Annotated in this window: 50 protein-coding genes, 1 tRNA gene and 2 pseudogenes (2 of these 53 running past the window's edge); 23 read left to right on the top strand and 30 right to left on the bottom strand. The window is 58.6% G+C overall.

Features of this window, described 5'->3' with window-relative positions; translation table 11 throughout:
• The 3 genes and pseudogenes from I6G83_RS22600 to I6G83_RS22590 all read left to right on the top strand — a co-directional run.
• Positions 1-63 carry the final stretch of a DUF1493 family protein gene (locus I6G83_RS22600; protein WP_061325474.1) on the top strand. The gene continues 252 nt to the left of window position 1, outside the view, so only the last 63 of its 315 coding nucleotides appear in the window; its start codon lies off the left edge, out of view; it ends in the stop codon at positions 61-63.
• 282 nt (positions 64-345) lie between these two features.
• Positions 346-803, top strand: a pseudogene (locus tag I6G83_RS22595) (STM2901 family protein).
• Positions 797-1090 carry a DUF1493 family protein gene (locus tag I6G83_RS22590; RefSeq protein WP_015673081.1) on the top strand — a complete coding sequence of 98 codons (294 nt, stop codon included), beginning with the start codon at positions 797-799 and terminating at the stop codon, positions 1088-1090. Before I6G83_RS22595 ends, I6G83_RS22590 begins: the two are co-directional and overlap by 7 nt.
• A gap of 307 nt (positions 1091-1397) precedes the next feature.
• Here I6G83_RS22590 and I6G83_RS22585 read toward each other — a convergent pair.
• The 3 genes from I6G83_RS22585 to I6G83_RS22575 form a co-directional block, all read right to left on the bottom strand.
• A tRNA-Pro gene (locus I6G83_RS22585) sits at positions 1398-1474 on the bottom strand.
• A 77-nt stretch (positions 1475-1551) separates the two neighbouring features.
• Positions 1552-3321 carry an LPS biosynthesis-modulating metalloenzyme YejM gene (yejM, locus tag I6G83_RS22580; protein WP_054304736.1) on the bottom strand — a complete coding sequence of 590 codons (1770 nt, stop codon included), beginning with the start codon at positions 3319-3321 and terminating at the stop codon, positions 1552-1554.
• A gap of 10 nt (positions 3322-3331) precedes the next feature.
• Entirely contained in the window at positions 3332-3559 is a 228-nt protein-coding gene (locus tag I6G83_RS22575) for a YejL family protein (protein WP_015673076.1), read from the bottom strand.
• A gap of 190 nt (positions 3560-3749) precedes the next feature.
• Between I6G83_RS22575 and yejK the strand changes: the two genes are divergently transcribed.
• Entirely contained in the window at positions 3750-4757 is a 1008-nt protein-coding gene (gene yejK / locus I6G83_RS22570) for a nucleoid-associated protein YejK (protein WP_015673075.1), read from the top strand.
• 90 nt (positions 4758-4847) lie between these two features.
• On the opposite strand, the gene rplY is transcribed toward yejK, so the two are convergent.
• Positions 4848-5132 (bottom strand): 50S ribosomal protein L25, encoded by a 285-nt coding sequence (gene rplY, locus I6G83_RS22565; RefSeq protein WP_015673074.1) that lies wholly within the window; start codon positions 5130-5132, stop codon positions 4848-4850.
• Positions 5133-5295: 163 nt separating this feature from the next.
• Positions 5296-7053, bottom strand: coding sequence for a DEAD/DEAH box helicase (locus I6G83_RS22560; RefSeq protein WP_054304735.1), 1758 nt, complete (start codon positions 7051-7053; stop codon positions 5296-5298).
• A 256-nt stretch (positions 7054-7309) separates the two neighbouring features.
• Here I6G83_RS22560 and rsuA point away from each other — a divergent pair, with 256 nt between their 5' ends.
• The 3 genes from rsuA to I6G83_RS22545 all read left to right on the top strand — a co-directional run bounded on the left by rsuA (position 7310) and on the right by I6G83_RS22545 (position 10223).
• Positions 7310-8026, top strand: a complete 717-nt coding sequence (gene rsuA / locus I6G83_RS22555; protein ID WP_054304734.1) for a 16S rRNA pseudouridine(516) synthase RsuA — start codon at positions 7310-7312, stop codon at positions 8024-8026.
• Positions 8027-8060: 34 nt separating this feature from the next.
• Positions 8061-9269, top strand: a complete 1209-nt coding sequence (locus I6G83_RS22550) for a Bcr/CflA family multidrug efflux MFS transporter (RefSeq protein ID WP_054304738.1) — start codon at positions 8061-8063, stop codon at positions 9267-9269.
• A gap of 609 nt (positions 9270-9878) precedes the next feature.
• Positions 9879-10223, top strand: coding sequence for a YejG family protein (locus I6G83_RS22545; RefSeq protein WP_054304733.1), 345 nt, complete (start codon positions 9879-9881; stop codon positions 10221-10223).
• 113 nt (positions 10224-10336) lie between these two features.
• Here I6G83_RS22545 and I6G83_RS22540 read toward each other — a convergent pair whose 3' ends face one another.
• From I6G83_RS22540 to I6G83_RS22515, 6 genes are all read right to left on the bottom strand, one after another.
• Positions 10337-12142 (bottom strand): extracellular solute-binding protein, encoded by a 1806-nt coding sequence (locus tag I6G83_RS22540; protein WP_054304737.1) that lies wholly within the window; start codon positions 12140-12142, stop codon positions 10337-10339.
• Between the two features lie 73 nt (positions 12143-12215).
• The gene (locus I6G83_RS22535; RefSeq protein ID WP_054304732.1) at positions 12216-13808 is read right to left on the bottom strand and encodes a cyclic di-GMP phosphodiesterase; all 1593 of its coding nucleotides are present in this window, start codon (positions 13806-13808) and stop codon (positions 12216-12218) included.
• A gap of 101 nt (positions 13809-13909) precedes the next feature.
• Positions 13910-14563 carry a TetR family transcriptional regulator gene (locus tag I6G83_RS22530; protein ID WP_054304731.1) on the bottom strand — a complete coding sequence of 218 codons (654 nt, stop codon included), beginning with the start codon at positions 14561-14563 and terminating at the stop codon, positions 13910-13912.
• Between the two features lie 181 nt (positions 14564-14744).
• The gene (mepS, locus tag I6G83_RS22525) at positions 14745-15323 is read right to left on the bottom strand and encodes a bifunctional murein DD-endopeptidase/murein LD-carboxypeptidase (protein WP_054304730.1); all 579 of its coding nucleotides are present in this window, start codon (positions 15321-15323) and stop codon (positions 14745-14747) included.
• A gap of 411 nt (positions 15324-15734) precedes the next feature.
• Positions 15735-16445, bottom strand: coding sequence for a phosphatase PAP2 family protein (locus tag I6G83_RS22520; RefSeq protein WP_054304729.1), 711 nt, complete (start codon positions 16443-16445; stop codon positions 15735-15737).
• Positions 16446-16493: 48 nt separating this feature from the next.
• On the bottom strand, positions 16494-17468 hold the full coding sequence (locus I6G83_RS22515) for a CobW family GTP-binding protein (RefSeq protein WP_054304728.1): 975 nt from the start codon (positions 17466-17468) through the stop codon (positions 16494-16496).
• A 320-nt stretch (positions 17469-17788) separates the two neighbouring features.
• On the opposite strand from I6G83_RS22515, the gene I6G83_RS22510 reads away from it, so the two are divergent.
• Complete coding sequence (locus I6G83_RS22510; protein WP_054304727.1) at positions 17789-18100, top strand: fimbrial protein; 312 nt, start codon at positions 17789-17791, stop codon at positions 18098-18100.
• A 51-nt stretch (positions 18101-18151) separates the two neighbouring features.
• Here the strand turns inward: I6G83_RS22510 and I6G83_RS22505 are convergent, their stop codons facing one another.
• Entirely contained in the window at positions 18152-19624 is a 1473-nt protein-coding gene (locus tag I6G83_RS22505; RefSeq protein WP_054304726.1) for a mannitol dehydrogenase family protein, read from the bottom strand.
• 334 nt (positions 19625-19958) lie between these two features.
• On the opposite strand from I6G83_RS22505, the gene uxuA reads away from it, so the two are divergent.
• Positions 19959-21152, top strand: a complete 1194-nt coding sequence (uxuA, locus tag I6G83_RS22500) for a mannonate dehydratase (RefSeq protein WP_054304725.1) — start codon at positions 19959-19961, stop codon at positions 21150-21152.
• A gap of 139 nt (positions 21153-21291) precedes the next feature.
• On the opposite strand, the gene yeiP is transcribed toward uxuA, so the two are convergent.
• Positions 21292-21864, bottom strand: a complete 573-nt coding sequence (gene yeiP / locus I6G83_RS22495) for an elongation factor P-like protein YeiP (protein WP_054304724.1) — start codon at positions 21862-21864, stop codon at positions 21292-21294.
• 130 nt (positions 21865-21994) lie between these two features.
• A complete protein-coding gene (gene mtr / locus I6G83_RS22490) occupies positions 21995-23236 on the bottom strand; it encodes a tryptophan permease (protein WP_054304723.1) in 1242 nt (413 codons plus the stop codon).
• A gap of 266 nt (positions 23237-23502) precedes the next feature.
• Here mtr and I6G83_RS22485 point away from each other — a divergent pair, with 266 nt between their 5' ends.
• Positions 23503-23757: a YkgJ family cysteine cluster protein gene (locus tag I6G83_RS22485; RefSeq protein WP_054304722.1), complete on the top strand. Its 255-nt coding sequence runs from the start codon at positions 23503-23505 to the stop codon at positions 23755-23757.
• Between the two features lie 64 nt (positions 23758-23821).
• Here the strand turns inward: I6G83_RS22485 and torA are convergent, their stop codons facing one another.
• The 3 genes from torA to I6G83_RS22470 all read right to left on the bottom strand — a co-directional run bounded on the left by torA (position 23822) and on the right by I6G83_RS22470 (position 28143).
• Positions 23822-26302: a trimethylamine-N-oxide reductase TorA gene (gene torA / locus I6G83_RS22480; protein ID WP_054304721.1), complete on the bottom strand. Its 2481-nt coding sequence runs from the start codon at positions 26300-26302 to the stop codon at positions 23822-23824.
• A 13-nt stretch (positions 26303-26315) separates the two neighbouring features.
• Positions 26316-27470 (bottom strand): NapC/NirT family cytochrome c, encoded by a 1155-nt coding sequence (locus I6G83_RS22475; protein ID WP_054304720.1) that lies wholly within the window; start codon positions 27468-27470, stop codon positions 26316-26318.
• A gap of 250 nt (positions 27471-27720) precedes the next feature.
• A complete protein-coding gene (locus I6G83_RS22470) occupies positions 27721-28143 on the bottom strand; it encodes a nucleotide triphosphate diphosphatase NUDT15 (protein WP_054304719.1) in 423 nt (140 codons plus the stop codon).
• A 246-nt stretch (positions 28144-28389) separates the two neighbouring features.
• On the opposite strand from I6G83_RS22470, the gene fruB reads away from it, so the two are divergent.
• The 3 genes from fruB to fruA are packed head-to-tail and all read left to right on the top strand — an operon-like array spanning position 28390 to position 32173.
• Positions 28390-29523, top strand: coding sequence for a fused PTS fructose transporter subunit IIA/HPr protein (fruB, locus tag I6G83_RS22465; RefSeq protein ID WP_054304718.1), 1134 nt, complete (start codon positions 28390-28392; stop codon positions 29521-29523).
• The gene (gene fruK, locus I6G83_RS22460; protein WP_015673053.1) at positions 29520-30461 is read left to right on the top strand and encodes a 1-phosphofructokinase; all 942 of its coding nucleotides are present in this window, start codon (positions 29520-29522) and stop codon (positions 30459-30461) included. Before fruB ends, fruK begins: the two co-directional genes overlap by 4 nt.
• 11 nt (positions 30462-30472) lie before the next feature.
• Entirely contained in the window at positions 30473-32173 is a 1701-nt protein-coding gene (fruA, locus tag I6G83_RS22455; protein WP_061322739.1) for a PTS fructose transporter subunit IIBC, read from the top strand.
• A gap of 65 nt (positions 32174-32238) precedes the next feature.
• On the opposite strand, the gene nfo is transcribed toward fruA, so the two are convergent.
• From nfo to I6G83_RS22440, 3 genes are all read right to left on the bottom strand, one after another.
• On the bottom strand, positions 32239-33078 hold the full coding sequence (nfo, locus tag I6G83_RS22450) for a deoxyribonuclease IV (protein ID WP_054307589.1): 840 nt from the start codon (positions 33076-33078) through the stop codon (positions 32239-32241).
• Between the two features lie 159 nt (positions 33079-33237).
• Positions 33238-34317 carry a YeiH family putative sulfate export transporter gene (locus tag I6G83_RS22445; RefSeq protein ID WP_054307588.1) on the bottom strand — a complete coding sequence of 360 codons (1080 nt, stop codon included), beginning with the start codon at positions 34315-34317 and terminating at the stop codon, positions 33238-33240.
• 145 nt (positions 34318-34462) lie between these two features.
• Positions 34463-36409 carry an acyltransferase family protein gene (locus I6G83_RS22440; protein ID WP_232238937.1) on the bottom strand — a complete coding sequence of 649 codons (1947 nt, stop codon included), beginning with the start codon at positions 36407-36409 and terminating at the stop codon, positions 34463-34465.
• A gap of 170 nt (positions 36410-36579) precedes the next feature.
• Here I6G83_RS22440 and yieE point away from each other — a divergent pair, with 170 nt between their 5' ends.
• The 5 genes from yieE (at position 36580) to I6G83_RS22415 (ending at position 41655) form a co-directional block, all read left to right on the top strand.
• Positions 36580-37458 carry a DNA-binding transcriptional regulator YeiE gene (yieE, locus tag I6G83_RS22435; RefSeq protein WP_054307586.1) on the top strand — a complete coding sequence of 293 codons (879 nt, stop codon included), beginning with the start codon at positions 36580-36582 and terminating at the stop codon, positions 37456-37458.
• Positions 37459-37626: 168 nt separating this feature from the next.
• A complete protein-coding gene (locus I6G83_RS22430) occupies positions 37627-39099 on the top strand; it encodes an amino acid permease (RefSeq protein ID WP_054307585.1) in 1473 nt (490 codons plus the stop codon).
• A 244-nt stretch (positions 39100-39343) separates the two neighbouring features.
• Positions 39344-40426 (top strand): FecCD family ABC transporter permease, encoded by a 1083-nt coding sequence (locus I6G83_RS22425; protein WP_054307584.1) that lies wholly within the window; start codon positions 39344-39346, stop codon positions 40424-40426.
• Entirely contained in the window at positions 40426-41214 is a 789-nt protein-coding gene (locus I6G83_RS22420) for an ABC transporter ATP-binding protein (RefSeq protein ID WP_054307583.1), read from the top strand. Before I6G83_RS22425 ends, I6G83_RS22420 begins: the two co-directional genes overlap by 1 nt.
• A gap of 36 nt (positions 41215-41250) precedes the next feature.
• Positions 41251-41655 carry a hypothetical protein gene (locus I6G83_RS22415; RefSeq protein WP_054307582.1) on the top strand — a complete coding sequence of 135 codons (405 nt, stop codon included), beginning with the start codon at positions 41251-41253 and terminating at the stop codon, positions 41653-41655.
• A gap of 67 nt (positions 41656-41722) precedes the next feature.
• Here the strand turns inward: I6G83_RS22415 and I6G83_RS22410 are convergent, their stop codons facing one another.
• On the bottom strand, positions 41723-43702 hold the full coding sequence (locus tag I6G83_RS22410; RefSeq protein WP_054307581.1) for a ligand-gated channel protein: 1980 nt from the start codon (positions 43700-43702) through the stop codon (positions 41723-41725).
• Between the two features lie 282 nt (positions 43703-43984).
• Positions 43985-44542, bottom strand: a complete 558-nt coding sequence (gene puuR, locus I6G83_RS22405; RefSeq protein ID WP_015673041.1) for an HTH-type transcriptional regulator PuuR — start codon at positions 44540-44542, stop codon at positions 43985-43987.
• A gap of 897 nt (positions 44543-45439) precedes the next feature.
• Here puuR and I6G83_RS22400 point away from each other — a divergent pair.
• A complete protein-coding gene (locus tag I6G83_RS22400) occupies positions 45440-46807 on the top strand; it encodes an APC family permease (RefSeq protein ID WP_015673040.1) in 1368 nt (455 codons plus the stop codon).
• Between the two features lie 80 nt (positions 46808-46887).
• Here I6G83_RS22400 and I6G83_RS22395 read toward each other — a convergent pair whose 3' ends face one another.
• Both I6G83_RS22395 and I6G83_RS22390 read right to left on the bottom strand, forming a co-directional pair.
• The gene (locus tag I6G83_RS22395; RefSeq protein ID WP_054307580.1) at positions 46888-47916 is read right to left on the bottom strand and encodes an HlyD family secretion protein; all 1029 of its coding nucleotides are present in this window, start codon (positions 47914-47916) and stop codon (positions 46888-46890) included.
• A gap of 2 nt (positions 47917-47918) precedes the next feature.
• Positions 47919-49523: an MFS transporter gene (locus tag I6G83_RS22390; RefSeq protein ID WP_054307579.1), complete on the bottom strand. Its 1605-nt coding sequence runs from the start codon at positions 49521-49523 to the stop codon at positions 47919-47921.
• 164 nt (positions 49524-49687) lie between these two features.
• Between I6G83_RS22390 and I6G83_RS22385 the strand changes: the two genes are divergently transcribed.
• Together I6G83_RS22385 and I6G83_RS22380 are read left to right on the top strand one after the other, a co-directional pair.
• Complete coding sequence (locus tag I6G83_RS22385) at positions 49688-50476, top strand: IclR family transcriptional regulator (RefSeq protein ID WP_041411829.1); 789 nt, start codon at positions 49688-49690, stop codon at positions 50474-50476.
• A gap of 9 nt (positions 50477-50485) precedes the next feature.
• Positions 50486-50938, top strand: a complete 453-nt coding sequence (locus I6G83_RS22380; RefSeq protein WP_054307578.1) for a universal stress protein — start codon at positions 50486-50488, stop codon at positions 50936-50938.
• 34 nt (positions 50939-50972) lie between these two features.
• Here the strand turns inward: I6G83_RS22380 and sbcB are convergent, their stop codons facing one another.
• From sbcB to I6G83_RS22355, 5 genes and pseudogenes are all read right to left on the bottom strand, one after another.
• Entirely contained in the window at positions 50973-52403 is a 1431-nt protein-coding gene (gene sbcB / locus I6G83_RS22375) for an exodeoxyribonuclease I (protein WP_015673035.1), read from the bottom strand.
• A 391-nt stretch (positions 52404-52794) separates the two neighbouring features.
• A complete protein-coding gene (locus I6G83_RS22370) occupies positions 52795-53205 on the bottom strand; it encodes a hypothetical protein (protein WP_054307577.1) in 411 nt (136 codons plus the stop codon).
• A 12-nt stretch (positions 53206-53217) separates the two neighbouring features.
• Positions 53218-54254 (bottom strand): annotated as a pseudogene (locus tag I6G83_RS22365) (hypothetical protein).
• 78 nt (positions 54255-54332) lie between these two features.
• Positions 54333-54575 (bottom strand): DinI family protein, encoded by a 243-nt coding sequence (locus I6G83_RS22360; RefSeq protein ID WP_054307576.1) that lies wholly within the window; start codon positions 54573-54575, stop codon positions 54333-54335.
• Positions 54576-54675: 100 nt separating this feature from the next.
• On the bottom strand, positions 54676-54834 hold the full coding sequence (locus I6G83_RS22355) for a hypothetical protein (RefSeq protein ID WP_156484019.1): 159 nt from the start codon (positions 54832-54834) through the stop codon (positions 54676-54678).
• Positions 54835-55088: 254 nt separating this feature from the next.
• Here I6G83_RS22355 and I6G83_RS22350 point away from each other — a divergent pair, with 254 nt between their 5' ends.
• Positions 55089-56198 carry an SDR family oxidoreductase gene (locus I6G83_RS22350; protein WP_054307575.1) on the top strand — a complete coding sequence of 370 codons (1110 nt, stop codon included), beginning with the start codon at positions 55089-55091 and terminating at the stop codon, positions 56196-56198.
• A gap of 6 nt (positions 56199-56204) precedes the next feature.
• Here the strand turns inward: I6G83_RS22350 and I6G83_RS22345 are convergent, their stop codons facing one another.
• Positions 56205-56951 (bottom strand): S24 family peptidase, encoded by a 747-nt coding sequence (locus tag I6G83_RS22345; RefSeq protein WP_054307574.1) that lies wholly within the window; start codon positions 56949-56951, stop codon positions 56205-56207.
• Positions 56952-57129: 178 nt separating this feature from the next.
• Here I6G83_RS22345 and I6G83_RS22340 point away from each other — a divergent pair, with 178 nt between their 5' ends.
• Positions 57130-57671, top strand: partial view of an N-acetylmuramoyl-L-alanine amidase gene (locus tag I6G83_RS22340; protein ID WP_054307573.1) — the 5' portion only. It continues 223 nt past the right edge of the window; only the first 542 of its 765 coding nucleotides appear in the window; its start codon is at positions 57130-57132; its stop codon lies off the right edge, out of view.

The raw sequence follows: 57671 nt of genomic DNA, 5'->3' as shown, positions 1-57671 counted from the left end.
GCGGCGTTAACTGTCGATATGCTGATTGAATCTGCCAAGGCTGGCCGGTGGCTCTATGATTAGCCACTCTCTGAAAGCCTCATTACCGGGTTGTAATTAAAGTTAGTGCCATCCCATGGCGTAATCCCTTCATTTCATTCGATAACTGTTCTATTTCTTAGGTGCGCTTAGCTTGTTACTTGGCGTATCCTCTCTCCTTTCTCTCATTGAGACCCGGAATAGCTCTGTAGGGCTTATCGCTGTGATTTTTATCGCTTTTGGGATTTTGGGTGCATCTCTTTGATTGCCTTGAAAAAGAGATTGCCATTACTATAACGGTGAATTTATAAACAAGGATGTAGAAAGATGGATACGGTTGAAGAGTTAGCTGGAACGTACTTCTATGCGGGAAGGTATAATCTCAGTGCTAGTGAGTTGTTTTTTATGATCTTCTGTGAAGAGACGGCAACTCAGTTAGGTATTGAGGATATTGCCGCCGTAGCTTTTATCCATGCGGGGAGAAATATTTCACCAACACGGGGGAATTTTGGAGGGCTATACCTGATACCTCTTTTGCATCCCGACAGGCAAGAAAAGTATTTGGCAATAGAATGTTTCCTCTCGGATTGAAAATGCCATCGGTAATCGGAGGTTATCCTCCCTCAACGCTAAGACTGCGTATGGTAAGGAAAATGGGGACATTTGTCGGTCGTGCCGTCCCTGTTCTTGGCTGGGTCATCCTTGCAAAAGACATAACAGAGATTTCATTCAAATCTACGGTTAAGTACAACAGCATCGCACGAGGTGACGACAAGTTATGGTAGATAAAATTGAAGCGCGCATTTTTGAACTGGTGGAACCCTATAATGGGCGCTCTTGGCTAACGTTTAACAAGCCGGTTCTTACTGGCGATAGCGCGTTGAATCACACCATGAGAATGGATGAGCAGGAAGCGATGGAGCTTTTGGATGAAATTTTCACAGAATTTCACCTTGAACATGACGCCTTGGACTTCAGTACCTATTTTCCTGCTACTAAGGCGCAATCAAAACCCCTCACTATCAATATGCTGATTGAATCTGCCAAGGCTGGCCGGTGGCTCTATGATTAGCCACTCTCTGAAAGCCGCATTGCCGGGTTGTAATTAAAGTTAGTGCCATCCCATGGTGTAATCGATCAAACCTCTCTATGCCCTGGTATGTCGCGTAGCCATTTAGCGAATAGGGCGAAGCTGAAGCAGAGCGACAGGTGAGAGAGGGAACGTAGCTTGCGACGTTTCCCGTTAACCGACATGAGTGGGTTCGAAGAGCAGGGAGACTTGGAAAAGTGTGTGAATTTGACTGTTGCACATGTGCAGTGTTGTACATAAGGTAAAGGGGCTAACCTTTCGATTAACCCCTTGATCTATCTGGAATGTTTGGTCGGCATGAGAGGATTCGAACCTCCGACCCCCGACACCCCATGACGGTGCGCTACCAGGCTGCGCTACATGCCGACGCGATGCCAACAGTCTACCTTTTCCCGATGGCAATGCAAGATATCTGAATCCCGATTGCTATAGTTTTAAGCAACTTAGTTAGCGATAAAGCGTTTTACATCGGTCAGAACCTGCAGCAGCAGGGCCAGCTGCGGTTTTTCATCTTTTATCTCGCGGTCGTTCTTGTCGTATGAACGATAGCTGCCGTTATTTTCCAGCACGATGGTCTGTTCCGGCGTAGTGATCACCAGCTGCTTGCTGTCGCCGGTCGCCACCCAGTTATGGCGGCGCTGAGCGGTGAACAGGTCTTCGCCCTGAGAATAGTCATTGGCGGCGGTTTTTACGTGCAGCAGGCGCTGCATCAGGGTGCGCATCACGTCGTTGTGGCTGGTCATCTTATTGATGGTCTGCGCCGGCGTACCCGGCCAGTGGACCACCAACGGCACCTGCAGCTGCAGCGGGCCGAAGCTGGTGCCGGCGCCCCAACGCTCCTTGCCGCTGTCGTTGAATTCCACGCCGTGCTCGGCGGTGATCACCACCACGGTTTTCTCCAGCATGCCGCGTGCTTTCAGCGTCTCCAGAACCTGGGCGATTTGCGTATCGACGTCCTGCGCGCCGCGGCGGTAGCGTTGTATAAAGTCGTCAGGCGTCGCGTCCTGCGCATCGCCGCCGCGGAAGTTGAGGTATGAGAACCACGGCATACTACCGCCCTGGGCGTTCAGCCAATGCTGCCACTGTTGCGTGGTGGCGGCGTCGCTTTGCGCCTGCGGGGCCGGCAGCGAAAAGTCGGTCAGCAGCGCCTGGCGATACAGCGGCGCCTGGAAGCCGTCGGAGGAGAACAGGCCGAACTGATAGCCCTGCGCGCCGAGCGCGTTAATCAGCGCCGAAGGTTTGCGCGAGGCCAGAATACCGTCCAGATAGGTTGGCGAGATGCCGTAGAACAGCCCCATCAGCCCGGTGTCGGCGTGGTTGCCCGAACTGTAATGATCGGTGAAGCGTACGTTTTCCTGCGCAAAGCGGGTGAGGGCGGGCATATCCTGCGCCACATCCTGGTTGCGAATGCCGTTCACCACAATCATCAGCAGGTTGTAGCCGCTGCCGTTATCGCGGTAGCTCAGATCGTTGAGTGGATACTCGACGGCCGCCGCTTCCGGGTTACCCTGCTGCACCAGGCGCCGCTCATACTCCTGCGGGTCGAGCAGGCCGTGTTTTTCCAGGAACTTGCGCGCGGTCATCGGGTACGACAGCGGCAGGTTGGCGCGCTGCATGGTGATCGGGCGATAGAAATTGGCGTCCGCCCAGATATAAATCAGGTGTGAGGCAAAGAAGGAGACGATAAACAGCGCCGCCAGCGGCTTGCCGAAGCTGCGTCGGTTCAGGCTGCGCAGCTTCTGCCAGCTCCAGGTGCCGAACAGCATCTCGATCAGGAAAATGACCGGCACGCAGATAAACATCAGCTGCCAGTCGCGCGCCAGCTCGCTCTGATCCGGGTTGACCACCAGCTCCCACACCACCGGGTTGAGGTGCAGGTGGAAGCGGGTGAATACCTCGCTGTCCACCAGCAGCAGCGTCAGCCCGGCGGTCGCCAGCGCGGCGGAGATAAAGCGTAGCAGCCGCTGCGACATCACCACGAAGGTGAGCGGGAAAACGATCAGCAAATAGATGGCGAACACGATAAAGCTGAAGTGTCCCAGTACGCTGACTATGGCATAGACGCGCCCGAGCAGCGACGCCGGCCAGTCGGTGACAAACAGGTAGCGGCTGCCCAACCCCAGGCTGAGCAGAATATTGAACAAGGCGAACCAGTGCCCCCAGCTGATCATCTGGGAGACTTTTTCACGATAACGCTGACGGTTTGTCACCATAAATTAAGTATTAATGCGCTTTATCTTCATGAATTGAAGCCTGCAGGGCTTCAGCAAACGATTTTGCCAGCGTTTGCCGCTGTGCGGGAGAGACGCTGGTGTTAATCAAATTGGTTACCATGTTCCCCAACACCATCAGGGACAGATCGGTGGGAGTATGGTGTTTTTCCAGAACGTTGACCAGCTCGGAGAGCAGTTGTTCAACGTGTTCGTCACTATAACGCGATGATTGTGGCATAAAAATTGAGCTCAAAACCTGACAAAGTCACATATCTTACCGTATAGAGCCGTGATTTTCCGCTCTTTTATCAATTCAGTTTATCTTTCTGCCTGACGCGGCGGCAATGCGTTGCCGGACGCCATCTTTCGAGTTGCAGCTCCGGGCCTTCAGTGTTTGAATACGCGCTCAAAGAACAGGAGGATTTATCATGAGTCTGGATATTGACCAGATCGCTCTGCACCAGTTGGTAAAGCGCGACGAACAAACGCTGGATGTGGTGCTGCGCGATTCCCTGCTGCCGGCCAACGCGGCGGTGGAAGAGATGATGGCGGAGCTGCACCGCGTGTACAGCGCCAAGAGCAAAGCGTACGGCCTGTTCAATGAAGAGAGCGAACTGGCGCAGGCGCTGCGCACCTGCCGCAAGGGCGACGAAGATTTTCTCGCCTTCAGCCGTGCGGCGACCGGTCGGCTGCGTGATGAGCTGGCAAAATACCCGTTTGCGGAAAGCAGCGTGGTGCTGTTTGGCCAGTACCGCTATCTGGCGGTGGAGTATCTGCTGATTGCGGTGCTGAACAGCTGCAACAGCATGCGGGTGAATGAAGAGCTGGATATCAGCACCACGCACTATCTGGACATTAACCATGCCGATATCGTGGCGCGCGTCGATCTGACCGAATGGGAAACCAATCCGGAATCCACGCGCTACCTGACCTTCCTGAAAGGGCGGGTGGGCCGTAAGGTCTCCGATTTCTTTATGGATTTCCTGGCGGCGTCCGAAGGGCTGGACACCAAGGCGCAAAACCGCGGCCTGCTGCAGGCGGTGGACGACTACTGCGCTGAAGGGCAGCTGGATAAAAACGAACGTCAGAACGTGCGTCAGCAGGTTTACAGTTACTGTAACGAGCAGCTGCAGGCGGGCGAAGAGATTGAGCTGCAGGCGCTGTCGGCGGAAATCGCGCCGGTGGGGGAAAAAGATTTCCTGCAGTTCTCCAGCGAGCAGGGCTACGAGCTGGAAGAGAGCTTCCCGGCCGATCGCGGCACGCTGCGTCAGCTGACCAAGTTCGCCGGCAGCGGCGGCGGCATCAGCATCAACTTTGACGCCATGCTGATGGGCGAGCGCATCTTCTGGGATGCGGCGACCGATACGCTGACCATTCGCGGCACGCCGCCGAACCTGCGCGACCAGCTGCAGCGTCGTCTGAACGGCGGTAAATAAGCGCCGGACGACAGGCAATAAAAAACGCCGCGATTGCGGCGTTTTTTACTTCGGCGTCCCGAAATACTAAAGCTCGATAACGTTGTGCGATTAAGCGCGAACGAAGTCGATGTGAGCCAGTTTAGGCTTGAACGGGTGACGTTGCACTGCCTGAACTTTCACTTTAGTTTCTTTGCCGTCGATAACCAGCACGATAGCTTCATCGTAGAATTCTGGCTTAGCTTCCATGTTCTTTACAGAATCATGGTCCAGTTCGATAGCGATTGCAGCTTCTTCGCCACCGTAAACGATAGCTGGGAATTTGCTGGCTGCGCGCAGGCGGCGGCTCGCACCCTTACCCTGCTCTTTACGTACTTCTGCATTGATAGTGAACATTGTTCTTTCTCTTAAAAGAAAATTTACCCTGCTACAGGCGACCCAGTAACAGGTTCGATAATTCGACCCCACCCGGGCGGACCCAGGTAAAGCGGGCGGCATTTTAACGGAAAGCCGCCGCCAGGGCAACGAAAACCTGCCGCAGCGGCGGACGGGATGCGTATCAGTACAGGGCGTCGGCGCGGCGGAAGCGGCCCTGATAATCAAACACTTTTTCGCGGATCTGCCAGAACTGGCCGCGCTTGCGCGCCACCACAAAGTCGGGGTGGCGCAGCAATGCCTGTTGCTTAAGCACGTCGGCCGCCTGCTGCCAGCGGAAGGGCACGCCGGGCGCCCGCTGGTGCGGCCGCAGAAACAGCATCTCAAAGGCTTTGCGCTGCGCCGGCGTCTGCAGCCGGAAACGCTCGCTGACGCTGGCGCCGTCTTCATCGTAGTAGGTGGCCTTCAGCCATTCGCCCTTGTCGTCGCGGCCGCTGCTCAGTTCCATACCGCCGCAGCGCAGCACCAGCGCGTCTTTCAGCTTGAGCGCCGCCTTGAGCATATCGTCGGGATCCACCAGCACCGCCTGGCACTGATGGCAGCGGCGGGCGGCGATATCATTTTCCGCGCCGCAGTGCGGGCAGCTTTTAAAGCGGAAGCGGTAGTCGCACTGTTCGCGCTGACCGTCGTCATCCTCCAGCCAGCCCTGACAGCGGCGGCCATAGTGCTCGATAATCTCGCCGTCGGCGGTGCATTTACCCCAGAACAGGTTGGCGAAGCCGCAGCCGGGACAAAAGACCTGCACCGGCTGGCTGTCGCCGTGCGGCTTACGTACGCCGACCTCCGGGGTAAACAGATCGTGCGGGTTGCCGGCGTAATCGAGGATCAGGCAATCTTCCTTGCCCGGCGCCAGCCGCAGGCCGCGGCCGACGATTTGCTGATACAGGCTGACGGACTCGGTCGGGCGCAAAATGGCGATCAAATCCACGTGCGGCGCGTCAAAGCCGGTGGTCAGCACCGCCACGTTGACCAGATAGCGCAACTGCTGCTGTTTGAACGCCTCGATCAGCGCGTCGCGCTCCGCCGGCGGCGTTTCCGCGCTGACCAGCGCCGCTTCGCCCGGCGGCAGCAGGCCGTGGATTTCACGCGCGTGCTCGACGGTGGAGGCGAAAATCATCACCCCCTTGCGCGTTTCGGCATATTCCACGATCTGGCTGATAATATGCGGCGTAATGCGAGCCTGACGCTTCAGCTCGCGGTTCAGGTCCGCCTCGCTGAACAGTCCGCTGCTGCCCGCCTGCAGCCGGCTGAAGTCATACTGCACAATCGGCATATCGAGCCGCTCCGGCGGCACCAGATAGCCGTTCTTGATCATGTAACGCAGCGGCAGCTCGTAAATACAGTCGCGGAACAGGCTGCTGCCGTCGCCGCGGGTAAAGCCGTGGTAGTGGTACTGGTAAATCCAGCCCTTGCCCAGCCGGTAGGGCGTCGCGGTCAGCCCCAGCAGGCGCAGCTGCGGATTATGCTGCTGCAGATGCGAGATGATCTGTTGGTACTGGCTGTCGTCGTTGTCGCTGATGCGGTGGCATTCGTCGATAATCAGCAGTGAAAACGCGCTGTCAAACAGCGGCAGGTTGCGCGCGACGGACTGCACGCTGCCGAATACCACCTTGCCGTCGCTCTGCTTTTGCTGCAGCCCGGCGGCGAAAATATCCGCCTCCAGCCCGTAGGCGCAGTATTTGGCGTGGTTCTGCGCCACCAGCTCTTTCACGTGCGCCAGCACCAGCACCCGGCCGCGCGCCCGTTTCGCCAGTTCGGCGATCACCAGGCTTTTGCCGGCTCCGGTCGGCAGAACAATCAGCGCCGGTTCCGGGCGCCGGCGGAAGTGGCTGATGGTGGCGTCGACCGCTTCCAGCTGATAGGGGCGTAGGGTAAATGCCATGTTGTCACGTCTCTGGCCGCAAAAAATTGCGCTTATAGTACCGTTTGCCGACATGGGTTGCGACCTGCAACAAAATTGCCCTGTTACGGCAACCTTTCCATGGCTATAATCAGCGGACAGCAATCGCTGTTTCCCCACGCGATGTTACTGATTCACCCTCTTCGAACCGGCTATTGCACCTGGTGCAAGGGCGGGACGTCATATTTTTTAGCAATACGATCGAAGCGATCTGACAACGACAGGCAAAGCAGACTCAATGCGACTGGACAAGTTTTTATCTCAGCAGTTAGGTATCAGCCGTGCGCTGGTGGCGCGTGAACTCCGCGCGAAGCGCGTCATGGTTGACGGCGAAACGGTAAAAAGCGGGGCGCTGAAGCTGACCCCGGAGATGGAAGTCACGTTTGACGGCAACGTGCTGGAACAAATCAACGGGCCGCGCTACTTCATGCTGAACAAGCCGCAGGGCTATGTGTGCTCCACCGACGATCCGGACCATCCGACGGTGCTGTATTTCCTCGACGAGCCGGTCGCCTATAAGCTGCATGCCGCCGGACGCCTGGATATTGATACCACCGGGCTGGTGCTGATGACCGATGACGGCCAGTGGTCGCACCGCATCACCTCGCCGCGCCACCACTGCGAGAAAACCTATCTGGTGACGCTGGAACAGCCGCTGGCGGCGGACACCGCGCAGCGCTTCGCGGAAGGGGTGCAGCTGCACAATGAAAAAGATCTGACGCGTCCGGCGCGGCTGGAACAGCTGGAAGAGCATCTGGTGCGGCTGACCATCAGCGAGGGGCGCTATCACCAGGTCAAGCGCATGTTTGCCGCGGTGGGCAACCGGGTGGTGGAGCTGCACCGCGAGCGGATCGGCGCGATTACGCTGGACGAGGATCTGGCGCCGGGCGAATACCGTCCGCTGACGGAAGAAGAGATTGCCAGCGTGGGCGCGCCACACTTGCAGCAAGACTAATCGATAAGCGCGGCTGATTAAGGAGTCGTTGAAGGTGCAACATAACCGGACATCTCATCTCGGTTTGATTTTTATTCTGGGCCTGCTTTCCATGCTGATGCCGCTGGCCATCGATATGTATCTGCCCAGCATGCCGGTGATCGCTCAGGAGTTCGGCGTTGCATCCGGCAGCGTGCAGATGACGCTCAGCGCCTATATGCTCGGCTTTGCCGTCGGCCAGCTGTTCTATGGACCGATGTCGGACAGCATCGGGCGTAAGCCGGTGATCCTGTGGGGAACGCTGATTTTTGCCCTGGCCGGCTGCGCCTGCGCTATGGCGCAGTCGGTAGAGCAGCTGATTAACCTGCGCTTTTTGCACGGGCTGTCGGCGGCGGCGGCCAGCGTGGTGATCAATGCCCTGATGCGCGATATGTTCACCAAGGACGAATTCTCGCGCATGATGTCCTTCGTGATCCTGGTGATGACCATCGCGCCGCTGCTGGCGCCGATGATCGGCGGGGCGCTGCTGCTGTGGTTCAACTGGCACGCGATTTTCTGGACCATGGGCGCTGCGGCGCTGATCGGCTCGCTGCTGGTGGCGCTGTTTATCAAGGAAACCCTGCCGAAGGAGCGACGGCAGAAGTTCCATCTGCGCACCACGCTGGGGAATTTCGGCTCGCTGTTTCGTCACCGGCGGGTGCTGAGCTATATGCTGGCCAGCGCCTTCTCCTTTGCCGGCATGTTTTCATTCCTCAGCGCCGGCCCGTTTGTCTATATCGAGCTGAACCACGTGTCGCCGCAGCATTTCGGCTACTATTTCGCGCTGAATATCGTGTTCCTGTTCCTGACCACGTTGGTGAACAGCCGTAATGTGCGGCGCGTCGGCGCGGTGAAGATGTTCCGGCTGGGGCTGAGCGTACAGCTGACCATGGGGCTTTGGCTGCTGGTAGTCAGCGCCGCCGGTCTCGGCTTCTGGGCGCTGGTGATCGGCGTGGCGGTCTATCTGGGCTGTATCGCGATGATCTCTTCCAATGCGATGGCGGTGATTCTTGACGACTTCCCGCATATGGCGGGCACCGCCTCTTCGCTGGCCGGTACGCTGCGTTTCAGCATCGGCGCCCTGGTGGGCGCGCTGTTATCGCTGCTGCCGGGGCAGAGCGCCTGGCCGATGGTGTCGTCAATGGCGCTGTGCAGCATTATCGCCATGCTGCTTTATCTCTACGCCAGCCGGCCGCGCGCCGCTGCGGCGGCCTCCTCCCGTTGATGTTATCCGCGGGAGCCGGCATGTCGGTTCCCGCGGAGTAGCGTGTTCCTCCCGTCTTTTCGCATCATCATGATCTCCCTCGCCAATCAACGTTTAATTTGTTGCTAAATATAAGCATGCTAACCGACGCTGCCGATCGGTACGGCGCCGCATTTTGTTAAAAAAAGCCTTTCGCCTGGCGCTACGTCGGCGTGATAAATCAGCCGTAGCAGGCTGGCGGGGGGCTGGCGACTTATCAGGTTGTTGCTTTATTAATCATAATGTTAACAACGGCAGGGCGCGGCGTAGCGACGGCGGAATGTTTAATTGATGTAAAATTATGGCGAATCAAAGGTGATCGCAATGCAATAAAAAAGAGTTGAGATTGTGAGCGGAAAGGGTTACATATAACGCAAAAATGCGAGCTGAGTCGCAAAATATGCCCAGAGGCACGCCCAGCAAGGGTAAAAACAGCGACAAATCAGCAAACGCCGGGTTCTGTTAATAGTTTGTGACAAAATATGCCGATGAAAGCGGGCAATTCGCAGCAGAGTCAGTATTGAACGGCTATAACTTAGTTACCCGGTGATGTAAAAAAAATGTTTCAACTTTTCAAACTAGGGATTTCATGTGGATAGTATCCAACTTTCGGTAGTGCATCGCTTGCCGCAAAGTTACCGTTGGCTATCGGGGTTCACCGGCGTTAAGGTTGAGCCGCTGCCGTTGAACGGTATCGACGAAGATAACAACCTGATTGGCCTGAAGCTGCTCAGCCACGATGGCAATGAAGCCTGGCGCGTGATGCAACAGCTTAAACTTACCCTGCAGGAGATTCAGGTCGACTGTGCGGTGGTCGAATGGGAAGGGGAGCCTTGCCTGTTCGTACATAGCCGGGACGAGAGCGCCACCATATGCCGTTTGAAAAACGTCGGCGCGGCGATCGCCGAACCGATGAGCGCGCAATACCCTTTCTGATTTCCCACCGATCTTTCTGCGCCGTTGCCGCATCTTGGCGGCGGCAGGCTGACGCCACGCCGCCTCCGCCCGTCCTGCTGACTCCTCCCTGAATCTTCTCCGTACGCCGCAGATCAGCGCTGCGCCGGCAGTCGCGCGGCTTTATTCACGTCGAACCACCAGTCGTCCAGACCGACGGCGTTGGTCGGACGGACTGACGGGGAGGAGAATTTGTCCCAGAAGGCATAGCGAACGTGGCTGGAGTACCACATCGGCAGCATATAGCGGTTCCAGGTCAGCACCCGATCCAGCGCCCGGCCGAGCGGCAGCAGCGCCTGCGGGTTATGCTGGTTTTTGACGATCTGCGCGAGCAGGGCATCGACCGCCGGATCGCTGACGCCGGCGGCGTTATAGCCGGCGTCACGTTTGCCGGATCCCCAGTAGAATGACAAATCGGCGTTGGGGTAGGCCATCGCCGGATAGACGATGGCGGCCATCGCGTAATCGCGCTGCCGCAGGCGCTGGGCGTATCGAACGGCATCGACTTCACGCGGTTGCAGCGTGATGCCCAGCTGTTGCAGGCTGTGCTGGAACGGCTGTACGTACTGGAAGGCGCTGTTGTCCGGCAGCAGCAGCTCGAAGGTCAGCGGCTGGCCGGTGCTGGCGTTAACCAGGCGCTGGTTTCTGACCTCCCAGCCGGCCTCTTTCAGCAGCCGGGCGGCGTTGAGCAGGTTTTGCCGGTTGTTGCCGCTGCCGTCCGAGCGCGGCGGCTGATAAACGCGGGTGAATACCTCCGGCGGCACCTGGCCTTTCAGCGGCGCCAGCAGCGCCAGCTCTTCGGCGTTCGGGTAGCCCTTGGCGGCGTAAGGCGTGTTCTGGAAATAGCTGTCGGTACGCTGGTAGGCGTCGGCGTAGAGCGTTTTATTCATCGCATCGAAATCGAAGGCCAGCGTAACGGCTTCCCGCACCCGGGGATCGTTGAAGGGCGGCCGCGTGATATTAAACGCCAGCCAGCGGGCGTTTTGCGCCGTCTGGCTGCTATCGTCACGTTTGACGATATAACCGCGGCTGAAATTATCGCCCTGATACTGGCTCGCCCAGCTTTTGGCTGAGCTTTCGCTGCGGAAATCATAGGCGCCGGCCTTGAAGGCCGCCAGCGCCGCCTGTTCATTCGGGTAGTAATCGTAGCGGATAGTATCGAAATTGAAGCGGCCGCGGTTGACCGGCAGACCGGCGGCCCAGTAGTCACGCACGCGCTGATAGGTAATCGAGTGGCCGATGCGATAATCGCTGATTTTATATGGCCCGCTGCCGAGCGGCGGCGTGCTGAGCGGTTCGCTGAGCTTATGCTTCTGCCAGAAGCTTTGCGGCAGCACTTTCAGCCCCAGCAGGCTGAGCATCTGTACGCGATCCGCTCTGCGCTGTTCGATGCGCACCGTCAGGCGTGAGATGGCCTTGACGGTAACGCCCTGATAATACGCCCGGAACTGCGGTACGCCTTCCGCCATAAATTTATCGAAGCTGAACGCCACGTCGGCGGCGGTGATCGGGCTGCCGTCCTGGAAGCGGGCGAGGGCGTTGATATTCAGCTCCATCCAGCGCATATCCTGCGGATAACGCGCCGACTCGGCAATCAGCGGGTAGTAGCTGGCCGGCTCGTCATCCGAGGTGGCGAACAGCGGGTCGTACAGCTCGCCGGTGCGCTGGCCCGGCACGCCGCGGCCGGCATAGGGGTTGAAATTGTCATAGCTGCCGATGGCCGCCAGCCGGATATCGCCGCCCTTGGGGGCCGCCGGATTGACGTAATCGTAGTGGCTGAAATCGTTGGAGTATTTGGGATCGCCGAGCAGTGCGAACGCATAGCTTTCATTAAGCTGTTCGGCGTGCAACCCTAAACTCAGTGCGGCAAGCACCAGAGCGGCAAAAACGCGCATGGACAGGCTCCTGCTGTATCCATCGGATGCCCGGCATCCCCGCCCGCTCACGGCGGCTGCGACGCTGGGCGTAAACAACCTAAGGACCGGTGGTTTCACCGGTCAGGCAATTATAGACCGAATTTGCCTGGCAAAAAGCGACAAAATCATCGATTTTCAACGGTTTGCTAAAATAGTAACCCTGCATGAAACTGACGCCGCGCTGCTGCAGGAAGCCGACCTGCTCAGCGGTTTCCACCCCTTCGGCCACCGTGCGCATCTGCAGCTTGTCCGCCAGCGTCAACACCGCGTCCAGCACCGGCGCGGTGACGGTATCCCGGCCGATGGTATTGACGAACCCGCGGTCGATTTTCAGGTAGTCCATGGTGAAGCGCTGCAGATAGATCAGCGCGCTGTGGCCGGTGCCGAAATCATCAATAGCAATCTCGATCCCTTGCCGGTGCAGCCAGTCAAACTCCTGCTGCGCGCAGTCTTCCTCCACGATATCGCGTTCGGTGATTTCAAACACCAGCGTAAAGTCGTGCTGCGGCAGCTGCGTTAACAGCTCCAGCACGTCCTGATGGAAGCCGGGGTCACGCAGGTGGGACGGCGCGATATTCACCCCCAGCTTGGCGCCCGGCGGCAGTGCTTCGGTCAGCTTGACGGCATCGCCGGCGATCAGTTTGAACAGGTGGCGGGTCAGCGGCACGATCAGGTTTTCGCTCTCCGCATAGGGGATAAACAGGTCCGGCGGGATGCGCCCCTCGGTCGGGTGCTGCCAGCGCAGCAACACTTCCAGACCGGAAATGGCGTTGCTGGCGGTATGGAACACCGGCTGATATTCGACAAAGAACTCATTGCGCTTCATGCCGCGCAGCAGCGCGCGTTCGGGGCTTTGGCGCAGCAGCATGGCGTAATAGCACAGCACGCCGATCAGCAGAGACAGCACCAGAGCGGCCAGCAGCGTCAGGCGGATGTCATTGCTGGTCAGTTTCTGATTATAGAACAGCAGCGCCAGCGGATAGCCGGGAATGGACAGCCGGTCGGACTGATAGGCCGGCAGACGGTCCAGCGGGACCAGATCGGCAGAGAAGGTGGTGAGGGCCTGGGTGCCCATAATCACGGCCACGCCGGAGTTTTTCGCGCCGGGCGTACTGAGCAGATAGGGCAGCAGATGAATATCCAGCGTGGCCAGGACGCCGTCGGCGCTGTCGCCGGGCTTGCGCAACCAGACCATCACGGCCGGCCGGTCGGGGATCATCGGCGTGCCCGCCTGCAGTTTCATATCCAGCGGCTGGTGCCCGTTAATTTCCGGAGCAATGGCTTTCAGTTCGCTCTGCATATCACCGGTGGCGGACGAACAGTAGGCGACGCCGTTTTTAATCAGCAAAAACGTGCGTACGTCCGGCGTGAACGCAGCGCGGTAGCCAATCTCCGGCAGGGCCGCCTGGCAGCCTTCCCGCGTCAGCGGCAGTATATTGCGCATTACGCCGGTCAGCGTGTTTAAATAATTCACGGCGAAGCGCTGGGTGCGCTGCGCAAGATCCTGGTGGAATTGCGCGCGTTGATGATAGATCAAAAACAACGTTGCCGAGCTGAACAGGATAAAAAAGACCAGGGCCACAATACAACTTTTAACCAGGCTGCGCCGACGATGTGATATATGGCGGGTAAATGCCTTTTTTAACCCCATGAGCCAGCCCCCTGAGCACGGCGTAATAGTTTGTTCTGCTTTTACTATATCTTATTCGCGCAGATTTGAGCATCAAGGAAGCGGGACGACGTGCGGTTTATTTATTTGCACTGTAAATAACGCATCACCACATCCACCGTCATCTGCCGGTAGTAGGCCAATTTCTCTTCCGCCGTGCGGCTGCCTTCAAATAAGGTATCGAAGGTATATTGGTTGGCGGCGTGGTGGAAACACAGCGCGCTGATAATACGGTGCACATCGCGCGCATTCATGTCGGGGGAGAATAATTCCTGCTGTTTACCCCGCTGTAAAATATCTTCCAGCGTTTGCAGCGCGCTGGCGTTGAGTAATTTCAGCTTTTCCGACTGGCGGGCATACTGGCCGCGCTGCATGTTCTCCAGGCTGACCAGGCGGATAAACGCCGGGTGGGCGACGTGATAGTCGAAGTTGGCCTCAATCAGACGCTGCATGGCGGCCTGCGGCGGCAGCGTCGCCAGGTTGAGCGCCATTTCGTCCTGGCGGATATGCGCGTAGGCGTATTCCAGCACGGCGATATACAGCGACTCTTTATTCTTGAAGTGGTAAACCACCATGCGTTTGGTGGTGTCCGCCTGTTCGGCAATGCGCTCCAGGCGCGCGCCCTTCAGGCCCGCTTCGGAGAACTCCGCCAGCGCGCTGGCGAAAATACGCTGTTTCAGCCCTTCGGGGTCGTTTTTGCGGGGATGTTTTGCGGATGTTTCGCGAGCTGTACTCAAAATAGGCTCCGTAAAGTAGGCCGTCGCGGCGGGCTGGTGCTGACGTCGCGAACGGGAAGTCAGCCGCCACTGTAAAATCCGGCGGGCAAAAGTGCAAATCTCACCGCGGCGGCCGAAATAAAAACGCCGCCCGGAGGGGCGGCGTTGCGGCGTTCGTTTGGTATTCAGGACTTCTTTCAGGTCAGCTGTTGTTGGTCAACACCCGTCGCGCTTCGTGATAGCGCTTGTTCCAGTACACATTGGTCAGCTTGGAAATCATCACGCCATTGCTGGTGGACGCATGAACAAACTGATCGTTCCCCAGATAGATGCCGACGTGACGGCCGGTGGAACCGGAGCGGAACAGCACCAGATCGCCCGGGCGCAGTTTGCTGCGCTGCACTTTTTTGCCCATATCTTCCTGCTGATAGGTCGAGCGGGGCAGATCCATACCGAACTGTTCGCGGAAGGTGCGTTGCACAAAGGCGGAACAGTCGATGCCGCGTTTGCTTTCACCGCCCAGACGGTAGCGGACGCCTTTCCAGTCGGCGTACTGGTCCAGAATTTTTGACTTGATGTCAACATTACGCACCATGGCCTCGAATTCATCCTGAGAGGCTTGCAGTAAAAGACCGCCTTTGTCATTAACTGCATGCATCTCAGTTTGTGCGTTGTTCGAATTGGCCGTGTGAGTCGAACTACAGGCGGAAAGCAGGACTGCTGCCGCCATTGCGGGTACCAACCGCAACATGTATCTCAGAAAAGGTTGAGATTTGACCATTGTTCTCGAATTCCCTTGAAGTCCTTAACGACGAATGTCGTCACCTGAAAAATGCCAAACTGAACGAGGCCGGATTGCATCCTGCGTTATCCCCCATCGTCAAACGGCAAAAAAATGTGCTCTAACGCACACTTTTCCCGGTTTTAATAGCGAAAAGAGATAAAACAGGCACAAACGTTAAAGAGATTACCGGAAGATATGGGGGATTGCGAGCCTTTTTCTCTGACTTTTTTATCAGAATTAGCGATGTAACATAATGTAAAACTTCAGATAAAAAAAACGAAACCTGTTCGGACGATCCGGGCGAGCAACGGCGGGGCAAAATTGGGTGGGCGGCGGGAAAAATGAGCGCAGGATTTGGCGGTGGTTTTCCCCCGCCGCGGAGGCGCTGCGGGGGAAGATAACCTCGGTTTATGGCCGGCCCGGGCGGTGTTTACCGGGCAACAGGCGATTTAACCCGTCAATCAGGGCATCGCTGGCCGGGGTCATCAGCCACCAGCTGGCGCCGACCAGCACCACGGACAATGAACCGACCGCGATATCGGTGAACCAGTGGGCGCCGATCATCACCCGCGGCAGTGAAAACACCACGACGATCGCCAGCGCGATAAGAAAGGCGCGGACGTTAAAGTAACGCAGCATAAAGCAGGCGAAAATAATCAGCATCATGCCGTGGTCGCCGGGGAAGCTGTCGCTGGAGGCGTCTTTGGTCGGAATGCCGGTCAGCTCGCTGACGCGGTTGATATTATCAAAGGTCAGCGTCGGGCTGGGGTGTTTCACCGGCAGCAGGTGCCCCAGCTGGTTCAGCACCACCGCGGTCAGCAGCATCACCACGCCGGTCACCAGCAGGCGACGGCGGCCATAGGCATCCTGTTTCAGATAAAAATAGAGGTACAGCAGCCCCATGGCGATCAGCGAAATGGCGTCAAAGGCGCGGTTATTGGTAATCGCCACCAGGTGTAAAAAGGCGGGATCGCTGGCCAGATGCTGATTAAAGAAGAAGAAAATGGCCGAATCCACTTTAAACCACAGCCCGTGGTTGGCGGGTAAATACCAGGACAAGAATAAGGCGATGCCCAGGATATTAAGGAGCAGAATACGGGGAAGATTACGGCGCGTCATGAAATAACCTGTGTCGATAGTCAAAAAACGATGATAACGGTAAAGCCGTCAGCCTAAACGAATCTTAAACAAAGCCGATTGCAACGCATTCCAGTCGGCGTCCGCGCTGTGGATCAATTCAATGCGGCTGTCCAGCGGCGGCGCAGGACGGGTTTCAATACTGAGATCCTGCCCCTGGCGGTTGATCACCAGCGTTCCTTCGGCAATGCGCACCACGCCTTTGGCGCGGTCGACCGGCGCCAGGCGGATCCACTCCATCATGCCGATGGTGTCAAACTCGGTATCGCCGTCAAAAATCCAGCCGCAGGCGGTGTAGCCTTGCCCCTGGTTCAGCGCCCGACGCCAGCGCGAGTTGGACGGCAGGCGCAGTGCGGCCAGCCCCTGGGGCGCGGCGTGCGCATGATGATGCTGTCCGTCGGGCAGTTCCGCGTGGTTGGTGCGCGGCAGGTCGAGCAGCGCGACGTCCATCTGTCCGCGTTCAATCTGGTAGACCGGCCGACCGGCGGCGGCGTTTTCCTGCCAGCTTTGCAGCGCGTCGCGGTCGGCCGCCTGCCAGACGTCGCTTTTGTTCGCCATAATCAGGTCGGCGGCCGCCAGCTGATCGCGGAAGTTTTCATTGTCGCGATAGCGTGCTTCCCGCAGCTGGCGGGCATCCAGCAGGCAGACGGTGGCGCGCAGATCGATCCAACCGCCGTAGGTGTCCTGCGTCAGCAGCGACAGGATCTGCTTCGGATGGCCAAGGCCGGTGGGTTCAATCAGCAGCCGGTCGGGTTTGGCCTGCTGCAGCAGCATATTCAGCCCGACCTGCATCGGCAGCCCGTTGACGCAGCACATGCAGCCGCCGGGGATCTCTTTCAGTACGGCGCCGGAGTCGGCCAGCAACGCGCCATCAATGCCTATTTCACCAAACTCGTTGACCAACACCGCCCAGCGCTCATTTTCCGGCTTGTTCGCCAACAGGTGACGGATGGTGGTGGTTTTGCCGCTGCCGAGGAAGCCGGTGATCAGGTTGGTTTTCGTCATAAATATATTCCTGATGTTAATTTATTTAACAGTTCAATTATTGAGCATTATTGATGGGATTATCACTGACTCTCCCGGACACGTGTGCTGAATCACAAATCTTGCAGATAAAAATGCGCCTTTCTGGTTTCAAAATCCATCTTGCGATACAAGAAATTTCCTAAGGAAAATCACTATGTTCAGTGCGGTCTTTGTTGTTATTAGCTTGTTTTTCTTCTGTTAATTGAGCAAGCACTCAACAAATGTGGCATCTGTTCTTGAGATTACTCCTAGGTATATCCCCTATGTTTAAATTGGCTTAATAAAAATATGAGGTGGCCATGAATACCCATAGGTTTATCACTGTCGTAGGCGCATTGTGTTTATGGATGATGGCCGGCCATGCCGGCGCGCTCGGCGGCACCGTCCGCTTTATTGGCGCAGTGGTGGAGAGCCCTTGCGAGCTGAATATTACGGCAACGACGGCGCAGACGGAATGTTATCGCAATGGGCGTCACTATCAAAGCCAGCAATACACCTTGCCGAACTTCGAGACGACGCGCAAAGAACTGCCGCAGCATTTGGGTACGACGGAGATTCGCTGGGTGGACCAGCAACAGCAACTTGCCATAATGACGATAGATTATCGTTAACCGCCGGCCATACCGGGCGCGGTTGCCCGGCATGGCCGATCGTTCTGCTTATTAGTTACTGACCCACTCCTGCACCGTCTGACGCGCGCCGCGATCGCGCAGCGACAGATAGGCCTGCGTCACCGCCGCGACAAACGCCGGATCCTGCGGCAGCGCCTCGCCAAAAATGGCGTTGATCGCCAGCAGCTGACGCACCCGCTGCTTGTCATCCGGCGTGCTGGCGACCACCTGCTGCAGAGTGCTCAGCATCGGGTCGCGAATATCTATCGGCTGCCCGGCGTCGTCGATGCCGCCGACGTAACGCATCCAGCCCGCGACGCCCAGCGCCAGACCGCTATACTCGCCGCCGTGCGCCAGGTGCCAGCGCACGGAGTCCAGCATGCGCTGCGGCAGCTTTTGCGAGCCGTCCATGGCGATCTGCCAGGTGCGGTGCTGCAGCGCCGGGTTGCTGTAACGCTCGATCAGCTGGTCGGCATAGGCGGCGAGATCGATGCCGCTGACGCTGAGCGTCGGCGCCTGTTCCGCCAGCATCAGCCGGCGGGCGGCCTGACGGTAGTTGACGTCCGTCATGCAGTCGTTGATGTGCTGATAGCCGGCAAGATAGCCGAGGTAGGCCAGAAATGAGTGGCTGCCGTTCAGCATGCGCAGCTTCATCTGTTCGAACGGCAGTACGTCGTCCACCAGCTGTGCGCCGGCGATCTCCCACGCGGGTCGACCGGCAACGAAGTTGTCTTCCACCACCCACTGAATAAACGGCTCGCAGGCGATGGCGCACTCGTCCTCGACGCCGCCCAGCGCCGCGGCGATTTCATCCAGCGTTTCCGGTGTGGCCGCCGGCACGATGCGGTCGACCATGGTGCTGGGAAAGGTGACCTGCGCTGCGATCCAGGCGGCCAGATCGGCGTCGCGCGCCTGCGCCAGATCGATCACCGCATGGCGCACCACGCGGCCGTTTTCCGGAATATTATCGCAGGACAATACGGTAAACGGCGGCAGCCCGCGCTGGCGACGCAGGCGCAGGGCTTCCACCAGCAGGCCGGGCACGCTGCTCGGCTGGTCGGGGTTGGCCAGATCGGCGCGGATGGCCTGATGCTGCAGGTCCAGGCGTCCGCTGCCGGGTTCAATACAGTAGCCTTTTTCGGTAATGGTCATGGAGACGATCGCCACCTGCGGTTCGGCCAGCTTTTCCAGCACCGCCTCTACGCCTTCCAGTTTGCGGTGGACGCTGTCATGCACCGCGCCAATAACGATCGCCTGATTACCGGCGGCGCCTTTTTCCAACACCGTATAGAGGTGGTCCTGCCGGCGCAGCGTTGCAAACAGCTTGTCGCCGCTGAACTGGCTGATTTCACACAGCCCCCAGTCGCCGCCCTGACGGTTAAGCACCCGGTCGGTCAGTAATGCCTGATGGGCGCGGTGAAACGCGCCGAAGCCGATATGGACGATGCGGCTGCGCAGGGCGCTGCGGTCGTAGCTCGGCTGTTGGACATCGGCGGGAAGCGGCTGGTTGGCGATCGTGTTCATGCAAAGCTCCGTAGCAAAGTAAATGGCTGGCCGGCGGCGGAAAAGCTATCAGACCAGTTGGCCGTGCGTTATCGGTAAGGCCGCGTGCGGACGGCATCGCATTCAGAGTGCCATAGCCGCCGCGGCGACGTTAGTCATTACGCCGCTGTCATGGCAAATAAAGCGCGAAGCGTGAGATGGATCAATCAAACGAAGTTTGCATTTTGACAGCCGGCGGCGAAAGAGTAAGTTAAAGATGAATGACATCTATCGCAAGTTGGTATAACAACATTCTCTGAAATATGCGATCTGCCTCACCACAGGCGATCGGCAGGCGCAATAATAAGGATACGGTATGGAACAGACGTGGCGTTGGTACGGGCCGAATGACCCGGTTTCTCTGGATGATGTGCGTCAGGCGGGCGCCAGCGGCGTGGTGACGGCGCTGCATCATATCGCCAACGGCGAGGTGTGGCCGGTTGACGAGATCAAGGCGCGCCAGGCGCTGCTGGCGGAGAAGGGGCTGGTCTGGTCGGTGGTGGAAAGTATCCCGGTGCATGAGGATATTAAAACCCAGCGCGGTGACGCCGCGCGCTACATCGCCAACTACCAGCAGTCGCTGCGTAATCTGGCGGCCTGCGGCATTGATACCGTGTGCTACAACTTTATGCCGATCCTCGACTGGACGCGCACCGATCTGGCGTATCAGCTGCCGGACGGATCCAAAGCGCTGCGTTTTGATCAGATCGCCTTCGCCGCCTTCGATCTGCATATTCTGCAGCGCGCCGGTGCGGAGCAGGATTACAGCGCCGATGAACAGGCGCAGGCGCAGGCGTATTTCGCCGCGATGAGCGAGGCGGAGATCGCCAAACTGACCGGCAATATTATCGCCGGTTTGCCGGGGGCGGAGGAGGGCTACACCCTTGAGCAGTTCCGCGCGCGTCTGGCGGAGTATGAGGGGATTGATAAAGCGCAGCTGCGGCAGAATATGGCTATCTTTCTGCGGGCGATCGTGCCGGTGGCGGAAGAGGCGGGGATCCGCCTGGCGGTGCATCCGGACGATCCGCCGCGGCCGATCCTCGGCCTGCCGCGCATCGTTTCCACCATCGAGGATATGCAGTGGCTGAAGGAATGCGTCGACAGCATTTATAACGGTTTTACCATGTGCACCGGCTCCTACGGCGTGCGCGCCGATAACGATCTGGTCAAGATGATCGAAACCTTCGGTGATCGCATTCACTTCACCCACCTGCGCGCCACTTGCCGCGAAGAGAACCCGAAAACCTTCCATGAGGGAGCGCACCTGCAGGGCGATGTCGATATGGTGGCGGTGATTGAGGCGATTCTGAACGAAGAGCAGCGGCGACTGCGCGCCGGCGACCGCCGGCCGATCCCGATGCGTCCGGATCACGGTCATCAGATGCTGGATGATTTACGCAAGAAAACCAACCCCGGCTATTCGGCGATCGGTCGTCTGAAAGGGCTGGCGGAGATCCGCGGCGTGGAGCTGGCGCTTAAACGGCGTTTCTTCCCGGAACTTTTGCCGTAAAAGCGCGGGGGGGAAACCTAAAGGATTTCAAGTCGCAGCAAGGCGGCAAGTCCGCGAATCCCCGGGAGCTTACATCAGTAAGTGACCGGGGTGAACGGACGTAGCCAACGACGCTGCGGCTTGAAAGACGCAGGGTTTTTTAGTCGGCGCGGCTCATGTAGCGACGCTCGGCAATATGAATTCTGATCTTGTCGCCGTTGCTCAGATACTCCGGCACGTGGATCACCAGGCCGGTGGCCATGGTCGCCGGTTTGTTGCGCGCGCTGGCCGATGCGCCCTTGATGCCCGGTGCGGTTTCGACGATTTCCATATCCACGGTCTGCGGCAGCTCCAGCGCCAGCACCTGGCCGTCCAGCGTCAGTACCTGCATGCCCGGCAGGCCCTCTTCCGGAATAAACAGCAGTTCGTCTTCGATCTGCTCTTTTTTGAAGATATACGGCGTGTAATCTTCCTCATCCATAAACACGTACTCTTCACCGTCGATATAGGAGAAGGTCACCTTGCGGCGCGACAGCGAGATGGTGTCGAGGATGTCGTCGCCCTTAAAGCGCTCTTCCACCTTCAGCCCGGTGCGCACGTCGGAGAAGCGCATTTTGTACAGCGTGCTGGCGCCGCGGGCGCTCGGGCTCTGCACGTCGATATCTTTCACCAGCAGCAGTTTGCCGTTGTGGCTGATCGCCATGCCGCGTTTAATTTCGTTAGCTCTTGCCATAAAAATAAACCTGTTTACGAGGAGTCTTGGGAGGTGGCGACACGTTACTCGCGCCGCGGCGTTCAGGCAAGTAGCGCGCGTGAAAATAAACGCGGATCAAGCGGGACGGCGCGCCGTCCCGCAGGCGGGATTATTTAAATACCGGCAGCATGCCCAGCAGCGCCAGACAGTGCGCGACGGCGTTAATCAGGCCGAACAGGATGATAAAGGCAATCATGCCGCGGCCGCCGGGGGCGCGATAGTCGGACTGCGGGAAACGGCGGCGGCTGGCGCGCGCCATCAGCGCCGGCACGATCACCGCCCACACCGTCGCCGCCAGGCCGGCAAAGCCGATGGCGTACAGGAAGCCGTTCGGGAACAGCAGGGCGGCCAGCGTTGGCGGCGCGAAGGTCACCAGCGCGCTTTTGGCGCGCCCGCAGCCGTCGTCGCTGAACTTGAAAAAGTCGGCGATATAGTCAAACAGGCCAAGCGATACGCCAAGGAACGAGCTGGCCAGCGCCATATAGGAGAACGCGTTCAGCAGCTGGCTGACGGTCTGGCTGCTGCTGTTGCCCATCTGTTTCAGCAGGCTGCCGATATTGCCGCCTTCGGCGATCACCTGTTTAAAGGCCTCGCGCGCGATATTGCCCTGAATGACATACTGCCACAGGATATAAATCGCCAGCGCCAGCAGCGTGCCGTACACCAGGCTGCGCACCACCGCGCCGCTGTCTTTATGGTAATACTTCACCAGTCCCGGCACGTTGCCATGATAGCCGAACGACGCCAGCAGATAGGGCAGCGCGGCCAGCGCATACGGCAGATAGCTGGCGTCGCTGTTGTGCAGATCGAACAGCACCGTCGGCTGCACCTGGGTGAACATATTGCCGACCGACAGCGCGAAGCTAATGATCATGCCGCCGATAAGAATGGTGCTGAGCCGGTCAACGGCGCGCGTCGACAGCCAGACGATAAACGCCACCAGGATGGCGAATACCAGGCCGGCGCCGGTCTGGCCCACGCCGAGGCTGCTCGCCAGGGTATGGGCGATAATCGAGCCGCCGGCGGAAATATAGGCGTAGGTCAGAATATACAGCACGAAGGCGATCGACAGGCCGTTGATGCTGCTCCAGACGTTGCCGAGCAGATCCTTGACCACGGTGTGAAAACTGGCGCCGGCCGGATAGTGCAGCGTGGCCTCCAGAATCATCAGGCCGGAAATCAGCATACAGGCCCAGGTATAAATCAGCAGCGCGACCGAGCCGCTGAACCACACGCCGGAAGTGACAATCGGAATCGAGAACATACCGGCGCCGACGGCGGTGCCGGCAATGATCATGGCGCCGCCGAGAACGGAGGGGCGGGAAATTTTCTGGATGCTGTCCGCAGACATGGTGGCTCCTGGTGTGGCCGTTTAGCGCGTTGGTTCTTTTGTACTAGCGTGATGGTACGTGGTGACGCGGTGCATGTAAAGGGCTTATTACGCATAAAGAGTGCATGATTAGCCGATAACCTGTTGTTATCTTGCACAACCCGACGAGTCAGCGGCGGTGCCGCCGCGATCGACCTGACGTCGCCGCAGAATAAAACCCCGGGGCCGGTATCGTTGCCGCGCCGCTTCTGGTATCGTCGCGCCTTTACCGTTACCGGGAGTTGCGTATGGAATGTCGTATTGATTGTGGGGCCTGCTGTATCGCGCCTTCCATATCCAGCCCGATACCGGGCATGCCGGACGGCAAACCCGCCAATACCCCCTGCATCCATCTGGATGAGCGGCTGCGCTGCGGGCTGTTCCACTCTCCGCTGCGCCCGAAGGTGTGCGCCGGCCTGCAGCCCAGCCGCGAGATGTGCGCCGACAGCCGGGACGAGGCGCTGATCTATCTTGTCTGCCTGGAGGCGGAAACCGCGCCTTAATCCGCAGATAAAAAACGGGACGCCGTCGCCGGCGCCCCGTGATGCGTTTCCCGCTAATCGTGCATCAGGCGCCGGCCGGCACCGCGTGGGCGGTGTTCTGCAGCGCTTCCCCCTGATACTTCTCGATCTCCAGCTGCGCCATCTGGCCGCAGTTGCCCTGCGCCAGGCTGGAAGTGCCGATATCGAACGTCAGGCAGTTGACGTTGCCGTTCTTGCAGATGGAGCCGGGCTGCGACGGATCGGCCGGATCGAACCAGGCGCCTTCGCTGATGCGCACCGCTCCCGGACGAACGTCCTCGCTGACCAGCGCGCCGACCAGGATCTGGCCGCGATCGTTAAAGGCGCGCACCAGATCGCCCGGGCTGATGCCGCGCGCCTGGGCGTCCTGCGGGTTGATCATGATCGCCTCACGATCGGCCACGGCGAGCTTCAGGCGCAGCGGCGTATTATCGAGCTGCGAGTGCAGGCGGTTGGCCGGGTGCGCGGTGTTCAGCGACAGCGGGTATTTCTCTGCCTCCGGTCCGCGATACCACTCGTGCGGCGGCATCCAGCTCGGAATGCCGCGGCAGTCCTGATAGTGCATCTTGGCGATGGCGTCGGAGTAGATCTCTATCTTGCCGGACGGCGTGCCGAGCGGGTTCAGCAGCGGGTTTTCCCGGTAGTCGGCAAAGCGCACCCACTGGGTGTTGGCCTCCGGCACCGGGAAGCGCACGTAGTTGTTGGACTGCCAGAACATATCGAACGGCGGCAGGGCCACGCGGGCGTTGCGCGCCTGCTGCTTCATATCGTCATACATGCCCTTCAGCCACTGGGTTTCGTCTTTCCCTTCGGTAAAGGCGTCCTGTACGCCCAGCTTGGCCGCCATGGCGGCGAAGATATCAAAATCGTTGCGCGCCTCATGCTGCGGCGGCACGCACTGGTGCATCGGGAACACGTACAGCTGCGAGTAGTCGCCGCCCATTTCGAGGTCGTTACGTTCATAGCTGGTGGTGGCCGGCAGTACGATATCGGCATATTTGGCGGTGGCGGTCCAGTAAGGCTCGTTGACCACGATGGTGTCCGGGTGCTGCCAGGCCTTGATCAGGTTGTTGGTGTCCTGATGCTGGTGGAAGGTGTTGCCGCCGGCGACGTACACCATTTTCACTTCCGGGTAGGTGACGTCCGCGCCGTTGAACTGGATGGTTTTGCCCGGGTTGGCCAGACAGTCGGCGATGCGCGCCACCGGGATCGGCGTCGGCGAGTTGCGCGGCGCGTTGCCGGCGGAGATCCCGGCGACGATGCCGCCTTTGGCCGTCGGGCTGCCGCCGGAGGAGTAGTGGTAGCTGAAGCCGAAGCCGCCGCCCGGCAGGCCGATCTGGCCGAGCATCGCCGCCACGATCACCAGCAGCCAGTGCTGCTGCTCGCCGTGATGCTGGCGCTGAATGCCCCAGCCGCCCATGATCATGGTGCGGTTGCCGGCCATATCGCGCGCCAGCTGGCGCAGCGCCTCGGCCTCCACGCCGCAGATATCGGCGGCCCAGTCGGCGGTTTTGGCAACGCCGTCGTCGTCGCCCAGCAGGTAGGCGGCGAATTTGTCGAAGCCGACGGTATAGGTATGCAGGAAGTCGGCGTTATGCAGCTTTTCCGTCAGCAGGGTATGGGCGATGCCGAGCAGCATCGCGCCGTCGGTGTAGGGACGCGGGGCGAGCCACTGCGCATTGACGAATTTGGCGCTGTCGTTGTGCACCGGATCGATGCTGATAACGCGGGTGCCTTTCTTCTTCAGCGCGGCAAAGCCGGTCTGGCCGTAGTGATCCGGCACGTTCCAGCTGTTTTTCAGCGTCACCATCGGGTTGCAGCCCCACAGGATCACCAGCTGGCTGTGCTCCACCACGTTCGGCCAGGCGGTCTGCTGCTCATAAACCTCCATCGAGCCGACCACGTGCGACATAATCACCTGCGCCGCGCCGGTTGAATAGTCGCCGGCGTAGCCGAGGAAGCCGCCGGTCAGGTTCATCAGCCGCTGCAGCAGCGTACGGCTGTTGTGCAGCATGCCGACGCTTTTCCAGCCGTAGGAGCCGGCGTAGATTGACTGCGGGCCGTGGTCCTTCTGCAGGCGGGTGATTTCGCCGCACACCAGCTCAATCGCCTTCTCCCAGCTGACGCGCACCCACTGGTCATGGCCGCGCAGATCGGTGCGGCTGCCGGGGCCGCCTTCCAGCCAGCTTTTGCGCACCATCGGATATTTCACGCGGTTTTCCGCATGCACCTGATAGGGCGCCATGGCGATCAGTTCGTTCGGGTAGGGATCGTCTTTGACCGGCTGGACGCCGACCATTTTGCCATCCTGAACGATGGCCTCAAAGGCGCCCCAGTGGGCGCCGGTCAGAATGCCTTTCTGCGCCTGACGCAGCGCCGTAAACTGCGGCAGCGCCTGGCTGACGGCCTGCGCCAGCGCGGATTTCGGCCACAGCCCTGCCAGCAGCGGGGCGGCGGCCAGCGCGGCGGCGCCGGTCAGGAAGCGGCGACGGCTGAGGGTTAACGGTTGCTGTAAATATTTGCTCATCTTCGCATCTCCCTTAAGACTTGGCCGCCGGCGGCATATCGCTGGCGTGTTTCTGCACGTACTGGGTCAGCACGCGTAACTGTTCCTGCGTTAACGACGTACGCGGGGCCATGCCTTTGATCACGCCGATCCACTGGTTGGCGTTGAAACGGTCAAGGGCGGTCAGACCGTGGCAGCCGGTGCAGTTGGCCGACATCATCTCTGCGCTGTAGCGCCAGATTTTTTGTTGATCGTCAATCAGCTGCTTGCGCGGCAGCCAGACCTGCAGGGCAACCTGATGCCAGACCAGGCCGGTTTCCGCATCGGTCAGGGTGTCGCCGGTAGTCAGCTGTTTGCGCGCCTCTTCGCCCAGCAACACGCTGAGGATGCGTTTGCCCTGGGCGGCGTAAAACACTTCGCTGACGCCGTCCTGCTGCCAGCCGTCGACGCGGGCCAGCACTTTGTCGCCGTCCTGTTTGAGCACGTGCACCTCGGTGGACGGCATCAGGTTGCCGGCGTTGTGGCTATCCTGCGGCTGCAGGAAGAACGGCTCGGTGGCGATGGTGTACAGCGTGGTGGCGTTCGGCGAGCTTGCCGCCGCGGCCTGCGCCAGCTCGGCGGCGCCGGCCTGGGTAGCGCCGCTCATATCGGGCAGAATGTGGGCGACGCCCTTGTGGCAGTCGATGCAGGTTTCGCCCTGTTTGATCGCCACCGGGTGCTGCAGCCGTGCTTCCGGGCGCTGCGCCGTGATGTCCATGGCGTCAAAGCTGTGGCAGGAGCGGCAGGTGGCGGAATCATTTTCCTTCAGGGTTTTCCAGACCGACTGCGCCATCGCCAGCTTATGCGCCTCGTATTTTTCCGGCGTGTCGATTTTACCGGTCATCTCACCGTAAATATCTTTCACCGCGCGGATCTTGGTCCATAAATAGTCAAGAGGCTGATGCGGTACGTGGCAGTCGGCGCATTCGGCGCGGATGCCTTTGGGGTTCTGGAAGTGCACGCTGCCCTGATATTCCGCCAGGGGCTGCTGCATGCTGTGGCAGGAGACGCAAAATTCGCTGTCGCTGGTTTTATGGAACACGGTGGCGGTGGCGGCCAGCAGCGCCGCCCCCAGCACGATGCCAAGCAGCAACAGCCATAGCCATCCCCACCGGCGCCGTTTTTCATGGTTCGTCAGTTTTTTGCTCATAGATAAGCCCGCTTATAATGATGAAATGCCCGATAACACGTGAAACCGGCTCTGCGGCCGTTATAACCGCGTAATTATAGAGGGTATCGTCAAAGTCACCTAACACATTAGGGTTATTAGCGGCAAAAAAGTGACATTTCCAGAAAAAAACGGCGCTATATTCTCTGGTATATCACGCTGTTGTGAACATCGGTGACGAAGCAGGTGGCGGGGGCATCACACATTTGTTGCCAAAGCGTGATGCCGGCGATCAGCGCGCGGCGTGGTAGGGCAGTTGGTGCCGCCAGAGGTAGATCGCCATGCGGCTGGCTTCAAAGTGGGGCTCGGGCAGCGCTTCCGGCCGGCACCAGCGCCATTCGGCACACTTTTCCGGCTCTTTCAGCACGGCTTCACCGCCGGGATGCGTCGCGATCAGGCAGACGGACACGGTGTGTTTGCCTTCTTCCCGCCAGGTCTGCAGGTTGTTGCACACGCCGACGAACTGCGGCGGGGCGATCTGCAGCCCGGTCTCTTCCGCCACTTCGCGCTGGGCGCAGCGCTCGAAGCTTTCACCGGCTTCCAGATGGCCGCCGGGAATTGACCAGTAGGGGGCATGTTTACCACAGCGTTTGCCCACCAGTATTTCTCCCTGCGGGTTGACGATAATCACCCCGACGCCGGTTAACACCGCCATGCTTTTCTCCTTCAGCTAAACTTCAGCAATCTGTCTTTTCCGCCCGTTCGCGCGTGCGGAGCGAGGGGAAAATGTGCGTAACCTCAAAAATCTATCATATCAAAAGCGGCAAAGCTTGCTTTCAGCTATGGCGCCTCACATAGTGATTGAAACGTTTCAGCGTTATCGATCCGATGCTTCGCGACAGATAGCGCTCCTTTTTCTCAATAAAGCTGAAACGATTCAATTCAGCAGGAGAGGAGAACCATGTTCCAGTTGTCACAGCAAGACATCCATCTGGGCGCCGCCGCCGGCGGCAAACAGGATGCCATCCGGCAGGTGGCGGCCGCACTGACCGAGGCCGGCTGCGTCAGCGCCGCCTACGTTGACGGCATGCTGCAGCGCGAGCTGCAGACGTCCACCTATCTGGGCAACGGCATTGCCATTCCGCACGGCACCACCGACACGCGCGATCTGGTGCTGAACACCGGCGTGCAGGTCTTTCAGTACCCGCAGGGCATCGAGTGGGGCGAGGGCCAGACCGCTTATGTGGTGATCGGCATCGCCGCGCGTTCCGATGAGCACCTGGCGCTGCTGCGTCAGCTGACCCATGTGCTGAGCGACGACAGCGTGGCGCAGCAGCTGGCGCAGACCACCAGCGCGGAAGAGCTGCGCAGCCTGCTGATGGGTGAGAAACAGGCGGCGGAATTTCAGTTCGACGCCTCGCTGATTGCGCTGGACGTTAACGCCGACAGCCTGATGACGCTGCAGGCGCTGAACGCCGGTCGTCTGCAACAGATTGGCGCGGTGGATGCGCGCTTCGTCAGCGATGTGATTACCCGCAGGCCGCTGAACCTGGGACAGGGCATCTGGCTGAGCGACAGCAACGACGGCAACCTGGGCAGCGCGGCGACGGTCAGCCGTCCGGCGCAGGCGTTCAGCGAAGACGGCGAGCCGGTGGCGCTGCTGCTGACCGTGGCGGTCGCCGACGCGCAGCCGCTGACGGTGCTGAACTACCTCAGCGATCTGCTGCTGGCGAACAAAGCTGAACGCCTGCTGAAGGCGGATGCAGCCGGGGTGCTGGCGCTGCTGACCAGCGAGGTGGCGGAAGAGAGCGAAGTGCTGACCGCGGAATATGTGATTCGTAACGAACATGGCCTGCATGCCCGCCCGGGCACTGCGCTGGTGAATGTGATCAAACAGTTTAACAGCGATATTACCGTCACCAATCTGGACGGCAGCGGCAAACCGGCCAACGGCCGCAGCCTGATGAAAGTGGTGGCGCTGGGGGTGAAGAAAGGCCATCACCTGCGCTTTAGCGCCAGCGGAGAAGATGCTGAAGCGGCGCTGACGGCCATTGGCGAAGCCATCAGCAGCGGACTGGGCGAGGGCGTGGCATGAGCAGAAGAGTAGCAACCATTACGTTAAACCCGGCTTACGATCTGGTGGGCTTTTGCCCCGAGATTGAGCGCGGCGAAGTCAACCGGGTGAAAACCGCCGGTCTGCACGCCGCCGGCAAAGGCATTAACGTGGCCAAGGTATTGAAGGATCTGGGCATCGACGTCACCGTCGGCGGGTTCCTCGGCAAAGATAATCAGGACGGTTTCCAACTGCTGTTCAGCGATCTGGGCATTGCCAACCGTTTCCAGGTGGTGCCGGGGCGCACCCGCATCAACGTCAAGCTGACGGAAAAAGACGGCGAAGTGACCGATTTTAACTTTTCCGGGTTTGAGGTATCGCCGCAGGACTGGGAGCGTTTCGTCTCGGATTCCCTGAGCTGGCTCGGCCAGTTCGATATGGTGGCGGTCAGCGGCAGCCTGCCGGCCGGCGTGGCGCCGGAAGCCTTTACCGACTGGATGACCCGCCTGCGCGCCCAGTGTCCGTGCATCATTTTCGACAGCAGCCGCGAGGCGCTGGTGGCCGGGCTGAAAGCCGCGCCATGGCTGGTGAAGCCTAACCGCCGCGAGCTGGAGATTTGGGCCGGCCGTCCGCTGCCGACGCTGAAGGATGTGGTGGAGGCGGCGCATGCGCTGCGCGATCAGGGCATCGCCCACGTAGTGATTTCCCTCGGCGCCGAAGGGGCGCTGTGGGTGAACGCCTCCGGTGAATGGATCGCCAAGCCGCCGTCCTGCGAAGTGGTCAGCACCGTCGGTGCCGGCGACTCGATGGTCGGCGGGCTGATCTACGGCCTGCTGATGCGTGAATCCAGCGAGCATACCCTGCGCCTGGCGACCGCGGTCGCCGCCCTGGCCGTTAGCCAGAGCAATGTAGGCATCACCGACCGTCCGCAGTTGGCCGCGATGATGGCGCGCGTCGACCTGAAACCTTTTAATCAATAGCAGGAGGCAGAATGAAAACGCTGCTGATCATTGACAGTTCCCAAGGGCAGGCGCGCGGACATCTGGCGCAGCGCATGCTCAGCGCTGCGGCGGCCAAGGCCGGCCTGCAGTTGGTTGACGCACCGGCGGAGGCCGAGTTGGTGGTCGTCGCCGGCGCAGCCGTGCCGGCGGACGAAGCGCTGAGCGGCAAGGCCGTGTATCTGGGCGACGTTGAGCACGCGGTGCGCGATGCCGACGCCTTCCTGGCGCAGGCCAAACGCGACGCGGCGCCGTATCAGGCGCCGGCCGTAGCGCCGGCAGCGGCAACGGCTGCGACGCCGGCCGCCGGGCCGAAACGCATTGTGGCGGTGACCGCCTGCCCGACCGGCGTGGCGCACACCTTTATGGCCGCCGAGGCGATTGAAAGCGAAGCGAAAAAGCGCGGCTGGTGGGTGAAAGTGGAAACCCGCGGCTCCGTCGGCGCCGGCAACGCTATTACGCCGGAAGAGGTGGCCGAGGCGGATCTGGTGCTGGTGGCCGCCGATATCGAAGTGGATTTGGACAAGTTCGCCGGCAAGCCGATGTACCGCACCACCACCGGACTGGCGCTGAAAAAGACCGCGCAGGAGCTGGACAAGGCGCTGGCGGAGGCGGAGGTGTTCCAGCCGTCGAAAAGCGGCGCTGCGCCGGCCGCGGCGAAGAAAAAAGAGAACAACGGACCGTATCGTCATCTGCTGACCGGGGTCTCCTATATGCTGCCGATGGTGGTGGCGGGCGGCCTGTGTATCGCGCTGTCCTTTATGTTCGGCATCAAGGCCTTTGAAGAGAAGGGCACTCTGGCGGCGGCGCTGATGCAGATCGGCGGCGGTTCAGCCCTGGCGCTGATGGTGCCGGTGCTGGCCGGCTATATCGCCTTCTCCATCGCCGACCGTCCGGGCCTGACGCCGGGCCTGATCGGCGGCATGCTGGCGGTCAGCACCAACGCCGGCTTCCTCGGCGGGATTATCGCCGGTTTCCTGGCGGGCTATGTCGCCAAGGCCATCAGCGGCAAACTGCGTCTGCCGTCGAGTATGGAAGCGCTGAAGCCGATCCTGATTATTCCGCTGTTTGCCAGCCTGATCACCGGCCTGGTGATGATCTATGTGGTCGGTACGCCGGTCGCCAGAATCATGGAAGGCCTGACCCACTGGCTGCAGTCGCTGGGTACGGCGAATGCGGTACTGCTGGGGGCGATCCTGGGCGCGATGATGTGCACCGATATGGGCGGCCCGGTCAACAAGGCGGCTTACGCCTTTGGCGTAGCGCTGCTGAGCTCCTCCGTCTATGCGCCGATGGCGGCGATTATGGCGGCGGGCATGGTGCCACCGCTGGCGATGGGGCTGGCGACCCTGCTGGCGCGGCGTAAATTTGACAAGTCGCAGCAGGAAGGCGGCAAGGCGGCGCTGGTGCTGGGGCTGTGCTTTATCAGCGAAGGGGCGATTCCGTTTGCGGCGCGCGACCCGATGCGCGTCCTGCCGTGCTGCATCGCCGGCGGTGCGCTGACCGGCGCGCTGTCGATGATGTTCGGCGCCAAGCTGATGGCGCCGCACGGCGGCCTGTTTGTGCTGCTGATCCCGGGAGCGATTTCACCGGTGCTGATGTACCTGCTGGCGATTGTCGCCGGTACGCTGCTGGCGGGCGTGGGCTATGCGCTGGTTAAACGCGCCGACGCGACGGCGCCGGCGGAAGCCTGAGCCACACATCGGCAGCAATAAAAAACCGGAGCCTTTGGCTCCGGTTTTTTTATCCCCGCGCCCGGCTACTGCTGGGCTTTCAGCCAGGCGATCTCTTCCGCCCAGATATCCGGATTGACGGTTTCGAGGATCAGCGGAATATTATCGAAGCGCGCATCGCGCATGATATAGCTGAACACCGTTTTGCCGATATTGCCTTCACCCAGGCTGTGGTGACGGTCGACGCGGCTGTTGAACTCGCTTTTCGCATCGTTCAGGTGCATGCCGCGTAGGTAGTTGAAGCCGACGACCTCGCCCAGCTGCTTAAAGGTGTGTTCGCACGCCTCTTCACTGCGCAGGTCATAGCCGGCGGCGAAGGCGTGGCAGGTATCAATACAGACGCCCACGCGGCTTTTGTCTTCCACGCCGTCGATAATCGCCGCCAGATGCTCGAACTTAAAGCCCAGGTTGCTGCCCTGGCCGGCGGTGTTCTCAATCACCGCGGTCACGCCTTCGGTCTGATCCAGCACGATATTGATGGATTCGGCAATGCGCGCCAGACACTTGTCTTCATCGATCTGCATCAGGTGGCTGCCGGGGTGGAAGTTCAGCAGCGTCAGCCCCAGCTGTTCGCAGCGCTGCATTTCGTCGAGAAACGCCGCGCGGGACTTCTCCAGCGCTTCCGCCAGCGGGTGCCCCAGGTTAATCAGATAGCTGTCGTGCGGCAGGATCTGCCCCGGGCCGTAGCCATAACGCGCGCAGGCGCTTTTAAACTTATCAATAACCTCGGCAGACAATGGCGCTGCTTTCCATTGACGCTGATTTTTGGTGAACAGGGCGAACGCGGTCGCCTCCAGTTCGTGTGCGCGGATAACCGCCTGATCCACGCCGCCTGACGCGCTGACATGTGCACCGACAAACTTCATTTGCAATCTCCTGTGTTAACCCCGCGCCGGCTGCTGCCGTCTCCTGAACGAAGCGGTCGAACCTGCGAGGGTATCGCCTGGTCATTATGGCATTGATGGGCGGCGGTTTGAATGGCGGGAAGCGGGCAGGCCCGAATGACGGGCCTGCAAGGGGGGAGATTAGAACAGATGTTGCACGGCCTGGTTAATCACGCCGCCGCCGACAATCAGCCAGATAAACAGCAGGGTCGCCAGCAGAATCGGTTTGACCCCCGCCTGACGCACGGCGCTGATATGGGTGGTCAGGCCCAGCGCCGCCATTGCCATCGCCAGCATCCAGGTGTCGGCGGTAATCAGCTGCTGCACCAGCGCGGCCGGCAGCAGGTTAAAGGAGTTGAACCCGGCGACGGCGATAAACAGCACGGCGAACCACGGGATGGTGATGGCGGACTTTTCCGCTTTGCCGGCGCCGCTGCCGCGGCTGATATAGCCTGACAGCAGCAGCAGGAACGGGGCCAGCATCATCACGCGGATCATTTTGGCGATCACCGCGGCGTTTTCGGCGTCCGGGCCGATGGCATGGCCGGCGGCCACCACCTGCGCCACCTCATGAATGGTCGAGCCGGTATAGATGCCGAAGGTTTCCTGATCGAACGGCAGCCACTGGTACTGCAGGTTTAAATGATACAGCCACGGGTAGGCGAAGATCGCCAGCGTGCCGAACACCACGACGGTAGAGACCGCCACCGCCACCTTGCTGGACTCGGCTTTCAGCACCGGCTCGGTGGCCATCACCGCCGCCGCGCCGCAGATGCTGCTGCCGGCGCCGATCAGCATGGCGGTCTGGCTGTCGATGCCGAACACCTTTTTACCCAGCCAGCAGGCCAGCAGAAAGGTGCTGCTCAGCGTCAGCGCATCGATCACAATGCCGGTGGCGCCGACGTCGGCGATTTGCTGAAAGGTCAAACGAAAGCCGTACAGGATAATACCCAGCCGCAACAGGCGCTGTTTCGCCAGCTGTACGCCGGCGTGGCAGCTTGGCTGCAGCCAGGGGTACAGCGTATTGCCCACCACGATGCCGAACAGGATCGCCAGCGTCAGCGCGCCGAGGCCCAGCCCGGCAATCCAGGGCACCTCGCCCGCCCAGATGGCGAGCGCGGTCAGCGCGGCGGTCAGCGCCAGCCCGGCCAGCAGACGCGGCAGGCCGAATAACGGAAAGCGCCGTTCGGGGTAGGTTGTTGTGGTTGTTTCAGTCGCCATTGCTCAAATCCTTTCTCTCATTTGCTGCGGACAAGAGTAGGGCGTGGCGCTATAAAAGAGAAATTGATTATATGGTTATAATTAATCTGAATAAGTGGTAAATAAAAAGGGCCGCACGATGTGCGGCCCCGGTTGCTGCCCCGGACTACGGGGAAAAGAAGTGATGCGTATTGAGCTGTTCGACAATCCCCTTCGCGACGTAGTTTGCTCCGCTCAGGGTGAAATGGCCGTAATCGAAGGCGGCAGGCTGGCCGCTGGTGGTCATTTCCAGGCAGCGATCCCCCGGACAGACTAAATCGTAAACCGAGATGTAGTTGGTTTTCATCGAACTAGACAGGGCTTTGAGTTCACTGTCCATCAGTTTACGGCTTTTTACGACGGAGCGGCTGGCCAGCGCCGGATCGCCATTTTCCTGATAGGCCAGCAGTTCCGGCAGCGGCCCTTTATACTCGACGGTCGGCCCCAGGATGTAGAAGTTTTTGGTGTGCTGCTTCAGGTAGTTGATAGTCTTGATCAGCGCCGGTTTGTCGTATTCATTCCAGCGTGCAGAGACGATAACGCCGTCGATCTTATGCTTGATAAGCAACTCTTTGTAGACATAGTCCATAATGGCGGTGCAGCGGTTGCTGAACTTTTGTTCGGTGACCGGTTTGCAGCCGGAAGCGGTGGCCTGCATCAGGTTGACGTTTTCGCCCGCCGCCAGGCTGATGGCGCGCCACAGGTGGGCGCCATGGCTGTCGCCAATTAACACAAAATTCTTCTTCGTGTCGGACAGTTTCAGGCAGTGCTCTTTACTGTAAGTGCCCGATGCGCCGACTTCGCCATTAATAAAGCATTCGCCAAAGCGGTACTGGTAATTGTACTCATCGGTGGTGCGGTAATTAATGTAATCGGCAATTTTTAATGAGTTCTCGGAGAAACTGCCGTTGTCATATTGCCAGTAGCCGATGACTGACGTCAGCGAGGCGGCAAGCACCACGCTGGCGGCCGAGGCGGTAACAATACGTTTTGACGGCACGTTTTTCAGCTTATAGCGGAACGGAATTTCGATCAGATAGCGGGAGGCGATTGCCAGAATAAAGGTGCTGGAAAGCACCAGCAGGCTTTTCTGCCACAGCGCGCCGTCAAACAGGATATTGGTATAGACGATAATCGGCCAGTGCCAGAGATACAGGCAGTAGGAGATCATGCCAATATAGACAATCGGCTTGAACGCCAGGATCTTGTTGATAATGGCATCACGGCCGGAAAGAATAATCAGAAATGCACCCACGCAAGGGTAAAGGGCATTATACGACGGGAATTTTTTGGTGGTGTCCAGCCACAGGAAGCCAAATACGATCAGCGCCAACCCCAACAGACTCAAGCCGTGGCGGGTTGCGGATTTTTTCAGCAATGCGGACTGCTCCAGTCCACCCACCGCCAACAGAGCGCCGAGCGCCAATTCCCAGGCGCGGGTCGGCAGCATATAAAATGTCATGCTTGGCTGGAACTTCAATCCCAGCAGGCTGAGCATAAATGAGCCGATGATAATCAGCACAATCATCAGCGTGGTGCGGTTGCGGAAGAATTTTAATGCGGTAAACAGAATAATCGGGAACAGGATATAAAACTGCTCTTCAACCGCCAGAGACCAGGTATGCAACAGCGGTTTTAATTCTGCCGGCCCGTCGAAGTAACCGGTTTGGCTAAAGAAGAAAAAGTTGGAGGAAAATAACGTGGTGGCCAGTGCGCTTTTTCCCAGTTCGGCGACCTGCACGGGAAGCAGTATATGGTAACCGATAACCAGCGTGACGAGTAAAACGACGAATAATGGTGGGAGAATCCTTAAGCTGCGGCGTTTATAAAAGTCTACGTAGGAAAAGTCACCCTTAATATATTCCTGAAAGATAATGCCGGAAATTAAATAGCCGGATATTACAAAAAATATATCAACACCGGTAAATCCGCCGGGAATGCCGGGAAATCCCATATGGTATGCGATGACCGGCAGAACGGCGAGCGCCCGTAACCCGTCGATATCTGCTCTATATTTCACAATCCCACCTAAAGTAAGCAAAATGATGCGAAAGTATAAGCAAATCGTTAACATTATTTGAAGGGCGCTACAGCCGATTGAGCGTGATAATGCGCAAAATAGGATTAAGCTCAGTCTGCCCGACGCCGATGCGGCAAGATCGGGTTTGCGAATCCGTCAGGCTGCGGTAAGGTTATGCGTCTGTTTTAGCCGTTTGCTCCCTCCATTATTGTACTGAGACCGTTATGCATATCACTTTACGTCAGTTGGCTGTCTTTACCGAAGTGCTGAAAAGCGGCTCCACGACGCAGGCATCGCAGGTGTTGGCGCTGTCCCAGTCGGCGGTGAGCGCCGCGCTGGCCGATCTGGAAGGGCAACTTGGCGTGCAGCTGTTCGATCGGGTAGGCAAGCGGCTGGTGCTGAATGAGCATGGACGCCTGCTGTACCCCAAGGCGCTGGCGCTGCTGGAGCAAGCGGGAGAGATTGAGCAGCTGTTTCGTCATGACGGCGGGGCGTTGCGCATTGCCGCCAGCAGCACCATCGGCAACTATATGCTGCCGGCGATGATGGCGCGCTACCGGCAGGATTTTCCGGCCACGCCGCTGGAGCTGAACGTCGGCAACAGTCAGGACGTGATTAGCGCGGTGGCGGATTTCCGCGTCGATCTGGGGCTGATCGAGGGGCCGTGCCACATGCCGGAGCTGGTGACGCAGCCCTGGCTGGAGGATGAGCTGGTGGTGTTCGCTGCCCCCGATAATCCGCTTACCCGACAGCCGCTCACGCTGGCGACGCTGGCCGAGGCGCCGTGGATCCTGCGCGAGCGCGGTTCGGGCACGCGTGAAGTGCTGGACCATCTGCTGCTGGCGCACCTGCCGCATTTCCAACTGGTGATGGAGCTGGGCAACTCGGAGGCGATTAAACATGCGGTGCGCCACGGTATCGGCATCAGCTGTCTGTCGCGCCGGGTGATTGCCGAGCAGTTGGACAGCGGCGCGCTGGTGGCGCTGTCGGTGCCGCTGCCGCCGATGATCCGCACTCTGTATTTGATCCATCATCGCCAGAAACATATCTCCAACGCGCTGCAGCGTTTTCTCAGCTACTGTTTGCCCCCTGCCGAAGCATAAAAACCTGTGTTGTGTCACATAACTGACAGGAACTCAGGGAATTAGGGCTGTTGCTAATAATTGCCTCTGAATTATGAAGCTATCTTATATCACTGGAATGTTACTAGTGCGCCGGCGGGTATTTGTTACAATCCGCCCTCAATTTTTGGACGAGCAGATAGGGTAAGAATGGCTCAGCAGGATATAAAAACATCGGGGCAGCAACAGCCCGGACTCCGCCGCGAGTTAAAAGCGCGGCACTTAACCATGATTGCCATCGGCGGCTCTATCGGTACCGGTCTGTTTGTCGCCTCCGGCGCCACCGTGTCGCAGGCCGGCCCCGGCGGGGCGCTGCTTTCCTATGCATTGATCGGCCTGATGGTCTACTTCCTGATGACCAGCCTGGGCGAACTGGCGGCGTTTATGCCGGTGGCCGGTTCATTTTCCACCTATGGCGCCAAGTATGTGGAAGAGGGCTTCGGCTTTGCGTTGGGGTGGAACTACTGGTACAACTGGGCGGTGACCATTGCGGTCGACCTGGTGGCCGCACAGCTGGTGATGAGCTACTGGTTCCCCGACACGCCGGGCTGGATCTGGAGCGCGCTGTTCCTCGGCGTGATGTTCCTGTTGAACTACATCTCCGTAAAAGGGTTCGGCGAGGCGGAATATTGGTTCTCGCTGATTAAGGTCACCACCGTCATTATCTTTATTATCATCGGCATCCTGATGATTGTCGGCATTCTGAAGGGCGGCGAGCATGCCGGCTGGCAGAACTGGAGCATCGGCGATGCGCCGTTTGCCGGCGGTTTCTCAGCGATGATCGGCGTGGCGATGATTGTCGGCTTCTCGTTCCAGGGCACTGAGCTGATCGGCATCGCCGCCGGCGAATCAGAAAACCCGGGGAAAAACATTCCGCGCGCGGTGCGTCAGGTGTTCTGGCGAATTCTGCTGTTCTATATCTTTGCGATCCTGATCATCAGCCTGATTATTCCGTACACCGACCCGAGCCTGCTGCGCAACGATGTCAAAGACATCAGCGTCAGTCCGTTCACGCTGGTGTTCCAGCATGCCGGCCTGCTGTCGGCGGCGGCGGTGATGAATGCGGTTATTCTGACGGCGGTGCTGTCGGCGGGTAACTCCGGCATGTACGCGTCGACGCGTATGCTGTTTACCCTGGCGCGCGAGGGCAAGGCGCCGCGCATCTTCGGCAAACTGTCGAAGGGCGGCGTGCCGCGCAACGCGCTGTACGCCACCACGGTTGTGGCCGCACTGTGCTTCCTGAGCTCCATGTTCGGCAACCAGTCGGTATACCTGTGGCTGCTCAATACCTCCGGCATGACCGGCTTTATCGCCTGGCTGGGGATCGCCATCAGCCACTACCGCTTCCGCCGCGGCTATATGCTGCAGGGGCATGATTTAAACGCGTTGCCGTACCGTTCCGGCTTCTTCCCGCTGGGCCCGGTCTTCGCCTTTATCCTGTGCCTGATCATCACGCTGGGGCAGAACTACCAGGCCTTCCTGGAAGACAAGATTGACTGGTACGGCGTGACCGCCACCTATATCGGCATTCCGCTGTTCCTGATCATCTGGTTCGGCTATAAGCTGACGCGCGGCAGCCGTTTCGTGAAGTACCGCGATATGGAATTCCCGACGATTAAATAGCGGTGTTCGACCAACGCGGCGTGATGCGTCGCGTTGGTTTACTGACTGTCCTGCCGGCGTTTTTTCCTTTTCTGATGCATACCTCGTTACAAATTCCTCCTCAGACGTCATGGTCATCGACGTGATTGATAAGTATTATCGTTTGCTCTATTGTTGACGTCCGCTGCATCTCCGCAATGATGCTTTCCAGAATCTATGATCGCCGCCGTGGGCGGTGATGTCGTCGTAACAGGTACCCGAAATCATGAGCGTAACCACCGATCCTTTACCAGACGCGAGCGGCAAGTCCGGCGTCCAGGTTATGGGGCGTTATCAGCATATTCTCCGCCACCGTTTATTGATTATGGGCGCGCTGGGGATCGCGATAGTGGCTTCGCTGGTGTTGGATTTCACCATGGGGCCGTCCGGCCTGTCCTTATCCAGCCTGTGGCAGACGCTGATTCATCCGGCCAGCGCCGATGCCGGCACGCGGGTGATCGTCTGGGATATCCGCATGCCGTATGCGCTGATGGCGGTGGTGGTCGGCCTGGCGCTGGGGCTGGCGGGCGCGGAAATGCAGACCATCCTGAACAACCCGCTGGCAAGTCCCTTTACCCTTGGCGTCTCGTCGGCGGCGGCCTTCGGCGCGGCGCTGGCAATTGTGCTCGGCATTGGCGTGCCGGGGATCCCGGACCAGTGGTTTATTTCAGCCAACGCGTTTATCTTCGCGCTGCTGGCGGCGCTGATGCTGGACGGCATCACCCGCTGGACGCGGGTGGCGACCTCCGGCGTGGTGCTGTTCGGCATCGCGCTGGTGTTCACCTTTAACGCGCTGGTGTCGATGATGCAGTTTATCGCCAGCGAAGATACGCTGCAGGGGCTGGTGTTCTGGACCATGGGCAGCCTGGCGCGCGCCTCATGGGAAAAACTGGGCATTCTGCTGGCGGTGTTCGCCGTGCTGCTGCCGCTGTCGATGATGAGCTCCTGGAAGCTGACCGCGCTGCGTCTGGGTGAAGACCGCGCCGTCAGCTTCGGCATTGACGTACGCCGCCTGCGGCTGACGACGCTGCTGCGCATCAGCATTCTCTCCGCGCTGGCGGTGGCGTTTGTCGGGCCGATCGGCTTTATCGGCCTGGTGGCGCCGCATATCGCGCGTCTGATCTTTGGTGAAGATCACCGTTTCTACCTGCCTGCCAGCGCGTTGATCGGCGCACTGGTGCTGTCGATGGCCTCGGTGGCGTCGAAAAACCTGGTGCCGGGCATCATTATTCCGGTCGGCATCGTGACCTCGCTGGTGGGGGTGCCGTTCTTCCTCAGCATTATTCTGCGTCACCGGGGGAACGTCTGATGAGCCAGGGACTGCGTATTGAGCATTTTTCCGCCGGCTATCCCAAACGTCCGGTGATTAACGACCTGTCGGTAGCGCGTCTGGCGCGCGGCGATATTACCGTGCTGCTGGGGCCGAACGGCAGCGGCAAATCAACCCTGCTGCGTTCGCTGGCCGGTCTGAACCCGGCGCAGGGCAAGCTGTGGCTGGACGACAACGATCTGATGGCGATGCCGTTCGCCCGCCGCGCCGAGCAGGTGGTGTATCTGCCGCAGTCGCTGCCGGCCGGGGTGCACCTGCACGTGCTGGAGTCGATCATTGTCGCCCAGCGCGCCTCCGGCGGCCGCAGCAACGCCGGCAGCGAAGCCGAGGTGATGGCGCTGCTGGAACAGCTGGGGATCGCCCATCTGGCCCTGAGCTATCTCGATCAGCTCTCCGGCGGACAGAAACAGCTGGTGGGGCTGGCGCAGTCGCTGATTCGCCAGCCTTCGCTGCTGCTGCTGGATGAGCCGCTGAGCGCGCTCGATCTTAACTACCAGTTCCACGTGATGGATCTGGTGCGGCGCGAAACCCGCAAGCGTAATATCGTCACGGTGGTGGTGGTGCACGATATCAATATCGCGCTGCGTCACGGCGACCACGTGCTGATGCTGAAGGACGGCGAGCTGATTGCCGATGGCGCGCCGGAGGCGGTAATCACCCCGCAAAGCCTGGCGCAGGTGTACGGCGTGCGCGGACGTATCGAACGCTGCTCGCAGGGTACGCCGCAGGTATTGATTGATGGCTTGGTGAATGCGCCGGTGGTGTGATGGCTAACCCGCCTGCAATGGTTACGGAGGACCGCAGTGCTTTATTTTCAACTTCTAGGTGCTATTTTTGCGTGGTTGGCTATCGCGCTGTTTATCTGCGCATTTGTTTACTTTGGTATTAAAAAGAAGAAATACGCAGAGCTGATTGATTTATACAAGGCTAATGGTTTTTCTTTTCCAGGTCTCTACGCTGTTTTTTCACTGGCTGGTTTTTTCGGTTGTTTCCCTATGGCGTTATATTTTAAACGTTTGCTAGCGGAAAAGAGCGTGTGTATGTCTGGTGGTGAAAACATACCTCTGGCTGCTTATCACCTTATCAAGTCTCAACCTGCAGCGCTAACTGGCTGGGTGAGTAAACTGTATTACCTCTGGTTGTCGAGCATGCTGTTTTTTGTACTGGCAGCGGTTTGCGCCGTCTTGGTCAAGTTTTTCTCTGGCTGATTCGGTAGGAGAGGGTAATCCTTACATAATAATATAAAAAGGCCCGTTGCCGGGCCTGCTATGAACATCAGAAGTTATAGCTCATCCCTACGGTGTAGCGACGGCCGTCCAGCGTGGTGTTGTAGTGCTCGTAATCCACGGTCTTATCGAGAATGTTATACACCCCGCCGGTCAGCTGCAGGTTTTTTGCCGCCTGATAGCTGACGCCGACGTCGACGAAGGTATAGGACGGCGTGCTCTTGGCCATTGAGGTGCGGCTCAGGTACTCCGAGGTTTTACTGCGGAAGTTGACGCGGGTCCACAGATCGACGTCGTGCGTCGCCTGCCAGTCCAGCACGGTGTTGAACATATGCTTCGGCATCTGGTTCAGCGGTTTACCCTGGAACTGGCCGCTTTTCTGCTCCGACTCGGTGTAGGTATAGTTGGTGGTCAGCTGCCAGTCTTTGGCGAACTTCCAGCCGGCGGTGGCTTCGATGCCGCGCATATTGGCCTTATCGACGTTGACGCGGTCGCTGATAAAGTCGTAATCGATACCGCCGAGAGAGCAGCCCGGCTCGTCCTCGCAGCGCCTGACTTCGGTGATCTTGTCTTTGAAGTCGGTATTGAACAGGGTGATCCCGGCGTTCAGATTTTGCTGGTTATCCCACAGCAGGGCGATCTCTTCGCTCAGGCTCTTTTCCGGCTTCAGATCCGGGTTGCCGACGATCATGCCTTTGCTGGAACCGCCGCCGGTGGCCTGGCCCCAGCTGGCTGACGACTGACGCAGGTCCGGCGAGCGGTAGCCGGCGGAGACGCCGCCCTTCAGCGTCCACTGTTCGGCCAGATGCCAGACGCCGTACAGGCGCGGCGTCCAGTGGCTGCCGTAGTTTTGGTCGCGATCCATGCGGATGCCGCTGGTCAGGCTGAAATCATTGGTCATTGCCCACTCGTCTTCGGCAAACAGCGCCCAGCTCCAGCGGGTCAGCTGGTTGACGTCCCGCGCCGATTCCAGCTGGTTGCCGCCGTCGCTCAGTTTTTCGTAGCGATACTGGCCGCCGATATTCAGCATATGATCGCCCAGCGCAAACTGGTTCTGGGTATTGAAGATGGTGTTATACATCTTCATGTTGCGGCCCGGGTTATTGGTCTCTTCGCGCTGGATATAGCTGCTGGTATTGCCGAAATCGTAATAGCCGTTGTGCGTCAGCGAGTAGTTGGTGCGGGTATACAGACTGTCGCTTGGCTGGTTGGGTTTGCAGCTGCCTTTGCGGCAGCTTTCCGTCGCGGTGGATTTGCCCGGCGTACTGTTGCGGTCCTGCAGCGAACGGCCAAGCTCAAACTCAAACTCATTCTGCTCATCCGGCGTCAGGCTGAACACCGCGGTGCCGCTGCGCATGCGCTGTTCATTATAGCCGTTGACGATTTTGTCCTCCGCGCGGTGGGACAGCAGGCCGTTGACGCGCAGGCCGAGCAGGCCTTCAATCAGCGGGCCGGAGGCGTAGGCGTTGGTCTGGTACAGATCGCCGGAGTCGCGGTTTTCCTGGAAGGTGGCGTCGGCGTGCACCGAGCCGCGCCAGCCCTGCGTGGTGGAGGTTTTACGGGTGATGATGTTAATCACGCCGCCCATCGCGTCGGAGCCGTACAGCGAGGACATCGGCCCGCGCACCACTTCGATACGTTCAATGGCTTCCAGCGGCGGCAGCCAGCCCTGCTCGATCCCGGCGTTGTCGCTGTTGGGGCGGGTGCCGCGGGTATCCACGCGTTTGCCGTCGATCAGAATCAGGGTGTATTTGGATGACATGCCGCGGATGCTGATATCGCTGCTGCTGCCGCCGCCGGTGACCACCACGCCCGGCACGTCTTTCAGTGCGTCGGTCACGTCGCGGTAGGCTTTATTTTCGATCTGCTGACGCGGGATCACCGAGATAGAGGCGGCGGAATCCTGGATTTTCTGTTGGAAACCTGACGCGGTGACCACCATGGTGTCCTGTTCGGCGGCCAGAGCGGCCTGGCTGGCGAGTGCGGCGATAATGAATGCGGTGAGTTTGTTATAGCTTGGCTTTTCCATGGGATAACAATTCCTGGCCCAGAGCGGCAGAACAAGGTTGTCTGCCAAAAGAGTAAGTACAAATGAAAACCCATTAAATTCCGGAGAATTCAATGGCCCGCGTGAAAACGTGAGGCTATTGTAAGGAAATAATAGAGAATGTAAATGCAAATGATAATTCATATCATTTGTATATTTGATCAGGGTTTTAGATAAGAAACAATGCAGGGACAGGGACAGGGACAGGGACAGGGCGGCAATACGGCCGGCCCCCTTCGGCAGAAGAGGGCGCAGGGCGAAGAATCAGAAGGTGGTGGGGGTGTGGGCGCTGATGATGCGGCACTCGCGGGCCGAGGTATTGCTGAAGCTGTGGGCAATGCCGGTGTTGATGGCGTAGCTCTGGCCGGCGCTGAGCGGGTAGCTCTGGCCGTTGATGGTCAGCACGATTTCACCTTCCAGCACGGTGCCGATCTCCTCGCCCTGATGCTTGATTTTTTCCCCGGTGGTGGAGCCGGGCTGATAGGTTTCCAGCATCATTGCCAGATTGCGCGTCGGGCTGCCGTTATGCACCAGCTTCATCGAAACGCCCTGGCTGCCGATTTCGATCAGATCTTCCGCCTCGATCACCACTTTAGGTTCATCCGTACGCTCCGGCTCGGCAAAAAACTCGGACAGCGACAGCCCGTAGACCTTCAGGAGCTTCTGCAGCGTACTGATCGCTGGGCTGACCTTGTCCTGTTCAATGGTGCTGATGGCGCTGTGGGTCAGCCCGGACAGTTCGGCGACCCGCCGCTGCGACAGGCCTAACTGCTGACGGATTTGCGACAGGCGCTTTCCTGGCGCCAGGGGGATTTCGCTCATAGCGGTACTTCCTTCTGGTGGCTGCGACAGGCAGAGGTAAAACCGTGATACGGCGAAAGGGCGCCGCACGATCGTGGTAGCCGAATATCTGGCGTATCCATCATACGGAGGAAAGGATGGAAAATATATTGCCCATGCCTGTCTCCGCTAAAACGGAAAGAATATAGATGAAAACGGCGCTTACGGGTTTTTCGCCGAATGAAACGCACGCCGTTTCCGTAACTGATGAATAATCACGCCGCATTGTAACATTCGCCGGGCGTTAATGTTAATAGCATGTTTCTCTCCGTGGCCGTTATTTTGAGCGCGGGGCGCGGGGCGGGCAGCATGCCGCGGATTGGGTGTTGAAAAATGGCTGAAAGGGAGTAAGGTAAAGCCTAAGAAATAACTAAAGGTAATATCAGTCGCTGAAATATCCAGCTAAACGAAGGATTTTAGTGCGGTTGCCGAAAAGAATTTGCAGTTAGAGGGCTTCTGGATCTTGTCATCCAGAGGTTTTCTGATGCAAAATACGCGCAATGCAGAAATAGCCGACGTTTTAAAGCGTCGGTTATTTTTTTGCATCTAGTTTTGTAAACCGAGCGTTTCATACACAAGCGAGGCCGGACTCCGAGCCGGATAGATAAACAGTTTTGTGCACGATCAACCAAAAACTTCATTGGTCGTGACTCATGAGGAACAGAAAGATGGGGCAATTTTTCAATACAGCACCGGTGCCCGCCGGCTTCCGCTGCACCCGCGGCGATTACGGACCAGCAGCCAAGGTTTCCTTGATGCATATCCCGGCTCCCCTTACCCCTCTTTTAGAATTAAGTCGCCTGTTGCGAAGTTTCCCCGCAACCTTGAGTCTTAGCGTGTCTACTCTCCGCAAGTCTGAAGGTAAGGGGGGGCTGAACAATGTCCGATAACATCGTCAGCGCCGCTCCGGCACAGCGCGCGCAACTGCGCAAAACCCTTACTCTGGTACCTGTGGTCATGATGGGCCTGGCTTATCTGCAGCCGATGACCATCTTTGATACCTTTGGCATTGTTTCCGGCCTGACCGACGGTCACGTCGCCACCGCCTACGCCTTCGCGCTGCTGGCGATTTTGTTCACTGCGCTCAGCTACGGCAAACTGGTGAAGAAGTTCCCATCGGCCGGTTCTGCCTATACCTACGCGCAGAAGGCCATCGGGCCGCACGTCGGCTTTATGGTGGGCTGGTCATCGCTGCTGGACTATCTGTTCATGCCGATGATCAACATCCTGCTGGCCAAAATTTACCTGGAAGCGATCTTCCCGGGCGTGCCGTCGTGGATCTTTGTGGTGGCGCTGGTGGCGCTGATGACGCTGTTCAACCTGCGCGGCATCAAGCTGGTGGCGAACCTGAACTCCATTATCGTGGTGGTGCAGGTGGCGATCATGGTGGTGTTCCTCGGCCTGGTGATCAACGGCGTGTATCACGGCGAAGGCGCCGGTACGCTGGTGAGCAGCCGTCCGTTCTGGTCCGACAATGCGCACGTGGTGCCGATGATTACCGGCGCGACCATTCTGTGCTTCTCGTTCCTGGGCTTTGACGGCATCAGCTCGCTGTCTGAAGAAACCAAAGATGCCGAGAAGGTGATCCCGAAGGCCATCTTCCTGACGGCGCTGATTGGCGGCGTGATCTTTATCGTGGTGTCTTACTTTGTCCAGCTGTACTTCCCGGATATCTCCCGCTTCAAGGATCCGGACGCGTCCCAGCCTGAAATCATGCTGTACGTGGCCGGCAAGTTCTTCCAGTCGGTGATTCTGGTGTTCTCCTGCGTGACCGTACTGGCGTCCGGTATGGCGGCGCACGCCGGCGTATCCCGTCTGATGTATGTGATGGGCCGCGACGGCGTGTTCCCGGAGCGTTTCTTCGGCTATGTGCATCCGAAGTGGCGCACCCCGGCGATGAACGTACTGCTGGTGGGGGCGATCGCCCTGTCTGCGGTGTCGTTTGACCTGGTGACCGCGACGGCGCTGATCAACTTCGGTGCGCTGGTGGCCTTCACCTTCGTTAACCTGTCGGTGATCTCGCAGTTCTACATCCGCGACAAGATGAACCACGGGGTTAAAAATACCGTGAACTATCTGATTCTGCCGGTGCTGGGTGCGCTGACCGTCGGCGCGCTGTGGCTGAACCTGGAAAGCAGCTCGATGACGCTGGGCCTGGTATGGGGCGCAGTCGGCCTGATTTACCTGGCGTTCGTCACCCGCAGCTTCCGTCTGCCGGTGCCGCAGGCGAGTGAAGACGTGGCGTAAACGCTAAGCGTTAGCGCTGAATAAAAAAAGGGCTGAACATTGTTCAGCCCTTTTTTGTGCCCGCAGATTGGCGGATGGAATCAGCGCATTTCCAGCCGCGGGATCACCGACATGCCGACGCGCAGACGTGCGATATCGCTCTGGTTCGGCTCCAGCTGGATTTTCACCGGCAGGCGCTGCACCACTTTGGTGTAGTTGCCGGTGGCGTTGTCGGCGCTGATGGCGGCGAAGGTGGCGCCGGTAGCCGGCGCGATGCTGTCGACGTGGCCGCGCAGGGTGACGCCGGGCAGGGCGTCGACGCTGATGGTGACCGGCTGGCCGCGGCTGACGCTGGACAGCTGGGTTTCCAGGAAATTGGCCAGCACATAGCTCTGCTCAAGCGGCACCACCGCCAGCAGCCGCGTACCGGCGCTGACCCAGGCGCCCTGACGCACCGCCCGCTGACCGATCACGCCGTCGATAGGCGCCACGATGCGGGTATAGGAGAGATTCAGACGCGCCTGATCGACGCTGGCCTGCGCGGCGGCAATATCGGCGCCGGCCTGTTGCCGGCTGGCCTGCAGCACGCCGACTTCCTTGCGTGCGGATACCACGGCGGCCTGGTTTTGCTTGACCTGCGCGGCGGCGCTCTGCATGGAAGAGGCGGATTTCAGCTGTTCATCGGCCGAAATGGCGTTGCTTTTCAGCAGTCGGCGGTAGCGCTCGGCATTTTGGCCGGCATAGTTCAGCGTCGCCTTACTGGCGCTGACGGCCGCTTCGGCCTGGGCGATATTGGCCTGCTGCTGCTCCAACTGCGCCTGAATGCTGGCCAGTTTGGCGCGGCTGATCTGCAGGTTGGCCTCGGCGGTTTCCAGCGCGACGCGATAATCGCGGTCATCAATCGTCGCCAGCACGTCGCCGGCTTTGACCTGTTGGTTATCCTCGACGTTGACGTGTTGAATATAGCCGGACACCTTGGGGGCGACCAGCGTGTAGTCGGCGGTGACCACCGCATCGGTGGTGCTGTAGTCGTGGCGGTTGCTGAATGACCAGATGGCAAAGGCGCAGGCCAGCAACAGCACCAGCAGCAGCGCCAGGATTAATGTCCGTTTGGCAGGTGTAAAACTCATAGTTATGGTCTCGATGTTTTAGGTGCTAAAGGTAATAGCGTTTGTGGCGGATAGACGCGTTTTGGCAGCCAGAGGGTCAGCAGTACCAGTAACAGCGCGCAGCCGATAATCAGTAAATAGGCGTCGCTGATGCCGAGGATCAGCGCCTGGTGTTTCACCAGCGTTGAAAAGTGGCCGAGGTTTTCCGCCGAGCTGACGCTGCCGTCGGGCAGCAGTGGCGCACTGGCGCTGCTGCTGTCTCCGCTGGCGGCGGTCATCAGCCACGGGCGGTTGCCCAACTGATCGACCAGAACGTGCGAATGGAACTGCTCGCGCCGGTTGAGGAAATGGGTAACGAGCACCCCGGCCGCCACGCTGGAAAAACCGCGCACGGTGTTAAATATGGCGGAGGCGAACGGCCCTTCCGGCGGCGCCACCACGCTGGTGGAGCCCATCAGGATCGGCAGAATCATCATCGGCTGACCAAACGCCTGCAGTATCTGGATCAGCCAGAAGTTCTGGCGCGCCCACTCGGCTGTCAGCTGCATGCCCAGCAGGCAGGAGAGCATCATCACCCCGGCGCCCAGGGCCAGCATCCAGCGGCTGTCTACCCAGCGCCAGTTCAGCAGCGCGGCGATAAACGGCGCGATAACCAGCTGCGGCAGGCCGACGACCAGCGCCAGCGGTGCAAACTGGGCGGTGCGGAAGCCTTCCACCTGCGCAAAATAGGCGGACGGCAGCGACGACCCCGACAGCGACAGCATCAGCACCGCGGCGAGCGCCAGCAGGCCGAAGGCCAGGTTTCTGCGCCCCAGCATCTGCAGCTTGAACAGCGGCAGCGGGTGAAACCACTCGTTAATCAGAAACACCGCCAGCAGCGCGGCGGATGCCAGCAGCATGGCGCCAATAAGCGGCGAATTCAGCCAGTCCAGCCGCTCCCCCTGGGTGAGCGCCAGCAGCAGCAGCGCAATGCCGCTGCAGCCGGTCAGCATGCCGAACAGATCGGCCTGTTTCAGCCTCTCCAGCCGCAGCGGATCCTGCGGCAGCCCCCAGCCGATCAGCAGCGCGGCGACCAGGCACAGCGGCACCACCTGCCAAAAGGCGAACTGCCAGCCGACGCTGTCGGTCCACAGTGCGGTCAGCGACGCAGCGACGTTCGGTCCGAAGGTGGCGGTCAGCGCATAGGCGGCCAGGCCATAGAGTTTAATTTTGGGCGGCAGAAAACGCAGCGCGACCGTCATCAGCAACGGCGGCAGCGCGCCGCCGAACAGTCCCTGAATCACCCGCAGGGTAATAAAGGGTGCGGCGCCGGTGGCAAAGGGCTGCAGGATGCCCACTGCGGCAAAGCCGCTGATAACGATCAGGGCGAAGCGCCGCAGGGAAAAAGTGACGGCCAGCCAGGGCGCCACCATCATCGCCGCTACTTCGGCGGCCTGATAGGCAGAGGTGATCCAGCTGCCCGTGTCATAATCAATACCGATCGCCGCGCGGATATCCGCCAGCGCCAGACTGGAGATGCGATCGTTCAATCCGGATGTCAACGCGGCAATCAGCACGCCGACTAACCCCAGCGCCAGGCGCAGGGTAAAAGGGTGCGGCGGCGGCGCGGCCGCAGGCTGGGCTGTCATATGAGTACTCCAGAGAGGGGAATTAATCGATGCGGTGTACTGTATTGTGATACAAGTCGCGATTTATATTATATTGTGATGCATTGTATTGCAATGTGATACAGTGCGCGCGTCAAAGTAAGAGTGTTACAATGGACGAGAACCGCACGAAAAGGGAAAGTGTTATGTCTGAACCGCCAATAGCCCGCGATGACGAAAGGACGAAGGGTATTCAGGTCATTGCCCGCGCCGCAAAGATCCTCAATGCGCTGGGTGAAAAACCGAACGGGATGAGCCTGGGCGAGATCGCTCAGCGGGTCGATCTGCCGCGCTCAACGGTGCAGCGTATCGTCGGCGCGCTGGACGAGGCTCAGCTGGTGCGCAGCCACGGCAGCGTCGGCGGGGTGCGTCTGGGGCCGGCGCTGCTGCGCCTGATTACCAACGTGCATACCGACGTGGTGGCGATTGCTCAGCCCTGGCTGCAGGCGTTGAGCGATGCGACCGGGGAAACCGTGTCGCTGGCGCGGGCCAACGGCCTGCAGCTGGCGGTGGTTCACTATATTGTTGCCGAGCGCGAACTGCGCGTGGTGCCGCGGCTGGGCATGAACCTGCCGCTGTACAGCACCTCCGGCGGCCGGGCGCTGCTGGCGCTGGATACCGACGATGCGGCCCGCACGCTGCTGGGGGAAGCCTATCCGGCGATTACCGATTTAACGGTGCGTGATTTTCCCGCGCTGATGACGCGTTTGGCGGAGATTCGCCGCACCGGGCTGGCTTACGATCGCGGTGAGACGCTGGAAGGCATCTCCACCATGGCGGTGGCGATCGACACCATCCTCGGGCGTTTCTCCATCAGTTTGTTGATCCCCGGCCCGCGCCTGCAGAAAAATGAGGCGCATTACCGGAGTGAAATTCTGAAGTGCAAAGAGGCGCTGATCGATGAAATCGGCAAGGCGGCGCTGCGTGATGAATAGGAGTCTGAGATGAAAACGTTATTGGTGGCGGTGGACAATTCGGATGCGACGCAATATGTGCTGGCCCTGGCGGCTGAGCAGGCGCGGGCGCTGCAGGCGCAGGCGCTGGCGGTGTGCTGCATCGATGCGGGTTACGCGCTGACGGTGAACGGCGATGAACCGGGCGGCGAAGATCCGGCGGATTTTGCCTATGCCAATGATGAACAGCAGACGGCCGAAGCGGTGGTGCGGCAGGCGCTGGCGGTGTTGAGCGAGGCCGGCGTCAGCGCCAGCGGCAAGGTGCTGGTTGGCGAAGCGGCGGAGGCGATCGTGGCGGAAGCGAAGGCGCAAAAAGCGGCGATGATCGTGATGGGGCGCCGCCAGATGTCATCCTTTAACCGTCTGTTAAAAGGGTCATGCAGCGTGGCGGTGGTTGAGCATGCGCCTTGCCCGGTGCTGATTGACGTGCGCGCCGACGGTTAACCTGCGGTGGGCCTGGCCCACCGCAAATTATCAATCAGCCGACCAGCTGCTTGCCATAATCAAACAGCGCTTTTAACTGCGCCATTTTGGCCTTATCACCTTCATGCTGGTTGTATAGCGCTTCCAACTGCAGAATATAGGCCTGCACCCGCTCGGCGTTGAGCGCTTCGCGGCGGTGCTGCAGCCAGCGGCGCTGTTCGGCATCGTCCAGCGTGTTCGGGTAATTGCGGGCGCGATAGCGGAACAGCAGCTCCTTCATGCGGCCGTCGCCAAAGGCCAGATCCAGCGCCGGCAGATTTTGCGGCTTGGTTTGCAAAATGATCTTCATCGCCGCTTTATCGGCATCGCTGAAGAAACCGTCATACAGCTTGGCGTCGACGTCGTCGGCCGGGGTAAAGGGTTCCGCTTCGGCATACAGCGCCACCACTTTCTCACGCACTTCCGGGTGCTGACGCAGGATCTGCAGGTTGTTCAGGCAGGCCTGGCGGTCGATGCCCAGCCGTTCAGCATTTTCCGGCAGCAGGGTTTTGGCCGGCGCCAGCACCGGGCATTTATTGATATGCACCAGCTTGATCGGCGCCGGCGGCTGGTCGGCGGCTAACTGGTCGCGGCGGGTATACAAACGCTCACGCAGCTGGTCGGCATCCAGTTCCAGCAGCGGGGAGATATCGCCGGCCAGATCGCAGACGATCACCGCATTTTTATTCTCCGGGTGCCAGGCCAGCGGTGCGACCCAGCTGGTGTTGCTGCGCGCTGCGCCGAACATGCCGGATACGTGCACCAGCGGCGTCATCTCGGCAATATCGATCAGCGCGTTCAGCTTGTGCTTGTTGCGGTGCTGCAGCAGATAGTCGAACAGGCGCGGCTGCGCCTGCTTCACCAGCTTGGCCATGGCGATGGTGGCGTACACGTCCGACATGGCGTCGTGCGCCTGTTCATGCTCAACGCCGTTGGCGCGGGTCAGGTGCTCCAGGCGGAAGCTGGGGAAGCCCTCGTCGTTTTCCGGCCAGACGATCCCCTCTGGCCGCAGGGCGTAACAGGCACGCATCACATCCAGCAGATCCCAGCGTGAATTACCGTTTTGCCAGCTGTAGGCGTAAGGATCGTGGAAGTTGCGGTAAAAGATATTGCGGCTGACCTCATCGTCGAAACGAATATTGTTGTAGCCGAGGATGCAGGTGCCGGGAACGCTGAACGCTTCGTTGATCTGACGGGCGAATTCGGCCTCACAAACGCCTTTGGCCAGCGCCTCCTGCGGCGTAATGCCGGTGATCATCACCGCTTCCGGGTCCGGCAGATAGTCATCCGCCGGGGTGCAGTAGATCACCAGCGGCTCTTCGATAATATTGAAGTCCATATCGGTGCGCACGCCGGCAAACTGGGCCGGACGATCCAGCGACGGGCTCTTGCCAAAGGTTTCGTAGTCGTGGATGTAAAACGTGTTCTGTCTGCTGTTGTTTTTCACTGTCTGAGCTTGTCCGCGTTTGTCATCTGATTGACAGATTTAAAGGTGTTGCACCCTGTTTATCCGCTGCGTTTGCTATATGGTAAACCATATTCGGGCAGTCCAGAAGAGGGGGATACTCAGTGCGTAGCCCTTCCATGGGTTGGCAATTTTATTCGCGTTATTGTGGGGGAGTGAGTTGAGGGAACGGGAGTGCTCTGTTATCGCACATAGATAAAACAGAAAAATGTTAGGTACGGTTTTTATCATGATGTTGTTAAGCTGGTTACAATAAAGGCCTCCAATCGGGCATCAGAAACATATTAGGGGAATGTATGGGCTGCAGTGGTCGTTACCATTGTGCGATAAGTAAACAAAACCGTGCAGTGAGCTATTAGGTAACTAGTCTCTATTATGACATATGTAGCCAGTCGGGCAGATACATCATCGCCCCTCCCAAGAGTATTGAAAGTGACCAGATGAGAAAGAGGTAAAAATAGCGTTTAATCCAACGGGTTTCACTTTTAGGTAAGGTATTGATGAAATCGTAAGATTCATCTCCAAGGTACTCAGTTTTAGACAATCGGATGCGTTTACGGGTCAGAAGCTGCCAGAAAAATATGGTGACGATCATACTGCCAAAATACCCTGCGGAAACAGCAAGAATATCGAATTGCCGCATAAACAAACCATGTGACATGTATTTTGAAATTGTATTTTTATAGTTTTTTTTTATAACAGCAAAATAAATAATGCTAAAAATAAATAGTAGCATCCCCAGGAAGGCGATTATTGTACCAATGTTTCTAATTGCATCACTCATAATTTACCTATGTCACCTAAACAAGATATTGGCCATGCCGCTTCCTACGCGACCACCAATAGCCTCGCCTGCTGCGGTTCCAGCATATGCCCCAATGCCACTGCCTACGATGGCACATGCTACGCCAGCACTACCGGCCATCGGGGCGCTGATAATCCCTAAGGCAACGCAAATTCCACCCCCAGCCAAGGCACCCCAAGTGCCTCCAGCTGAACCTAATCCGACTCCGGCAACAAAGGCTCCGTATTCTTTGAAGGCAACGTGACCGCATTCGCTCTCACGGCCGGTTGTACAGGCATGATACACGTCATTAGTCGTGCTAGTCGCTGATATTGCCAGACCCACCCATCCAGCATTCTTCATAAACTTAATGGCTCTGTTGGTGCTATCCAGATAGGTCGAATAGCCCCTAATCGCACCTACGCCAGCCGTAGACCACTCATGGACAATAGAGCGGCTTGATAAATTTAAGGCGCTTTTGATGCTTTCATACGGACGCAGGTTCAAGATTTTACGCGTCAGCCGGCTGAATACAGGTTTATCCAGCATTGCTTTGAGCTCACCAAACAGGCAATTACGTTCGACAAAAAACTGCTGGCCAATCAGCGTACCCTGAGTGCGGAACTGGTTTTGGTATGTGATCTCTATTCTCTGCAGGATTTCATCAATTCGTTGAAAGTAACGTTTCCCTGAATCACTGGCGATGCCTAATCCGGTGCTGCTGCCATTAAGTATGGTGGCGAGGGTGTCGTAGTTACGCTGCAGGAATGTCGCCTGCTCGGCATCCAGCTGCGCCATGGCTTTATTCACCTGGTTTTTGGCCTGGCGTAAATGATGCAGGGCTGGGCCTTGCTGGGGTTGTGCGGATCGGCAACGATCAGAATATGTCCCGGCTTTACCCATGGCGTATCGGCATTAAGCTGCAGGTAATAGCGGGCGGCTTCGCTGTTTGGGTTTCTGAACAGCATGTTTGCCTGTGAAGTGAACGAGCCAGGGGTTTCAACAACGCAGTAACCAGGTTCAATCCGTTGACGGGGCGGTAAGGCCATGGGGTGACTCCTTGTCATCGTTGATAGGGGCGTTTTAGCTTATGTACCTTAAACTAACCTTACCCCTGGTTTCAACGGCTACAGGTCAGCAACCAGCCACATATCGGCTTCTTCAAACATCTCTTCCAGCAGGCGGTTCAGTTTTTCTTTGTCGCTCTTGCTGGCATCCGTATTCAGGCCGTTTGCCTGCATGGGTTTGACCCTCACGTCGGCGTCGGGAAAAATCTTGTGCACCCGCCTTGTCAGTTCGTCCTTGATCATCTCGGCTGCGCCGGGCAGCCCCTGAACATTCCGTTGGTCAAAAATCAGCTCTACAAACATATCATCATCTTTAGGTTACTGTGATTGTGTACAGTATTTTGTCTGTGAGCGCTTCTGCCGTCAAGTAGAGCAGAATACGTCCGTGGTATATGCACGATTTTTATCGCTGCGGATGGCTGGCCGCGTTGCACTTTTGTTCTGCAGAATGGATTGGCCGATGCTGGTAGTCATACCGCGTGCAGGCCAAGCCGATGAGCGCGCTCCAAAACAGGGCGCACAGCAACAGCACGGCTAACCAAACTTTTTTGTTGTAGCTCATGATGATTCCAGAATACAGAGCAAGAATTTTCCGCTATTAAGGCAGGTGAAATATAAATGCTTGCTCAACAAAAAGAGGAAAGGGTGAAAGTATAAAATCAAGAGTGTAACTAAAGTTATCGTTTTTCTTTCACGGTAAACCTTAATAAAACCTTAACGAAGTGATTTAATGTTTTTGTGAATTATTGATTGATGATGCGTTTAGTTGTTGCCATTTACACTCCGTTTTATTCTATCCCATACGAGTAAAACAACATGAAAACTTTGCTGCTGACGGGCGCCACCGGCTTTCTGGGCGGTGCAGTGCTGGAGAAGTTATTAACCGATCATCATCAGATAAATTACCTGCTGTTAGTGCGGGCAGAAAATAGCGAGCAGGGCCTGGCGCGTATTAAACAGAACATGGCGAAGTTTAATCTGTCGCCGGAAGTATTAAATAAAATCACGCCGGAGAATATTTTATTGGGTGATTTAGCCGACGCGGAGCATTTCCTGAACGATGCGCGTTTGGATAGCGTGACGCAGGTAATTAACTGCGCGGCGGTGGCGTCGTTTGGCAATAACCCGCTGATCTGGAAAGTCAACGTTGCAGGCACGCTGGCGCTGGCGAGCAGAATGGCGCAGGTGGAGGGGCTGCAGCGTTTTTTACACGTCGGCACCGCCATGTCCTGTACGCCGGAGCCGGGCACGCTGGTGGCAGAAAGCGGCGAGTTCGCCGCAGACGCCGAGCATCTGGTGGAATACACCCGCTCCAAATCCGCCATTGAACAGCTGATGCGACAGCGGCTGCCGCAGCTGCCGCTGGTGATCGCCAGACCGTCGATCGTCGTCGGTCATACGCGCCTTGGCTGCCAGCCCTCCAGCAGTATTTTTTGGGTATTCAGCATGGCGCTGATGCTGCGCAAATTTATGTGTTCACTGCAGGATCAGATTGACGTAATTCCGGCGGATTACTGCGCCGATGCGCTGGTGATGCTGCTGAACGGCGAACAGCTGGAGAGCGATGTGTACCATATCTCCGCCGGGGCGGAGCGCAGCGTCAGCTTTGCCGATATTGACCGCGCCATGGCCAGCGCGCTGGAGCAGGCGCCGGTCGGCGAGCACTATGCGCAGGTCAGCTATGAGGCGCTGGTGCAGATGCGCCGCCAGCTGAAGGATATCTTCGGCCCGTGTAATGAGCGGCTGATGTTAAAAGCGATGCGCCTCTACGGCTCGTTCGCCATGCTCAATGTGCGCTTCTGCAATGACAAACTGCTGAAGCTGGGGATGCCGCAGCCGCCGCGCTTTACCGATTATCTTGCGCACTGCGTGGCCAGCACCCGCGGCCTGTCGATTCCGCAGCAGATGGCCGTGGATTTTAAATAAGCCCGCTTACCAGGATGAGGATGACCAGAACACCCGGCCGAGCACCACCAGCTGATCTTTACGCTGCTGATAGCTGAGGCACTCATCCTGGTACTCTTCGCGGTTCAGCGAACGGATCACCACGCCGCCGTCCGGCTGCTCCAGCAGCACTTTGACACGCAGGAGATTGCCGTGGCGGATGGCGTAGGTTTTGCCTTCGCGGATGCGTACATCGTCGGTATTGATGCCGACCACGTCGCCGTCCTGCAGGCGCGGCTCCATGCTGGAGCCGGAGATGCGGATAATCCGTGCGGCATTCACCGGCACGCCCATTTTGTGCAGGTAGTAGCGGCGGAAAATCAGCGAAAACTCTTCACGGTCGACGATTTCATAGCAGCCGTCGCCCGCGGAAAAATCAATGTCCAGCAGGGGGATTTCCACAAACTCTTCCTTGTCCTGGTCGGTGTCTTCCCACACCACCGGCTTCAGGCGGGCAGGCTGAAAATCTGACGCCGTATCGACGTTATCAAAGGGTTTGGCCAGCTGTTTTTCATGGAAGACATCGAACCACCCCTTGGGTAAATTCAGCCTGGCCTCAATCCGCCTGGCGAGGTTATCGCCAAGATTGCGTGAGGATTTGTCCCCGATGATTTGGCTCAGCGTGGGCGCGGAGGACTCAACCAGCGCGGCGAACTCGTTCTGGTTGATGCCGTTACGCGCGTAGCGGGCCATCAGGTCGCGCAGATTGTTGCGCCTTATCTCTTTGGTTTCCATTGGTGGATCATCGCACTCTTTAGCAAAAAGGTAAATATTTTCTCTGCTAAAAATGCTTGCTAAAAATTTAGCATTTAGCTAAAAATAAATGCGTGATGATGTTCATGTCACCCAAACTTCGCGTATCATGACGATGTGCGAATACCTTTGAACAGCCAACGCAAAGAGGGAATCTGCGATGTTCACTATCGATTACAACAGCTACCGTTCGGTAGCCAGCTTTAACCGCCGCGTGCGCTTTCTGGTGCTGCACTACACTGCGCAAAATTTTGCCGACTCGATCGCCTCGCTGACCGGCAACGGCGTCAGCGCGCACTACCTGGTGCCGGATCCGAACGATGCCGGCTATCGGGAAGCCGGGTTCGACGGGCTGCGCATCTTTAACCTGGTGGATGAACAGGAGCGTGCCTGGCACGCCGGCGTCAGCCAGTGGGGGGCGCGCAACAGCCTGAACGACACCTCGATCGGCATTGAGATCGTCAACCTGGCCAGCGGCGACGGTGAAGATATCACCTTCCCGCCGTTTGATCCGCAGCAGATTGAGGCGGTGATCCAGCTGACGCGCAATATTCTGCAGCGCTATCCGGATATTTCACCGGTCAACGTGGTGGCGCATTCGGACATTGCGCCCGGCCGCAAGAGCGACCCCGGCCCGCAGTTCCCGTGGCATCAGCTGTATCTGGCCGGTGTCGGCGCCTGGTATGATGAGGAGACGCGCCA

Source organism: Serratia rubidaea, assembly GCF_016026735.1.
In the GTDB taxonomy this organism is placed as follows: domain Bacteria; phylum Pseudomonadota; class Gammaproteobacteria; order Enterobacterales; family Enterobacteriaceae; genus Serratia_B; species Serratia_B rubidaea.
This window is presented reverse-complemented; position numbering and strand designations above follow the sequence as displayed.

Coding starts and splice junctions, on each gene's coding strand:
- yejM (WP_054304736.1), bottom strand. CDS start 3,321: ATGGTGACAAACCGTCAGCGTTATCGTGAAAAAGTCTCCCAGATGATC.
- I6G83_RS22575 (WP_015673076.1), bottom strand. CDS start 3,559: ATGCCACAATCATCGCGTTATAGTGACGAACACGTTGAACAACTGCTC.
- I6G83_RS22470 (WP_054304719.1), bottom strand. CDS start 28,143: ATGGCGGTGTTAACCGGCGTCGGGGTGATTATCGTCAACCCGCAGGGA.
- I6G83_RS22535 (WP_054304732.1), bottom strand. CDS start 13,808: ATGGGGTTAAAAAAGGCATTTACCCGCCATATATCACATCGTCGGCGC.
- I6G83_RS22380 (WP_054307578.1), top strand. CDS start 50,486: ATGAAAACGTTATTGGTGGCGGTGGACAATTCGGATGCGACGCAATAT.
- yejK (WP_015673075.1), top strand. CDS start 3,750: ATGAGTCTGGATATTGACCAGATCGCTCTGCACCAGTTGGTAAAGCGC.
- uxuA (WP_054304725.1), top strand. CDS start 19,959: ATGGAACAGACGTGGCGTTGGTACGGGCCGAATGACCCGGTTTCTCTG.
- fruK (WP_015673053.1), top strand. CDS start 29,520: ATGAGCAGAAGAGTAGCAACCATTACGTTAAACCCGGCTTACGATCTG.
- I6G83_RS22590 (WP_015673081.1), top strand. CDS start 797: ATGGTAGATAAAATTGAAGCGCGCATTTTTGAACTGGTGGAACCCTAT.
- torA (WP_054304721.1), bottom strand. CDS start 26,302: ATGAGCAAATATTTACAGCAACCGTTAACCCTCAGCCGTCGCCGCTTC.
- I6G83_RS22360 (WP_054307576.1), bottom strand. CDS start 54,575: ATGTTTGTAGAGCTGATTTTTGACCAACGGAATGTTCAGGGGCTGCCC.
- I6G83_RS22385 (WP_041411829.1), top strand. CDS start 49,688: ATGTCTGAACCGCCAATAGCCCGCGATGACGAAAGGACGAAGGGTATT.
- I6G83_RS22420 (WP_054307583.1), top strand. CDS start 40,426: ATGAGCCAGGGACTGCGTATTGAGCATTTTTCCGCCGGCTATCCCAAA.
- mtr (WP_054304723.1), bottom strand. CDS start 23,236: ATGTCTGCGGACAGCATCCAGAAAATTTCCCGCCCCTCCGTTCTCGGC.
- I6G83_RS22350 (WP_054307575.1), top strand. CDS start 55,089: ATGAAAACTTTGCTGCTGACGGGCGCCACCGGCTTTCTGGGCGGTGCA.
- fruA (WP_061322739.1), top strand. CDS start 30,473: ATGAAAACGCTGCTGATCATTGACAGTTCCCAAGGGCAGGCGCGCGGA.
- I6G83_RS22390 (WP_054307579.1), bottom strand. CDS start 49,523: ATGACAGCCCAGCCTGCGGCCGCGCCGCCGCCGCACCCTTTTACCCTG.
- I6G83_RS22485 (WP_054304722.1), top strand. CDS start 23,503: ATGGAATGTCGTATTGATTGTGGGGCCTGCTGTATCGCGCCTTCCATA.
- I6G83_RS22560 (WP_054304735.1), bottom strand. CDS start 7,053: ATGGCATTTACCCTACGCCCCTATCAGCTGGAAGCGGTCGACGCCACC.
- nfo (WP_054307589.1), bottom strand. CDS start 33,078: ATGAAGTTTGTCGGTGCACATGTCAGCGCGTCAGGCGGCGTGGATCAG.
- I6G83_RS22430 (WP_054307585.1), top strand. CDS start 37,627: ATGGCTCAGCAGGATATAAAAACATCGGGGCAGCAACAGCCCGGACTC.
- I6G83_RS22395 (WP_054307580.1), bottom strand. CDS start 47,916: ATGAGTTTTACACCTGCCAAACGGACATTAATCCTGGCGCTGCTGCTG.
- I6G83_RS22400 (WP_015673040.1), top strand. CDS start 45,440: ATGTCCGATAACATCGTCAGCGCCGCTCCGGCACAGCGCGCGCAACTG.
- I6G83_RS22410 (WP_054307581.1), bottom strand. CDS start 43,702: ATGGAAAAGCCAAGCTATAACAAACTCACCGCATTCATTATCGCCGCA.
- fruB (WP_054304718.1), top strand. CDS start 28,390: ATGTTCCAGTTGTCACAGCAAGACATCCATCTGGGCGCCGCCGCCGGC.
- I6G83_RS22370 (WP_054307577.1), bottom strand. CDS start 53,205: ATGAGTGATGCAATTAGAAACATTGGTACAATAATCGCCTTCCTGGGG.
- I6G83_RS22515 (WP_054304728.1), bottom strand. CDS start 17,468: ATGACGAAAACCAACCTGATCACCGGCTTCCTCGGCAGCGGCAAAACC.
- I6G83_RS22510 (WP_054304727.1), top strand. CDS start 17,789: ATGAATACCCATAGGTTTATCACTGTCGTAGGCGCATTGTGTTTATGG.
- I6G83_RS22345 (WP_054307574.1), bottom strand. CDS start 56,951: ATGGAAACCAAAGAGATAAGGCGCAACAATCTGCGCGACCTGATGGCC.
- mepS (WP_054304730.1), bottom strand. CDS start 15,323: ATGGTCAAATCTCAACCTTTTCTGAGATACATGTTGCGGTTGGTACCC.
- puuR (WP_015673041.1), bottom strand. CDS start 44,542: ATGAGCGAAATCCCCCTGGCGCCAGGAAAGCGCCTGTCGCAAATCCGT.
- rsuA (WP_054304734.1), top strand. CDS start 7,310: ATGCGACTGGACAAGTTTTTATCTCAGCAGTTAGGTATCAGCCGTGCG.
- I6G83_RS22440 (WP_232238937.1), bottom strand. CDS start 36,409: ATGTTAACGATTTGCTTATACTTTCGCATCATTTTGCTTACTTTAGGT.
- I6G83_RS22505 (WP_054304726.1), bottom strand. CDS start 19,624: ATGAACACGATCGCCAACCAGCCGCTTCCCGCCGATGTCCAACAGCCG.
- I6G83_RS22520 (WP_054304729.1), bottom strand. CDS start 16,445: ATGACGCGCCGTAATCTTCCCCGTATTCTGCTCCTTAATATCCTGGGC.
- yieE (WP_054307586.1), top strand. CDS start 36,580: ATGCATATCACTTTACGTCAGTTGGCTGTCTTTACCGAAGTGCTGAAA.
- yeiP (WP_054304724.1), bottom strand. CDS start 21,864: ATGGCAAGAGCTAACGAAATTAAACGCGGCATGGCGATCAGCCACAAC.
- rplY (WP_015673074.1), bottom strand. CDS start 5,132: ATGTTCACTATCAATGCAGAAGTACGTAAAGAGCAGGGTAAGGGTGCG.
- I6G83_RS22445 (WP_054307588.1), bottom strand. CDS start 34,317: ATGGCGACTGAAACAACCACAACAACCTACCCCGAACGGCGCTTTCCG.
- I6G83_RS22475 (WP_054304720.1), bottom strand. CDS start 27,470: ATGAGCAAAAAACTGACGAACCATGAAAAACGGCGCCGGTGGGGATGG.
- I6G83_RS22355 (WP_156484019.1), bottom strand. CDS start 54,834: ATGAGCTACAACAAAAAAGTTTGGTTAGCCGTGCTGTTGCTGTGCGCC.
- I6G83_RS22425 (WP_054307584.1), top strand. CDS start 39,344: ATGAGCGTAACCACCGATCCTTTACCAGACGCGAGCGGCAAGTCCGGC.